Source organism: Guopingia tenuis, assembly GCF_014384805.1.
Taxonomy (GTDB): domain Bacteria; phylum Bacillota; class Clostridia; order Christensenellales; family Christensenellaceae; genus Guopingia; species Guopingia tenuis.
Map to the genome: position 1 here is coordinate 1 of NZ_JACRSS010000005.1, position 57671 is coordinate 57671.

The window sequence follows — 57671 nt, forward strand, 5'->3', positions numbered from 1 at the left end:
CGGTGGCGATAGCTAAGAGGTACACCTGTTCCCATCCCGAACACAGAAGTTAAGCTCTTATACGCCGAAAGTACTTGGCTGGTGACGGCCCGGGAGGATAGGTAGCTGCCGGTATCTAATTTATAGCTTTGAGCGAGGAATCCTTTGGTCTAAACCGGAGGGTTTTTTGCTTTTATGGAAAAATTTAATGGAGCACCCATCTCGCTTTTTCTGCTTGACGCTGCCAGTCCTCCATGATACACTTCATTTGATTTGAAGAATCATACGTCCGTGACAAAAAACGCGAAAGAATTTGTGTTGGATATGGGCGGTGGAGGAATGAATAGAGAAGAAGCCAGCAGGGAAGCAAAACCAATGTTGGAAAAATGGCGCGATCAGAAAGATCAAATAGAGAAAGAAGCAAGAAAAAACGGATTGTGGAAGGACATGGGACTAGATTCAAACAACAAGCTTTTCAAAGACGCTGATTTTGATGCAAAAGAAAAGTTAAAGAATATACAATTTTTGTTACTATAGGCAGAGGAAAGGAATATTGAAAAATAACGCAAAGGAAGTAAATAGAGATCAAGATTTAGAGCGACTCCGAAAAATTCCCGGGCCGCTGGTTCAATGGTATCGGGAAAACGCCCGGAAACTGCCCTGGCGGGACGATCCTTCTCCCTATCGGGTGTGGGTTTCAGAAATCATGCTGCAGCAGACGCGTATTGAGGCGGGAAAGCCTTATTTCCTCCGATTTGTGGAGCGGCTGCCGGATTTCTCATCCCTGGCAGAAGCGGAAGAAGAAACGCTGATGAAGCTTTGGGAGGGTTTGGGATACTACAGCCGGGTACGGAACATGAAAAAGGCTGCTCAGATCATTGTGGAGAAATATGGCGGGAACATGCCGGCGGATTATGCGGCCATCCTTTCCCTGCCCGGTGTGGGAGAATATACCGCGGGCGCCGTGGCCTCCATTGCCTTTGGCGTTCCTGTGCCTGCCGTGGATGGAAATGTCCTGCGGGTCTTATCACGGATTCTGGCCAGTGATGCGAATATTTTGCAGGATAAAGTGAAAAAGAGATTCCGTGAGCTTTTAGAGCAGGTGATTCCGGCAGATTGTCCCGGGGATTTTAATCAGGCGCTTATGGAGCTGGGGGCTCTGGTCTGTATCCCCGGAAAGGCGCGGTGTGAAGAATGTCCTGCCCGGAAATTTTGCCTGGCACGGGAGCGGGGGATCACCGAACTGCTGCCAGTCAAGGCCAAGGCGAAGCCCCGCCGCATAGAAGAGCGGACTGTCGTCCTGCTGATTCGCCAAGGCCGCGTGGCGCTACAAAAGCGCCCTGAAACGGGATTGCTTGCCGGGCTATGGGAATTTCCTTCGGCAGAGGGAAAGCTCCCGGGCGAGGAAGTGCAGCAATGGGCCGAGGCGCAGGGACTGTCGCTGAAAATGTGGGAAATGCTTCCCCCTGCCAAGCATGTCTTTTCCCATATAGAATGGCATATGGCAGGAATTTTGGCTGTCTTAAAGCCGGACAGCCCGGAGGGTTCCTTTACATGGGTGGGGCCGGAGGAACTGGCTGGGGAATATGCTTTGCCTTCCGCCTTTCGGGCCTTTACTGAGCTTGCCTTTAAGATCCTGCAGTCTCCCAACGAAGTTTGAAAAGACAAAAATGCTTGCTAAAGTTAGCAAGCATTTTTTATATAGCGATGTAGGAAAGCAGCCGGGTGATGCCGCTTAGATGCTGGGATATAGCGGAGAACAACGCGGGGAAAGGGATGTGTGCTCTTTTCAGAGACCATGTTTTTTACTGAGCAGGAATAAAAAATGGGGAACGAAAAGGCAACGTTTCCAATGGGAAACGTTGCCCAGATCCTTACCCTATTTTTGTTTGGAAACGATTTCGTCCAGAAGCCGGACTGCTGCGAGACACACGGGCAGACAGCGCGTCTCATCCACATTGTATTTGGGCTTTAGCTCACTGCATAGGGTACTTCCCATCTTTTCCCGGTATTTCTGCATATATTCCGCGCATACCTTGCCGACATCCGAACCGTGAGCCTGCTGGGCTATGCGCATTTTCCCAATAGCACCGATGGCGCCGGCCACCGCGCCGCAGAGATGGCCGCAGCCGCAGCCACCGCCAAAGCCGCCGATCACCTTCATGGCGTTGTCGTCAAGACCCAGCTGATAGGCGTCGTTGGCGGCATGTAGAACAGTTTCCGCGCAGTTGCAGTCCTTTTCCAAATAATATTGGGCCGTCAATTCCTCAATATTCATCGGTTTTCCCTTCTTTTTGTTATACATTGAATTTGAACAGGACGATATCGCCATCCTGCATCACATATTCCTTGCCCTCCTGGCGAATCAGGCCCTTTTCCCTCGCCGTCTGCATATCTCCGCCCAGCTCCTTCAAGGCGTCAAAAGCGATGACCTCGGCCTTGATGAAGCCGCGCTCAAAGTCCGAATGGATTTTGCCAGCAGCCTGGGGAGCCTTCGTGCCTTTGGTAATCGTCCAGGCGCGGACCTCGGGCTTTCCCGCCGTGAGATAACTGATGAGGCCCAAAAGGGAATAGGATTTTTTCACCAGCTTGGAAAGGCCGGATTCCGCGATTCCCAATTCCTCCATAAACATGGCCTTTTCTTCACTTTCCAGCCCGGAGAGTTCTTCCTCCACCTTGGCGGAAACCGCCATCACTTCGGCGCCCTGCGGCTCGACATATTCCCGGAGCTGCTTGACCAGAGGAAGATTATCCACATCCTCTCCGAGATCGCTCTCTGCGATGTTGGCCACATAGATTATGGGCTTATCCGTCAGCAGGAAGAGATCCCGCAAAAGCTCCTGTTCCTCTTTTTCCAGTGCCACGCTGCGGGCGGGCTGGCCGCTTTCCAGAGCAGCATACACGCGCTTTAGTGCATCGACCTCAACGGCATATTTTTTGTCGCCGGTTTTGATCATTTTTTCCGAGCGCTGGAGTCGTTTGGATACTGTTTCCATATCCGCAAAGATCAGCTCAAAATTGATGGTTTCCACATCCCGCACCGGGTTTACACTGCCGTCCACATGGGTGATGTTTTCATCCTCAAAGCAGCGCACCACCTGAACAATGGCGTCTACCTCCCGGATATGGGAAAGAAATTTGTTGCCCAATCCTTCGCCCTTGCTGGCTCCTTTGACAAGTCCAGCAATATCCACAAATTCGATGGTGGCGGGTGTAAATTTTTCGGGATGGTATATAGAAGCCAGATAGTCAAGCCGCGCATCCGGAACGCTCACGATGCCCACGTTGGGCTCGATGGTGCAAAACGGATAGTTGGCGCTGGCTGCTCCAGCCTGTGTAATTGCGTTAAATAATGTGCTCTTGCCTACGTTGGGCAGGCCGACTACTCCAAGTTTCATGGTGACAGATCCCCTCTGGTATAAATTATCTGCTTCCTATTATATATGGATATGGGAGGTTTCGCAAGAAAAGAAACCGGCCGTGTCTTGAGAAAAAGGTTGTCCCTTTGGGATTTTATTGCTATAATGTCTTTTAGTTGTTTGAAAAATGGAAGGGAAGACTCAAAAAAGAATTGCAAGGAGGAGTCTATGGGTATATTAGAGGCCATCGTTTTGGGAATTGTTCAGGGATTGACAGAGTTTTTGCCGGTATCCAGCAGCGGACACCTGGTGCTGTTTCAAAATATTTTCAATTCTCAGGGAGATATGATATTTTTTGACACCATGCTGCATGTGGGAACGCTGGTTGCTGTGTTGGTGGTGTTCTGGCAGGATGTTGTGAGCATTCTGAAAAAGCCGGTGCAGAAGCTCACGGGACTGATCCTTGTGGCAACCGTGCCCGCAGTAGTGGCAACTTTATTATTTAAAGACTTCTTTGAGGGTTCTTTTGAGGGCCAATATCTGGGATATGGCTTTATCGTAACGGCGATTCTTTTGGTGGCGGCGGAATGGGTAGAAAAGCGGTATCAAAAGCGGCGTAATAATGTAAAGTACCGGGATGCGGTTATCATGGGATGTGTGCAGGCTGTGGCTATTATGCCGGGCATCTCTCGATCCGGTTCCACGCTGGTGGGCGGTCTGTTTTCGGGTATAGACCGCAATCTGGCCGCGCGCTTTTCCTTCCTCATGAGCATTCCGGTGATATTGGGGTCGCTGGTGCTTCAGGGATATGACCTGATTAAAACCGGCGTGGGACAGATCGCAGTTCTGCCCACGATTGTGGGTATGTTGTTTGCGGCGGTGTCCGGTTTCCTGGCGATCCGTTTTATGCTCAACCTTATCCGTAAAAAGAAATTATATGGCTTCGCCATCTATGTTGGAATTCTGGGGATCCTGGTGATCCTGGATCAAACGGTGTTCCATCTGGTATTCTAAGCGGCGCAGCCCTTGGGATTTACATGCAAAAGAAGAAAAAAAGATATTACTCGACGACAAAACGATATGCAGCATGGAAGCATCCGCATCTTTTCTTCCGAGGCATTCTGGCCATCGGCCGGCTGGTCTTTCCCAAACATAAAACCTGCTGGCAGGAGGAGCCCCCGCCGGGAGAGGCGGCCATTTATTGCGCAAATCATGCAGGGGCCTATGGCCCTGTGGTTATGGTGACCAATTTTCCGCGGCCGTTCCGGCCCTGGGTGATCGATCAGGTCTGCTTTATGAAAACCTTTCCGGCCTTTTCCCGGATGGATTTCTGGCATCCGAAAAACCCTTTTTCCAAGGGGCTGTTTTGGGTGCTTTCCTATCTGCTGGCGCCGCTGGCAAAGGTGATTTTCTGCGGCGTGGAAGCGATTCCGGCCCATTTTAACGATAATGCCCATGTCACCATTCAAAAGAGTGTTCAAACCCTGAGAGAAGGGAAGAACGTGGTGATTTTCCCGGAAAACCGGACGCCCTATTCCGAATATAACGAGGATTTTTCCTCTGGGTTTGTCTACGTGGCCCGGAGGTATTATCGAAAAACCGGCCAGTGCCTGCGGTTTTATCCCGTGTTTGCCTGCCGGTTTAACCACACGATACAGGTGGGAAAGCCCACTGTGTTCCGCCCGGAGGCGGATTTTGCCGAGGAGCGGGAGCGCATAAAAAATTATCTGCGGGATGAAATGACCCGGCTGGGACGCGCCCAGGGCGGCCCGGCAGAATACGACGTGGCGGACAAGCCTGTTTTATAGAGAGCAGAAAACGGCGAAAGCCGTTTTTTGTTTTGCTTTTCGCATTGCATTCTTCGGGGGAGAGTGATACAATAGCATCATCTTTTATGAATGTTTTTCCCAATGAAAAGGTCATATTGTTTGGGGGATTTTCCCCAGCTTCAAACTATACATGCAACAATGGAGGAATTAAAAATGAAAGTGTTTTTGAGCGCGGATATTGAGGGCTGCTGCGGCGTTGCCTTTATCCATGACATGATGCCCGGGAAGTCCTGGTTCCCTTATTTTCAAAAGCAGCTGGGCCGGGAAGTGTCGGCGGCCTGTGAGGGCGCTCTGGCCGCCGGAGCGGAGAAAATTTTGGTCCGGGATTCGCATTATCTGGGCTGCAATATTATCCCGACAGACCTGCCGGAGGATGAAAGGATCTTTTTGAGCCGCGGCGTACCCCATGACCCCTATGTGATGATGGGCGGCATTCAGGATGATAAATACGATGCGGCGATCTTTGTCGCCTCCCATAGCGGCCGGCATTCCCGGGATACCAATGTGGCCCATACCTTTACGGACGCGCTGGAGGTGTTCACTATCAACGGCGTGAATATGAGCGAATTTACCCTTTCCGCCCTGATGGCTTCCTATAACAACGTTCCCGTCGTATTCCTGAGCGGGGATAAGGGCGCCTGCGATGAGGCCGAGGACGTGATGCCCGGCATCACCACGGTTTCCACCTTTGAATTGCAGGGCGGGCGCGCAGTGGTGGCGCAGCACCCCAATATCGTCGTGAGAAAGATCCGCGAGAAGGTGCAGGAGGCGCTGGAGGGCGATTTCAGCAAGCTGATCGTACCGCTGCCGGAGGAATTTGATATGCGCATGCGCTTCCATGCCCATGCCCAGGCGTTTAATATGTCCTATTATCCCGGTGCAGAGCGGCTGGATAACTTTACGGTCCGCCTCTGCTCCAAGGACTTCATGGATATCCTGCGGTTTATTCATTTTGCCGTGATCCCGCTGCGGGGCGGCGAATTTGACCAAGACTAAAAAAGGAGGAAACTTTTATGGCACTGTTTCGAGGCGATATCTATTCCCATGCCCTGAAGCTGGATACTCAGCTTTGTGTGATTTTTCCGGATGTTCCCTTCAACGTCGTTTCCCCTTATAAGGAGACGAAGGTGCTCTATCTTCTCCATGGGCTGACGGACAGCGCAACCGGCTGGGCCCGGCTGACCAACGCGGAATATCTGGCCATGGTGAACAACTATATCCTCATCATGCCTGAAGTGCAGCGCAGTTTTTATACGGATATGGCCTATGGCCCCAAATATTTCACCTATATTGCGGAGGAACTGCCCGAGCTGGTGAACAAAATGTTCCGCATTCCGCAGGGGAAGGAGAATACGTTTATTGCCGGTCTCTCCATGGGCGGCTACGGCGCCTGCAAGATCGGCTTCAGCAAGCCGGAGAATTTTGGCGGCATCGGCTGTTTTTCCGGCGGCGTGGATACCGAATGGGTCGTCGGCGATTTCCTGAAGGAGAAAACCGAAGGGGATTTTGCCGATCAGAACGGCGATTATAAGGACGTTGTGGCGATCTTTGGCCCGGATTATGCGGAAAAAGACTTAAATGATGTTTTCCGCCTGGGACGCGAACAGGCAAAGAACCCGGACCGCCCCCGGCTGCTTCAAACCTGCGGCACCGAGGATTTTCTCTATCAAGGCAATGCGAAATTCCGCAAAGCCCTGGAGGAGGCGGGATACGGCCACACCTATCTGGAATGGAAGGGCGCCCATGAATGGCCTTTCTGGAACAAATCTCTCGAGCTGGCCATGCATTTCTTCCGGGGTGAAGAAGTCCGGCCGTAAAAGAAGTTATAGGAAAAGATTCCATGGGTTGGAGTTTTTTTAAACGGAGGAAGTCCCGCATGTCAGGAGATAGGCTCTACTTTGCCCTCCTGGGAGGAGGTTATTGCGGATTGCTATGACCGCAGCCCGAAATTTTCAAAACATGTGGCAGCGGTCTTGTATACCCCGGAAAGGGATTTCCGGGCAGCACTGCCGTTTAAAGTATGAGGGCCAAACCAAAGCGCCCGGCATATTTGCCGGGCGCTTTTTGCTGCTACATTTGAAAACGTGTATCCTCGGGCACTAAAAAGAGCTATTCCAGATTGGCGTGTCCAAACCAGAGATCCTCCGTGACCTCTACGCCCCGTTTCGCCAGGATCATGACGGCGACAATATCCCCCCAACAGCAGGACGCACTGCTCAAAGAGCGTGGTCATGGGCTGCTTGGAGGGGACGACATCGTCCATTGCCTTTTTATTCTTGCAGGGGATGCGCACGAAAACGTCGGTGATGGGGGAAATGGGATTATCCGGGATGCACCCGATATGGGCGATTTTCGCGACAAAGCCCTTGGCCTTTTTGGCCAGACCCGAGGGAACCAGCGTGGAGCCGCTGCCCGAGCCCACGATGAGAAGATCCTTTTCACCGATGGGAGGCTCCGTGGTTTCGCCTACCACATACGTATCAAAGCCCAGATGCTTGAGGCGTTTCGCAATGGCCTGCAGGCTCAGCATCACGCGCCCCACGCCCACAAAGAAAACCTTCTCCGCACTTTCCAGCGCATCAATCAAGGCGCCTACCTGGCTCGCGTCCACACCCGCCAATGCGGCATTCAGCTCTGCCAGCACCATGCTGCGCTTTTCATCGTATAATGCTTTGTAATCCATAGAACTTCTCCTTTCTTGATCCCGCCTGCACTCTTTTAAAAGAAAACAGACAAAGAATATCCCATTGGTGCCGCGGCAGATCACCGCAAAGAAATGGCTATAGCACCCGGGAATTCCCCCATATTTTAAAGGGGGAACAAAAAGAGGGATACTGCGGTTTGAGAGCAGCGCATCGCAAAGGGAAACAACCGATGCTGCTTCTTTATAAATGGTGTTGTTGTATCTTGGCAATACCAGACGGAAAAGCTCTCATTCGTGATACACCGCTCCGGCGAGCCATCCATTGCATATATCCTCCGGCACAGCAGCCGTTTTTTTCTCCCATGCCTTCTTAACACCAGAATAACGATAGGAAGGAGAAGCCGGCAGGGCTGAAAGAATAGCAGAGCGTGCAAGAATACACGATATAGGGATATTGCCTTATCAGGCGTCTAACTGTTGCCCTTTTGCTCTTATAGCTGCTTTTCCAGATTTTCCTTAAAGGCGAGGATCCGCTTGGCGTTTTCCTCCATGGTTTGGTTTTTCTGGAAACAGCTGGAACCACACACAAAGTGAGTGACGCCCAATTTTGCATAGGCCTCCACATCCTCCAGGGAAACGCGCCCATCGATTTCAATTTCCGTGTTCAGGCCGCGGCGATCGATCATTTTCTTCAATTCGGCCACCTTCCGGGCGGCATAAGGAACTTTCGTTTCGCCGGGAATATGGGCATATCCGGGATTGATGAGCATGATCATGATGAAATCGCAGCGTTCCAGGATATAGTCCAGCTGGCAGAGCGGGGTAGAGGGTTTGAGAGCGACCCCTGCCCGGACGCCGTGGCGGCGGATATGCGAAAGCAGCATGTCCGGATGCGGCTCGGTTTCCAGATGGAAGCACATCTGGTGCGGATTTGCCTTGAGCATTTCATCCACGAAAAAGTGATTGTCGTTCACCATGAGATGTACGTCGAACTTCAGCCCGGTTTTGGGAGCCAGCCGCACGACGGATGTGACGCCCAGAGGCATATCCGGGGAAAAATAGCCGTCGATGATATCCACATGCAGGGTGTCAAAGCCGCATTTTTCCAGACTGGAGGTCAGCCCCACCATATTGCAGTCGTCCAGGCTGATAAGAGAAGGAGCGAGAACAAGTTTTTTTGCGTTCTGTTTCATAAAAGAATCTCCCTTATTATGGTTTGAAAAGGACGGATAGAAATGTACTTATATTATTACAGCCAGGATGGCTGCGGTCAAATCATCTTGCGGCGGCGCGTGGGATGTGATACCATAAAAACAGGGATAGAAAATGCGAGGAAAAGAGGAAAAACAATGAAAACAAATGTTTCGCAGGCAATCATGGAGATGATCCAGTATGAGAGCGGCAATCCCCAGCGGATCAACCACTTTTTGAAGGTGCATTCCTTTGCCAAGGCAATTGGGGAAATGGAGGGCCTGGATGAGCGGACGCTGAATATTTTGGAAATGGCCAGTGTGATGCACGATATTGGCATCAAGCCGTCGCTCATCAAATATCATTCCAGCTCCGGACGCCATCAGCAGGTGGAGGGGCCGGCTCCGGCAACCGAAATCATGAAACGGCTGGGGCAGGATGCGGAGATGATCGACCGCGTCTGCTGGCTTATCGCCCATCACCATACCATCACGGGTGTGGAGAAAATCGACCATCGCATTCTTCTGGAGGCGGATTTCCTTGTGAATATTTTTGAAGGGGAATTCAGCAGAAAACAGGTGGATTCTATCCGGGAAAAGGTTTTTCGGACGCAGACCGGACGGAATATCCTGCAGCATATGTTTTATGAAAGAAAAGAGTGATTTTTTCTTGCAAAACAGGGTTGCAAGATCGGAAAAACTGTGATATGGTAAAATTAGAAGTGGCATCGAGGTTCGTGCAAAAAGCTCCTGCCACTTATAGTTTTAGGGGAAATGTAACCCCTTACATTTTAAAAAACCTTTTGTTTTCGTGAAAAATACAAAGAGAGGAACGGCATATGAGCAAGTACATTTTGGCGCATGACATGGGAACCAGCGGGGACAAGGCAGTTTTGTTTACCCTGGATGGAAAAGTGGTGAAGAGCGTTCACGGCGATTACCCCACCTATTTTGGAGAAAACGGGGCGGTGGAACAAAACCCGCTGGACTGGTGGAAATGCGTCTGTGACCGCACCCAGGAGATTTTGCAGGGGATCGATAAAAAGGCGATTGCCGCCATCACTTTTGGCGGACAGATGATGGGCTGCACCTGCATCGATAAAAACGGGAATCCGCTGCGCAATTCCATCATCTGGGCAGACGGCCGCTCGAAAAAGCAGATGGAGCAGCTGGCGGCGGCTTATGGCGAAAAGGAGCTGTATTACACCAGCGGGCACCGGGAAAGCCCCTATTATTCTCTGACCAAGTTCATGTGGGTCAAGGAAAACCAGCCGGAAATCTATCAAAATACCTATAAAACTCTCAACTGCAAGGACTTCATCGTCATGAAGCTGACGGGCAAATATATGACGGACTATTCCGACGCCTCCAGCACCATGGCCTTCGATATCCGCAAAAAATGCTGGGCGACCGGCCTCATCGAAACGGCGGGCCTGGATCCGGAAAAATTTGCCGAGATTCGGCCGGGCAATTCGGTGGTGGGTGAGGTGACCCGGGCAGCGTCGGAAGAATGCGGCCTTTTGCCGGGCACGCCGGTGGTTCTGGGCGGCGGCGACGGCCCCTGCTGCCGGGTGGGCATGGGCGTTGTGGCCCAGGGAGACGAGGCTGTGAACATCGGAACCTCGGCCTTTGATACTCTTTGCATGAATGAGCCGCTGGATGACCCCACCCGCCGGGTCATCAACTTTGCCCATGTCATCCCCGGGCTGGTGAGCGCCACGGGCACCATGCAGGCGGCGGGCGCTTCCATCACCTGGATGCACGACAACCTTTGTTTTGACGAGATCGCCAAGAGCAAGGAAACCGGAAAAGGGGAGTTCAGCTTTATCAACGCCAATGCGGCCAAGTCACCGGTGGGTGCCAACGGCCTTCTGTTCCTGCCCTATTTGCAGGGAGAGCGGGCGCCTCACTGGAACGCGGATGCCAAGGGCGTGTTTGTGGGCCTGACCATGAAGCATACCGTCAACGATATGAAGCGCGCGGTCTATGAGGGCATTGCCCTGAACCTGGGCTTGATCCACAACATCATCAAGGATCGGGCGACCATCCCCATGCCGAAACAGCTGGTGCTGACCGGCGGCGCGGCCAAGAGCAAAATCGTCAGCCAGACTATGGCGGATATCTTCAACATGGATATGCTTCTCACCAACGTTTCGGACGAAGTGGGTTCCCTGGGTGCGGCGGTCGTTGCGGGGTATGCCATCGGCGAATATAAATCCATGGATATGGCCCGCAAATTCTTTACGGTCACCGAGACCGTGCATCCCATCGAGGAAAATGTCCGGCGGTTTAAGGAGATCATCGGCGTGTTCCAGGAGGCCTATGACGCCCTGGTGCCCGTGTTCCCCAAGCTGCACGCATAAGGGACGGCTTTGGTTTTTGCACCCGAAAACATAAATGCAGAAAAGACATGAAGAGGCGAACATCGAATTCGCCTCTTTTTTGTTGGAATGATAAGTCTAGAAAAATATTTTAAGAAAAAATGTAAATATCGATTGTGTTTTCACAAAAATGTGCTATAATGAGAGCAACAGATTCAAAGGCAAATTATCATAGTCCAGCCTGCCCGGAGGGGACCGGGCTTTTCATGGGCAGAGAACAGCAATTCAGGAAATAAAATGGAATAATAGAGGAGGATTTGACGATGCGGTATCTGTTGGCGCATGACATTGGCACCAGCGGCGATAAGGCGACGCTGTTTGCCGAAGATGGAACGCTTATTGGCAGCATCCTTGGGGAATATCCCACCCACTATGACCGGGGCGGCGTTGTGGAGCAGCACCCGGAGGACTGGTGGCGGGCGGTCTGCGAGACGACGCGGGAAATGGCAAAGCTGGTGGATAAAAAGAGCATTGCCGCCGTGTCCTTTGGCGGGCAGCAGATGGGCTGCGCTTGCATCGACCGGGAGGGCCGGCCGCTGAGAAGTTCGATCATCTGGGCGGATACCCGTTCGGTGCAAGAGGAAAAATACATTGAAGAGGTCTATGGCCGGGATGCGTTTTACCGCAAAACCGGACACCGTTTATCTGCCTCCCACACCATCACCAAGCTCATGTGGGTGCGGGACCATCAGCCGGAAATCTATAAAAAAACCTATAAGACCCTGAATTCCAAGGATTATATCGTTTTAAAGCTCACGGGAAAATTCATGACCGACTATTCCGACGCCTCGGGGACTCTGGCTTTTGACGCGGTCAACTGCTGCTGGGCGGAGGATCTGATCCAGGCGGCCGGTTTGGAGCTGGATAAATTTCCGGAGGTCCGCAGCGGCCTGGAGGTCGTTGGCGAGGTGACGCCGCAGGCAGCCGAGGAATGCGGGCTGGCGGCGGGAACCCCGGTGGTTCTGGGCGGCGGCGACGGGCATATGTGCGCGGTGGGCGCGGGCTGTGCGTCGGTGGGAGAGATCAGCTGCAATTTGGGAACTTCGGCTTTTATCGGCGTCATGATGGATTATCCCATTGCCGATGAGCAACAGCGGATCGTTTCCTGGAATTCGCTGATCCCGGGGACTGTCACCGTGAGCGGGACGATGCAGGCCTTTGGCGCCTCGGTTGCCTGGATGCGGGATAATTTATGCCACGAGGAGCTGGCCCGCTCCAAAGCAGAGGGCGTGAGCCGCTATACCTATATCAACGAAAATTCACTGAAATCGCCGCTGGGATCCAACGGGCTTCTGTTCCTGCCCTATTTGCAGGGGGAGCGGGCGCCGCACTGGGATGCCCATGCCAAGGGCGCCTTTGTGGGTCTGACCATGAAACACACGGCAAACGACATGAAGCGGGCGGTGTTTGAAGGCGTGGCCATGAATATGGGCCTGATCTATAATATTTTGAAGGAAAACATTTCGGATAAGATGCCCAAAAAGATCATCGTCACGGGCGGCGGCGCCAACAGTCCGGTGGTGCAGCAGACGCTGGCGGATCTCTTTGAAGCGCAGATTCTTCTGACGGACGTTTCGGATATCGTGGGTTCCCTGGGCGCGGCGGTTGCGGCGGGCTATGGCGTGGGCATCTATAAGGATATGCAGCAGGCACGCAAGATCATGAAAATCACCAAAACCATCGATCCGATTCCGGAAAATACGGCCCGGTTCCGGGAGATCCTGCCGGTGTTTTCCGAGGCATATATAGCTCTTAAGGGGATCTTTCCCAAGCTGACCTTTTGAGATTGATGTGCGTCCGGCGGCCCCTGGGTGGGGAGGGAAAACCGGCGCATGAATATAAGGAGTAAAAAGAAATGACGAAATACTTGTTGGCACATGACATCGGCACCAGCGGCGATAAGGCGGCGCTGTTCCGCGAGGATGGAACGCTCATCAAGAGCATCATCCGCGAATACCCAACCTATTACAGCGCCCATGGCTGCGTGGAGCAGAATCCGGAGGAATGGTGGCAGGCGGTCTGCGAATCCACCCGGGAGATCCTCGGCTATGTGGATAAAAATGAAATTGCGGCTGTGTCCTTTGGCGGGCAGATGATGGGATCGCTCTGCGTGGATAAAAACGGGACACCTCTTCGCAATTCCATCATCTGGGCGGATACCCGTTCGGGAAAGGAGGCCCAGTATATTGCCGACCATTATGGCCGGGACGAGTTTTATTATACGACCGGGCACCGGCTTTCCTCCTCCCATTCCATCACCAAGCTGATGTGGATTCGGGATCATGAGCCGGAGGTCTATAAAAACACCTATAAGAGCCTGAACTCCCGGGACTATATCGTTTTGAAGCTGACGGGCGTTTTCGCCACGGATTATTCGGATGCTTCGGGCACCCTGGCCTATAATATCCGCAAGAAGTGCTGGGCAGACGACGTGATCGAATCGGCCGGGCTGGATATCAACAAATTTCCGGAGATCCACAGCGGCCTGGAGGTCATCGGCTATGTGACGGAAAAGGCGGCGGCGGAATGCGGCCTGAAGGCGGGCATGCCCGTGGTTCTGGGCGGCGGCGACGGCTGCATGGCCCGGATCGGATCGGGATGCGAGCGGCCGGGAGAATATAACATCAATTTGGGCACTTCGGCGGTAAATGGCGCGGTCTGCGCAGAGCCGGCCAACGATCCCAAACAGCGGATTGTGACCTGGTGCCATGTGGACCCCCGCTATGTCAGCGTCTGCGGGACGATGCAGGCCTGCGGGGCCTCGATCTCCTGGATGAAGAACAACCTCTGCCAGGAGGAAAAGGCCCTGGCGCAAAAGACGGGGGAGAGCGTATACACTTATTTAAACGAGAACGCGGCCAAGTCGCCCGTGGGATCCAACGGGCTTTTGTTCCTGCCCTATCTCCATGGAGAGCGTTCCCCCCACTGGAATCCGGATGCCAAAGGCGCGTTTATCGGGCTGACCATGAAGCACACGGCCAACGACATGAAACATGCCGTCCTGGAGGGCGTCTGCATGAATATGGGCCTGATTCATAACATCATCAAGGAAAATGTTCCGGATCTGCCGGATCAGGTGATCGTCTCCGGCGGCGCGGCCAATAGCCCCATCGTCAGCCAGGCCATGGCGGATATCTATAATATCTCCATGGCGACGACCGATCTTTCCGAGGAGGCCGGTTCTCTCGGGGCGGCGATCGTGGCGGGGTATGGCATCGGCCTTTATCCGGATATCGGCATGGCCCGGCAGTTTATGAAAATCACCAAGGTAACCCATCCCATTCCCGAGAATGTGGAAAAATATAAGGAGATCCTCCCGGTATTCCAGGAGGCATATGAATCTCTGATCGGAATTTATCCCAAACTTAACTGGTAATAAACGGAGCGTGTTATGAGTAAGTATCTGATCGCCCACGATCTGGGCACTTCCGGCGATAAAGCGACGCTGTTCTGCGAAGACGGCACGCTGATTCACAGTGTCACAAAGGCATATCCCATCTATTATGGAGAAAAGGGAGCTGTGGAGCAGAATCCCGAAGAATGGTGGCAGGTTGTCTGTGAGACGACGCAGGAGCTTCTCACAAAGGTTGATCCCCATAGCGTGGCGGCGGTTTCCTTCAGCGGACAGATGATGGGCTGCACCTGCATGGACCGGGAGGGGCGTTTGCTCCGCAACAGCATTATTTGGGCAGACACCCGTTCCGTCGCTCAGGAAAAGATCATTGAGGAGCGGTATGGACGGGAAAAATTCTTCCATACCACCGGATTCCGGCTGAACCCCTCCTATAGCATCACAAAACTCATGTGGGTGAAGGAGCATGAGCCGGAAATTTATCGCAATACCTATAAGACGCTTTGCTGCAAGGACTATATCGTTTATCGCCTCACGGGGGTTTTTGTGACGGATCACACCGATGCATCCCTTACACTGGCCTATGATATCAACAAGCGGGGCTGGGCCTATGACGTGATGGAGGCGGCCGGCGTCGATCCGGAGAAGTTTCCGGCCATTGAAAAATCGGCGACGGTTGTGGGGGAAGTGACGCGGGAGGCGTCGGCCCAGTGCGGCCTTCCCATGGGAACGCCCGTCGTGCTGGGAAGCGGCGACGGCGGCGCGGGCCGGGTAGGAACCGGGGTTGTCAAGCCAGGCCGTTCCTACAGCTCGCTTGGAACCTCGGCCTGGGTATCCGTCTGCACGGAACAGCCAGTGTTCGATGCGAAGGAACGGGTGGTCAACGTGGTCAATGCCGATCCGGAATACGTCACCGTGAGCGGGACGATGCAGGCCTGCGGGGCCTCCATCAACTGGATGCGGGAAAACCTCTGCCAGGAAGAAATTGCCCTGGCCAGGGAGACGGGAATCAGCAAATATGAGTATATCAACGCCAATGCGGCCAAGTCGCCGGTGGGGGCCAATGGGCTTTTATTCCTGCCCTATCTGCATGGAGAGCGGGCGCCCCATTGGAATGCTCATGCCCGGGGATGCTTTATCGGGCTGACCATGAAGCATACTGTAAACGACATGAAACGGGCGGTGATGGAAGGGGTTGCTCTGAATATGGGGCTGATCTTTCAGGCCATCCGGGAGAATGACATTGCCATTGCGGGAACCCCCAAGGTCATTGGCGGATGTATCAAGAGCCCCATCGTCAAGCAGGCGCTGGCGGATATCTATAATATCGATCTGGCCCTTACCAATCTGCCGGATGAGGCGACGTCCATGGGTGCGGCGATTCTGGCGGGCTGCGGCGTGGGGCTGTATCCGCATCAGGATATGTGCGAACGGTTTTCCCGAGTCGTGGAGACTGTGCACCCCATTCCGGAAAATGTGCGGAAATACCGGGAAATTCTTCCGGTTTTCCAGGAAGCATATGAAGCGCTGCGCGATGTGTTTGAAAAACTGGCATAGGGAAAGAAAAAGCCGGCAGGTCTGCCGGCTTTTTTTGCTGGGAATCATGTTCATAAGCAAAAGAATTCATTTGCCCGCAAATGGTTGGGATGTTTTGGGCGATTTTCTATTTCCCGCGGAAAATGGGAAACGATATTTGGAGGAGGATCTTGCATTCCAGCTTCCCCAATATTGTTTTTCCGCAAATCTTCCGCAAACGCATGAAAATTCAGCCGCCATCTGCCCGCCGGCATGGAAATTTGGAAGCTATGCAAAAGGAACGGTCACAAAATTTTTTTGCCTACTTTCTTTTGGAAGATGGCTGAGGAAAGGGGCGCGGATCGTTGGTTCTTCCCAGAATATAATCGGTGGAAGTTTGATAAAAATCCGCCAGCTTCAAAAGATGCGGGATCGGGATGGTTTGATATCCACGTTCATATCGGGAATACACGGTTTGCGTGATTCCCAAAAGCTGGGCAATATCCTTTTGATATAAATCTTTATCTTCGCGCAGGTCACGCAATCTTGGAAAATACATACAACACTCCTTAGTACTTTTTTATACTATTGACCATACATGAAACCGAGGATATAATGGGCTATAAAGTACTAATTAGTACTATTTGGAGGTTTTATGAATTTATACGAAGAAGATTTGTTCCCCCTGGAGCCCGGGGAGAAACGGGAATCCCATTCGGGAGACACCAGCTGCAAGTATATGGAGGCGATTTGGAAGATCCGGACAGTGCTTGCCGATAATTCGCTGGAGGAATCCGAATACTATAGAAAACTGGAAGCTATCAAGGGGATATTAAAAGACCTGGACCGATGAACCGGCAAAAAAGCTGCATTTTTTTGCAGTTGGTTTTGGGAATGTGCATTTTTTCTCGCCCATAGGCGGTTGTATTTTGAAAAGATGTATGCTATAATTATCTTACATTGTGGCGGAGGAAGTGCTCCGGGCCACAAAAATTTTTTGCAAGAAATGTAACCCCTTACATTTCTTGCACTCACGGGAAAATTTGCAATCTTTTCCCGCCTTCTTGCCAAAGGAAATTGAGACGTGCTATAATACTCCCATAGCGGTTTCAAAAAGTAATAAACTGCAGTTTTTTTGCGGTGCAAAGCATGGGGAAAATGAGGGAGGAGACAGAAAATGAAATATTTGTTGGCCCATGATTTGGGAACAACGGGCGACAAGGCGACCCTGTATTCTGAGGATGGAACGCTCATCAAGAGCATTATTGCGGAATATCCCACTCATTATGGAAAGCACGGCGTTGTGGAACAGAATCCAGAGGATTGGTGGAAGGCAGTCTGCGAGACGACGAGTGCGATGGCTGATCTTGTGGATAAAAAGGAAATTGCGGCGATCTGTTTTGGCGGCCATATGATGGGCTGCCTGCCCATGGATAAAAACTGTCGTCCCCTTCGCAACTCCATCATCTGGGCGGATACCCGTTCCCAGAAACAGGCGGACGAACTGGGCGAACGCTATGGGGTTGCTGAGTTCTATCAGACGACCGGGCACCGGCTTTCCCCCTCCCACACCATCACAAAGTTTATGTGGGTGAAGGAGCATGAGCCGGATGTATATAAAGAAACATATAAAACCATCTGCTGCAAGGATTATATCGCCTATAAGATGACCGGGCAGCTGGTGACGGATTATTCGGATGCTTCGGGCACCCTGGCGTATAACATCCGCAAAAAATGCTGGGCAGAGGATCTGATTGAATCTGCCGGGCTGGATATCGAGAAATTCCCGGAAATCCGGGACGGTTCCCAGGTGCTGGATGTCGTCACGGAAGCGGCCTCCAAAGAGTGTGGTCTGCTGGCCGGAACCCCGGTGGTTCTGGGGGGCGGCGACGGAGAAATGGCGGCTATCGGCGCGGGCGTGACCAAGCTGGGTGCCGGCTACACATGCCTGGGTACTTCGGCCTGGGATATGGCGTGCGTTCCCGAACCAGTGCAGGATCCCACGCGGCGGATTGTTACCTGGAACCATGTCATCCCCGATCTTTTGACCCCTACGGGCACGATGCAGGCTTTCGGTGCCTCCATCGCCTGGATGCGGGAAAACCTCTGTCAGGAGGAAGTGGCTCTCGCCAAGGAAACGGGAATCAGCAAATACGATTATATCAACGCCAATGCGGCCAAGTCGCCGGTGGGTGCCAACGGGCTTCTGTTCCTGCCCTATCTCCATGGAGAGCGTTCGCCCCATTGGAATGCCGAGGCTAAGGGCGTGTTTGTGGGCCTCACCATGAAGCATACCGTAAACGATATGAAGCGTGCGGTCATGGAAGGCTGCGTATTCAACATGGGCCTAATCCATAATATTTTCCTGGAAAACGGCCTGAAGGTAGACGCTCCCCTGATGGTGGTGGGCGGCGCGGCCAACAGCCCGCTGGTGATGCAGGCGCTGGCTGATATGTATGACATGGAGCTCTGCCGCACCAACCAGGTGGACGAAGCCGGTTCCATGGGCGGCGCAATCCTGGCGGGGCGTGCCACGGGCGTGTTTGATTCCCTGGACGTTTTGGACCGCTTTGCCAAGATAACCCAAGTGGTCAAGCCCATTCCGGAAAATGTGGCGAAATACAAGGAGATTCTTCCGGTGTTCCAGGAAGCCTATGACACCCTGGTTCCCGTGTTCCCCAAGCTGAATCAATTTTGACATAAAAATTATAGATTGAGAGGTTATTAAAGAAATGGAAGCGAATGAAAAGAAGTTCTTGAATGATGTCTGCAAACAAATAAGAAGAGACATTATCGAAGCTATCGGAAGCGCCGGCAACGGCCATGTGGGCGGCAGCCTGTCCATCGTGGAAGTGCTTTCGGTTCTCTACTACAAGCAGATGAACGTGGATCCCAAGAACCCGCAGATGGCGGATCGGGACCGTCTGGTTCTCTCCAAGGGCCATGCGGGTCCGGCGCTGTATTCCACGCTGGCGGAAAAGGGATTCTTCCCCCGCGAAATGCTCAAAACCCTGAACAAACCCGGCACCAACCTCCCCAGCCACGCGGATATGCTGCGCACCCCTGGCATTGACATGACGGCCGGTTCTCTCGGGCAGGGCCTTTCCGCTGCCGTTGGCATGGCGGTTGCGGCTAAGATCGTCAAGAGCCCCGCGACCATCTATGCGATCATCGGCGACGGCGAAAGCCAGGAAGGCATGATCTGGGAGGCGGCGATGTATGCCAACCAGAAAAAGCTGGATAACCTGATCGTATTCACCGACTATAACAACGCGCAGATCTCCGGCACCATCGACGAGGTCAACTCCCTGGAGCCGCTGGCGGATAAATGGAAAGCTTTTGGATTTGAAGTGTTTGATGTAAAGAACGGCCACGATGTGGAAGAGATCAACGACGCCATCGAGGCGGCGAAAAAGGCTTCCAAGCCCTCGATGATTATCCTGCATACCATCAAGGGTAAGGGCGTTTCCTTTGCGGAAGCTCTGGGAATTGGCTGCCATGCCATGCCCGTACCGCCGGAAAAGGTTGCAGAAGCTCTGGAAGAATTGAAGTAAGAGGTGAATATCATGGGAAATACTGTTGAAATGAGAGCCATTTTTGGCAAAGCTTTGGAAGAAATGATGGCAAAGGACGATAAGGTCTGCGTAATCGACGCCGACCTGGCCAGAGCCGATGGAACCTGGTATCTGCGCAACATTTATCCGGACCGCGCTCTGGATGTGGGTATTGCGGAAGCCAACATGGCGGGTGTTGCCGCCGGCATGACCTCCTTTGGATTCAAGCCCTGGATCACCACTTTCACCGCGTTTGCGACCCGCCGGATCGCCGACCAGGTTGCAATTTCCATCTCTTATGCCAAGAGAAACGTGAAGATTGTCGGAACCGACCCGACCATCACCGCGGAATATAACGGCGGCACCCACATGAGCGTGGAGGATATCGCCATCATGCGCGCCATCCCCGGCATCCTGGTGTTTGAAGCTGTGGATAACGAGCAGCTGCGTCAGGCGATGCCCCAGCTGGCGGCCTATGAAGGCCCGGCCTATGTGCGCCTGAGCCGCAAGATGGTGGAAGATGTGTTCGACAGCAGCTATAAATTCGACCTCTTCAAGGCGGATGTGATGAAGGAAGGAAGCGACGTTACCGTTATCGCCTCCGGCATCATGGTGAAGGAAGCCCTGGAAGCGCAGGAAATCCTGGCCAAGGAAGGCATCAGCGCGGAGATCATCAACCTGCATACCATCAAGCCGGTGGATGAGGAAACCATCATGGCTTCCGTCAAGAAGACGGGCTGCGTCGTGACTGCGGAAAACCACAGCGTCATCGGCGGCGTATATTCCGCCATCAGCGAGATCATGAGCCGGAAGAACCCTCTGCCCATCGTTCCGGTGGCGGTTATGGACCGGTTCGGCGAGGTTGGTCTGCTGCCCTATCTGAAGGATGCGATGCACCTGAACGTTTCGGATATCGTGGAAGCCGCCAAGAAGGCTGTTGCGATGAAGAAATAAGGGGCGTATCCCCGCTCTGGCCCGGCATGGAATTGACGGGCGGAAAAATGTGTGCTACGATTACCGGGAGATTTTTCGTCTCCCGGTATTTTTTTGCGGGGACGAAGGAAACAACAAATGCAGAAAACGGGAAGAAGGAAAGAAATATGATTGTCGATTTTCATACCCATGCGTTCACGGATGCTTTGGCGGAAAAGGCCATCGGGAAGCTGGCAAAGGTATCGGGGATGCCTCCGCAGAGCGACGGGACGGTTTCGGATTTGCAGAAAAAGATGCGTGAACAGGGCGTGGATACGGCGGTTGTGCTGAATATCGCCACAACCGCCCATTCCATGCACAAGGTGAATGACTTTGCCGCCCAAATCAACGCCCTTCCGGGCATTGTGGCCTTTGGCAGCCTGCATCCGGATGCGGAGGACTGGCGGGAGGAGATCGCCCGGGCGAAGGAAATGGGGCTCAAGGGCGTCAAGCTGCACCCCCATTACCAGGGCTTTTTTGTGGATGAGGAACGGATGTTCCCCCTATATGAGGCGCTGGCTGAGGCGGGCCTGCTGGTGACCTTCCATGCGGGCTATGACCCGGTTTCGCCGGATGTAAACTATTGCACGCCCAAAGCCGCCCGGATGGCCCATGAGGCGGTCCCGGGGATGAAGATGATCCTGGCCCATATGGGCGAAATCAAGGAGCCGGGCGAAACCGAGGAATATCTCATCGGGACGGATATTCTGCTGGATACGGCCCTTTGCGCCCGGGGAAATATCCCGGAGGAACAGCTCACGCGGATGATCCGGCGTCATGGCGCGGAGAAAGTTCTGCTGGGAAGCGACTTCCCCTGGCACCGGAGCGAAGAGGAAATTGCGCTGATCCGTTCCCTTCCGCTGACGGAGGAAGAAAAGGCCATGATCCTGGGCGGCAACGCCCAGCGGTTATTGGGGCTGTAGAGAGAGTACAGAAAAGCCGCAGGAATAAGAATCCTGCGGTTTTTTTAATGGGGATACAAGCAAACATTGTGAATTGACGGAATTATAGAAAGAAAAACAAATAAAAATAGTATTACCGGATACAGAAATGCCAGATGATGGAAATTCTAGGAAATTATATAATTTTCTTCTTTATCGGCGAATGTCCCGTGTGGGCACGATGGATAACAATTATTTTTAGTGAAACTCGAAGAAAAAGATAATTATAAAAGCAAACCAAAATATTATATTGTTATATATGTAAAAATATGGGAATTAAATATTTTCAATACCACAATAATTAGTTGTCGGATTTCCTGCAATGACAATAATATATTGTTTATAGAGAGATAAAGAAACAAATATATCATGTAATTAACAAATTATATGGAAAAATGGAACAATAAAAACAGGTATAGCTTGAAAACTCCAAATATACCTGCTTTTTAACAATTATTTATTGTTACCAGGGGCCTGGGCTCGGGTGGCGCCGGCGATCCGCCGTTCCTCCACAAGCTCCCGAAAAAGCGCAAAGCGTTCAGGAACCACGAATTCATAGATGCCTTCCTGGCAGAACCAATCGATACACAAATCCAAAAACTGCCGACGGGAAAGGGATTTGCGCCGGCGGGGGAACCGTTTCCTCTTCAGCTTGGGATAGCTATTCCAGAAATCCCACATGGCAAAATTTACCACGGCTTTCGGCAGGTCTGGTTCCCCCATGAGCAGCAACACAATTTGCATGAAGGGGCGGAGCAAAGTGGTGGGGTCCACATGGACGGTCTGGCCGTTTTCTTCATCCTCTAAATAGACAGGTTTTTCCATAATATAAAATAAATTCCTTTTTTAGACAGACACAATGACGGAGAGGGGGGCGGTTTCGGGATCGTCCGCGTCGGGGGGACAATATTTCATGATGCTATCCAGCGGGCAATCCAGGGCATAACAAATTCTGGAAAATACATCCAAATCAATCCGCTGCAACGCATCACCATTTTTATAATAGCGGTTAATCATGGAATACCGGATGCCTGTCATGCGGGCGAGCCGGCTTCGGGAAATTCCTTTGCTGTCCATCAAATCCTTGATATTGACGATGATGGAACCGTAATTCACTTTTGTTGTGATAATAATATCCCGTATTTCCGGCATCTTGCGTCCCTCTCTATTGCTATCTTAGCAAATCCGGAATTTTTTGGCATCTTCCTTCTTCATGTCCGACTTCTGCATGAACTATCATGTAGATGCTATAGCATGCTCATAGTATATTGCTTACTAAGTGATTATTAAATCAAGTATACTTATGATTTAGGTATTACTATAGTAGTAATTTGAAGTAGAGGATTCGTTTTGCAATTAAATGGATTTATGGGAAAAAGTGAATATCTGGAAAAGTTAATTTACATTTTTTATATGCGAAAGTAAAGAATTTTATAAATCGAGGATTTCTGTCTACATCTCAAAGGAACCCAATTAAAAAATAAGCCCTCTGCATAGCAGAAAGCTTATTCTTAATTCAAGAATATTAGATTTATATTCTCGTGGCTAAAAATCAGATATTGCGCAGATGCGTTTCCATGAAGGCATAGGCGTCCTTCTGCATATCCGGGTTGAAGCAGTGGGGCGCGTCATAGAAATTGCAAGCGTATTTCTCCGGGCAGCCCGCTTCCTCATAGACCTTGCGCATCCGGTCGTCGGCGTCGTGAACGCCCACAAACTGTTCGTCGTGGATGCCGTTCAGCACGAGAAGGGCGTTCGGGGCATTGAGGGCCGCCAGATCCGGGAAGTCGATAAGGCTCCAAAGGGAGGGCTGGAACATCATAAACGTGTGATAGCGGCAATGCTCTTTGATCATCGCGGCCTGAGAGCACATCCATCCGGCCACCACGGCGCACTTGATGCGCTCGTCCATGCCCGTGAGCATCATGGAGCGGAATCCGCCAAGAGACAGCCCCAGGCAGCCGATGCGGTTCGGATCGACGTCGTCCCGGGTCATGAGATAATCGACGGCCTTTTTGTCCTCGTCCAGCAGGAGGCCGCACCAGGACTGGCCGGCGAAGGCGAGATACTTATACATATAGGCCTCGAAGCGGCGGCAGAACAGATTGTATTCCACCTTGTATTCCTCCGAGTCCTTCTCGAATTTGGCGGGGTCCACATGGAACTCGTCCTTGAAGAGCTGGGGAACATGCTCCACATCCAGGTTATAGTTGCCAAAATAGAAGGTTTCAAAATACATGACGAAATAGCCCATTTTCGCCAGGTCGATGGCCACGGAGCGGCCGCCATAGCGCAGCTCCCGGTTCTCCTTGATCATGGGGTCGTTTTCCTGGCCGTTGTTGAGCATCTTCACGATGTCATAGTAATACTGCCAGCCATGGCCGGAAAGGAGGATGACCGCCGGGTGCTTTTCCTCGCCGTTATCCGGAACGAGGGCATATCCCCGAAGGCGCAGATATCCGTTGATGCTGATTTCCAACGTCTCCTGCCGATAGCCGTCCATCTGGTCGGTCCGCAGGATCTTGGGATAGAGGGGCGTGCCGTCGTCGCAGAGGGTGAAATGGGGCGCCAAAACCTCCCGGACGTGCCTGGCCCAGGTCTGGTAATCCCCCATGGATTTGTCATAGCGGAAGCGGTTTTTGTCCCGCATTTTATAGAGGTATTGGATATACTCCGTGAAATTCGCTGTATCTCCCATCTTTTTTCTCCTTTTTTCTTTATTTCAGATTTTTCAGGTGCGTTTCCATGAAGGCATAGGCGTCGTCCTGCATCTGGGCGTTGAACATATGGGGCGTATCATAGAAATTGCTCACATAGTTTTCCGGATGCCCGGCCATGGCATAGATTTTCTTCATGCGGTCGTCTGCCTTGTCTGCGCCCTTGAACTGCTCATCCTGCAGGCCGTTGATGACGATCAGCGAGTTGGGGGCGTTCAGGGCCACCAGATCCGGGAAATCGATCAAGGCCCAGAGGGAGGGCTGGAACATCATGAAGGTATGGAACTTGCAGCGGCTGTCCTCCAGCATATCCGGAAGGCAGGCCATCCATCCGGCCACCACGGCGCACTTGATGCGCGCATCCATGCCCGCCAGCATGAGGGAACGAAATCCGCCCAGAGACAGGCCCACGCAGCCGATGCGGTCCGGGTCGACGTCGTCCCGGGTCAGCAGATAGTCGATGGCTTTCTTGTCGTTTTTCAGGTTGAGCCCGGTCCAGGACTGGCCGGCAAAGGCGAGATACTTATACATATAGGCCTCGAACCGGCGGCTGAATAAGTCCGAAGCGTCGATATATTCGAGAGAACCCTTTTCAAATTGGGCCGGATCCACATGGAATTCGTCCTTGAAAAGCTGGGGCACGTTTTCCACGTCCAGGCGGTTCTCGCCGAAATAGAAGGTTTCCAGATAGACCACCAGATAGCCCCGCTTGGCCATCTCGTTGGCCACCGAGCGGCTGCCGAAGAAATCGTCCTTCATCTTGGTGATATAGGGAATTTCCTCCTCGGGTTCCAGCATTTTATAGAGGTCATAGTAATACTGCCAGCCATGGCAGTTGAGGGCGACCACTGCGGGATGTTTTTTCTCGCCGTTTTCCGGAACGAGCACCGCGCCCTTCAAGCGCAGATAGCCGTCTACATTCAGCTCGATGGTCTCCTGCCGATAGCCATCCTTCTGCTTCACATCCAGGGTCTTGACGTTTAAGGGAGCGCCGTCATCCTGCAGGGTGAGATGCGGCTCCAGAATTTTGCGCACGCCGGCCGCCCAGGTTTGATAATCTCCCTGGGAGGGATCATAGCGGAAGCGCTTCCCATCGCGCATTTTATAGAGATACGCGATATATTCGCTGAAATTCGCCGTGTCTTTCATGATCCATTTAACTCCTTTGATGCATTGAAAATGTGAAATTGCCTTGCGAAATTACTTGCAGTATAGCACAAGGGCCGGCAATGTGCAAGGCGGGGAAGGATAACTTTTTTCACGGAATCTCTCCTTTTTCATCACAATACCGACACAAATATGCAGTAAGCTGAAAACAGTTAAATGTTGCTTAGAAAACCGGAAAAAAGGAAGGTGAAGCCTATCGCCCAAAACATCGTCTGACCCAAAAATATAGTATTGCTGTAAAAATGGATAAGAGATTCCCCTTTTTGATAGACTCCCAGAAAGGGGAATTTCTTTCTTTAGCGGCTCGGGTTTCCGGGCCGGGGGAATCTTTCGCTTGCAGGAAAGGCGGAATTTTTTCCTGCAAAAGAGAAGCCTACGACAAAAAAGGCCGGCAAAACTGCCAGCCTTTTTCGCTGCGGTTACATGCACATCTTGAGAATTTGGACGACATCCTCTTTATTGAGGGAGACAAATCCAATGCTTGTGCGGGCGACGGCTTTTTCCGCCATAGCTTCGAAATTGCTCTCATCCGCAATGCCCAAATCCTTGAGGCTCATGGGCAGACCCAGGGAAACCAGGAATTCCTTGGTTTTCGCAATAGCCTCTTTGGCGATATCATAGCGATCCTTGGCGGCGTCGATGCCAAAAACATTGATGCCGTATTCCGCAAATTTGTCCACAGTCTTGTCGGACAGAACGTATTCCATCCAGTTGGGCGTCAGAATCGCCAGGCCGGCGCCGTGGGTCACGTCATAGAAGGCGGAGAGAGGATGCTCGATGGCATGGCAGGTCCAGCTGAAATTTGAGAAGTCCACGCTGGCCTTGGTGATGCCGTTGATAGCCAGGCTGGAACACCACATGAGATTGGCCCGGGCTTCATAGTTGGTGGGATCCTCCACGGCGGTCTTGCCGTATTTCAGGCAGGCCTTCAAAAGCCCTTCGGAAATGCGGTCGGAGATAAAGGTTTCCTCCGTGGTATTGAAATACGTCTCGAGAATATGGGACATGATGTCTGCAATGCCGGAGGCCGTCTGGAATTTGGGCACGGTATAGGTATAGGTGGGATCCAGAATGGACGCCTTGGGGATCATGCAGTTGGCGCAGACCCCGATTTTATCCTTGGTTTCCAGATTGGTGACCACCGAGAAGCCATCCATTTCCGAGCCGGTGGCGGAGATGGTAAGTACCGAAAGAACGGGCAGCGCATCCTGAATGAGGGAAGGATTCTTGAACAGATCCCAGGCGTCGCCATCATATTTCACGCCGGCGGCAATGGCCTTGGCGCAGTCGATGGAGCTGCCGCCGCCCACCCCCAGAACGACGTCGATGCCGTGTTCCCGGCAGAGCTTCACGCCGGCATAGACCGACTGAATCCGCGGATTGGGCTCCACTCCCGAAAGCTCCTGGAAGGGAATGCCGTTTTCCTTCATCTGATTTACGATGGTATCGTAGATGCCCGTTTTTTTAATGCTGCCGCCGCCATAGACCAGGAGGACGGAAGAACCATATTTCTTGATCTGGGCGGGCAATTGGGAAATCTGGCCTTTGCCGAAAAAGATATCGGTGGGGACATAGTAGTTAAAATTGTGCATGTTGTGTTTCTCCTTTTCTTTTCTGTTTCAAATCCGGGGAGCACAAGAAAGCAAAGAGGTGTCCGGATATTTTTGTGATTTTCCTGTGATCCTTAACAAAATTATACACCCGAGGAGGGGGGAGAAGTCAAGCCCTTTTCCTGCGGCGGCGTGCAAATGGAAAATCCAGGGAACCCATTTCTAAAAATCGCATATTTTGTAGCTTTTTTCGTAAAAAAGCCCTATATTTAGCATTTTCCCCTTGAAAATCAGGGGAGATACGGTATAATAAAAACATAAAGTTTTGCCGGGCAGGCAACGGGCTTATCGACGACGAAACGCGGGAGACGGGCATATGGCAAAAGAGAAAACCACAATCACTGTAGCGGGCCGGGAATACACCATCCTTTCGGAAGAAGGCGGGGAATATGTAAACCGCGTGGCCTACGATCTGAACCAGAAAATTGCGGCGCTCAATGCCGAAAATGTTGGGCTTTCCACTGTGACGCTTCTGGCGCTCACCGCCCTCAACCTCACGGATGAGCTTTTCAAGGCCCGGGAGGCGCTTGAGGCTTCGCGGCAGGAGCTGGAGGAGATCCGGGAGGCGCTGCATAAAGCGGAGATTCAAAATCGCATTGCCGCCAAAGAACAGGCGGGCGGCGTGGCTATCGGAAACGAGCTCAAGCGGCTGCGGGAGCAGGTGCGGCGGCTGGAAACCGAGAATCAGGAGCTCAAGCGGAGCAAGGTCACCAGCATTCATCAGAATGCGCGCACCCGGTAACAGGAAGGTGGAACGAACCCATTATGCGGCTGTATAATGGGTTTTTTTGTGAAATGGAGAAGGAGATATGATGGAAGTTCTGGCCCCGGCCGGGGATATGGAAATTGCAAAGCTGGCCTTCCGGGCCGGGGCGGACGCCTGCTATATCGGCGGGGAGCTTTCCGCCCGGGCCTATGCCCGGAATTTTTCCCGGGGAGAGATCCGGGAGATCCTGCGCTATGCCCATGGATTCGGCAAAAAAATTTATGTGGCGGTCAATACCATGGTGCTGGAACGGGAGATGGAATCCGCTCTCTCCTATCTTGGATTTTTATATGAAGCGGGCGCGGATGCGGTGATCGTGGCCGATATGGGGCTGGCGGCTGCGGCCCATGCCCTCTATCCCGCCCTGCCCCTGCATGCCAGTACCCAGATGGGGGTGGAGGACGCGCGGGGCGCGGCCTTTGCCCGGAAGCTGGGCTGCTGCCGGGTGGTGCCGGCCCGGGAGACTCCCCTGGATGTTCTCCGGGAAATTGCGGATACGGGCATGGAGGTGGAGGCGTTCTGTCATGGAGCGCTGTGTTCGGGCATATCGGGAATGTGCCTGCTTTCCAGCTTTATCGGAGGCCGCAGCGGCAACCGGGGCCGGTGCGCCCAGCCCTGCCGCATGGCCTATACTCTCTTGGGGGAGAAGGCATACCACCTGAGTACGGCGGACCTGTGTGCGATCGGCCTGCTGGGCGAACTGCACCGGGCGGGGGTAAGCTCCCTGAAAATCGAAGGACGCATGAAGCGGCGGGAATACGTCGCCATCACGGTAGACGCCTATCGCCGGGCCGTAGACGCCCTGGAAGAAGGCGGAGAATTCGACACGGAGGCGGCCGTCCTTGCCATGCAGAAGGTCTATAACCGGGGCGGCTTCACCCAGGGATATCTGAAGGGCGGCCGGGATGTGACATATCCCGCGCGGCAGAACCATATGGGCGTATATGTGGGCCGGCTGGAAAAGGCGGCGGGACGGCGCGGCTTTGTGCGCACGGCGGAAACCCTGCAAAAGGGCGATGGACTTGAGTTTATGGGCCAGAGCTCCCATGGCGGCCTGACCATCGGGTTTGCGGATCCGACCCCCGGCGGATGGCAGATCCCTCTGCCCGCCGGCGCAAAGGCGGGGGACAGGGTGTTCCGCACAACCGACGCCCGGCAGATGGAAGAGGCTGGGCAGATAGGGGAAAGAGAACTGAAAATTCCAGTGAATATGCAGCTTTGGCTGGCGGAAGGAGAGCCGGCGCGGCTGGTTCTTTCTGCCCGGGAGCAGGAGGCCGAAGCGGCGGGAGCTGTCTGCCAGCAGGCGCAGAAGCCCATGGAAGAGGGGCGGATTCGGGAGATCCTGCAAAAGACGGGAGGGACATCCTTTGTCTTGAAAACCTGTCAAATCCATTGGGCGGGGAACCCATTTCTGCGGGTGGCAGAGCTGAACGCCCTGCGCCGGGAGGGACTGGCTGCCCTGGAAGAGAAAATAGCGGAGGCTGGCCGGCCGTATCTGCCCGAGCCGGGAACGCGGCAGGAACCGGAGGCGCGTCCAGCCCCGTGGAATGGCATCGCAGCCCAGGTCAAAACGCCGGGACAGGCCCGGGCGGCCTGGGAGAACGGCGCGGGGCGGGTATACTTTGCGCCGGAGGAATATACGGAAAGCGCGCTGCAAACCATAGGGAGAGAGAAGCGGGGCGAGGTATATCTGGTGCTGCCGCCCTTTTGGAGCCGTGCGGACCGGAAACGGCTGAACGAATTGCTCCCCTGGCTCCGGGAGCATATGGACGGATGGGTTTGCGCCAACCCGGGGCAGGTGGAATTTGCCCGGGAAACCGGGATGCCCTTTGTCTGCGATTACTGGATGAACACGGCCAACCGGGAAAGTGCGTCAGCCCTTTTCCGGGCGGGCGCTGCCGGCATCACCGCCAGCACCGAGCTGGATCAGGCCATGCTGCGGGAGATGGACGGCGCGGCGGCGGAAGCCGTGGTTTATGGCAGGCTGCCCCTTATGAACCTGCGCCACTGCCCCCTGAAAAAGCAGGGAAACTGCGGGAAATGCGGGCATGCGGTTTTGGAGGACCGGGCGGGTTATGCCTTTCCCCTGGAGAGGGCGGGGATTGCTGATTGCCTTTTGCAGGTCTGCAACTCGGTTCCCCTCTGGATCGGCGATCTTCCGGCGCTCCGGGCCGCGGGCATACGCTCTCTGCGGCTGGTGTTTACCCGGGAGGATGCGGAAACGGCGGGCCGCGTGACCAGGGCCTTTTCCTCGGCCTGGCGGGCTGGGCAAAAGGTGCATGGTGATGGTATAATAAAGGAAACGACAACGACAGGACATTTTCGGAGAGGAATCGAATGATAGACCGACGCGTAAAACGAATTTTGGGATATGACCGCATCCTGGAGATGCTGGCGGAAAAAGCCCAGTCCAGCCTGGGGAAAAAGCTGGCGGAGGAGCTGGAGCCTGCGGATACACTGGAGCTGGCGGAGCGGCTCACGGAGGAAACCAAGGAGGCGGAAACCATCACTCTTTCCCAGCCTTCCTTTCCCCTGCAGTCCTTTTCGGATATCGGGCCGGAGCTGGGGCGCCTGCGCTCGGGCGCCGGGCTCAACGCCAAGGAGCTTATGCGGATCAGCCAGGTTCTAAAGGCCTCCCGCCGGGCCAAGAAGGGCATTCAAAAAGATGAGCTGGGGCGGCTTCGGCTGCTGCCGGCGATGGCCGGGAATCTGTTCTTGGAGGACGAGATCGTGCGCCGGATTGACGAGGCTATTCTGGGAGAGGACGAAATCTCGGATTTTGCCTCCCCGGAGCTGCGCAGCATCCGGCGGAAAATCCAGAGCGAAAACGCCTTTATCCGCGAGAAGCTCAATAGCATGATCCGGGGCCGGGAGCATTCCAAATATTTGCAGGATGCCATCATCACCATGCGTAACGGCCGCTATGTCATCCCCGTCAAGCAGGAATACCGCGGGGCGGTTCAGGGGCTGGTCCACGACGAATCCCAGAGCGGCGCGACGCTGTTCATCGAGCCGGTGAGCGTGGTGGAGGCCAACAACCGGCTGCATTCCCTGGAAGGGGAGGAGCGCCGGGAAATCGAGAGGATTTTGCTGGAGCTTTCGGATCTGGCCCGGCCGTATACAGCGGAATTGCAGAACAATCTGGATATTCTGGCCTATCTGGATCTGGTTTTTGCCAAGGCGGCGCTGGCCGTTCAGATGGGGGCTTTTCCGGGCGCCATTCATGCGGAGGGCGTTTTGGATATCCAGGAGGGGCGGCATCCACTCATCGATAAAAATACCGTGATTCCCGTGTCCCTCCGACTGGAGCCGGACAAAAATACCCTCATCATCACAGGGCCCAACACAGGAGGAAAGACCGTGACCCTCAAGCTGGTGGGGCTGTTTGCCGCCATGAACCAGAGCGGCCTGTTTCTGCCCGCCGGCGCAAAGACAGCACTGCCATTGTTTCACGCAATCTATGCGGATATCGGCGATGAGCAGAGCATTGAGCAGTCGCTTTCCACCTTTAGTTCACATATGAAGAACATCACCTATATCCTGCGCCATGCCCAGAAGGGTGACCTGGTGCTGCTGGACGAGCTGGGGGCAGGCACAGATCCTGAGGAAGGCACAGCCCTGGCATTGGCGATTTTGGAGGAGCTGAACCGGCGGGGCGTCAAGCTGCTCACTACCACCCATTACAGCGAGATTAAGGCCTTTGCCCTGACGGCGCCTGGATTCGTCAACGCCAGCATGGAGTTTGATTCCCAGTCCCTGAAGCCCACCTATCGCCTTTTGATGGGTGTCGCGGGCTCCAGCAACGCGTTTCTCATCTCCAAGCGGCTGGGGCTCAAGCGGGAAATCATCGAGAACGCCAAGTCTTTCATGCGCGATGAACGGCTGCAGTTCGATTCCCTGCTCACCGAGGCCGAGAGGACGCGCTCCAAAGCCCAGCGGGAGCTGGAACGCGCCCGGGAGATGGAGAAAAACGCCAAGGAAATCGATGCGAAAGCCAAAAAGCTGGAGCGGGATCTGGAGGAGCGGCGCAAAGCCGCTCTGGAAAAGGCCCGGGAGGAGGCATATGAGATCGTCCGCAAAGCCCGGGAAGAGACCGAGGATATCATCAAGGAGGCCAAAAAGCTGCAGAAGATGAGCCAGCCCGAGGCCACAAAGACGGTGGAAAAGGTGCGACGGGAGCTTTCCGCCAAGAGCGACACCATGCAAAGACAGATGCGGGAGAGCAAAAAGCCCCACACGCCGCCTAAAAAAGACGATATCCGTCCGGGAGACAGCGTGCGCATTTGCAGCCTGGGGGCGGACGCCACAGTGCTGGAAGCGCCGGACGGTAAGGGAATGGTGGCTGTGCAGGCGGGCATTATGAAGATGACCGTGCATTATACGGATTTGGAGAAAAAGCAGGGAAAAAGCGGGAAAAAGGCGGCGCGGACCAGCTCGGTGCGGCTGGTGCATAAGCCCGTTCCCCTCTCCCTCAATCTCCATGGCTATACTGTGGAGGAGGCGCTTCTGGAGATCGATAAATACCTTGACGATGCCTTTGTCGCGGGTTTAAGCGAAGTTTCCATCATTCATGGCAAGGGCACGGGCGCGCTGCGCAGCGGGGTGCAGAATTATCTGCGCCATCATCCCCATGTGGCGAAATTCCGCCTGGGGAAATATGGCGAGGGAGAAGCCGGAGTGACGGTGGTTACGCTAAAATAATTGGCGAAATGGTTACAGATTATTCATATTTAGGAGCTATAATAAAATGGTCATGATTAGTGCTTGTCTGGCGGGGAAAAAATGCCGCTATGACGGCGGCGCAAAGCCCAATCAGGAAATTTTGGCCCGCATTGCCGGAGGAGAAAAATTCTGCCTGGTGTGCCCGGAATGTATGGGCGGGCTGCCCATCCCCCGGGAACCGGCGGAGATCCAGGGCGGAACCGGGGCGGACGTTCTCGCCGGCCGGGCCTGTGTGATAAGCCGGGATGGGAAGGACGTGACGGCGGCCTATCTGGCGGGAGCGCAGAAGGGGCTGCAAATGGCAAAGGCCAAAGGGGCGGATACTGTGCTTTTGAAGAGCAAAAGTCCTTCCTGCGGCGCGGGGCGCATTCATGACGGGAGCTTTTCCGGCAGACTGGTCCCGGGAAACGGCGTGTTTGCCGAGTTGCTCATGCAAAACGGCATCCATGTGCTGGAAATGGAATAATACATTTTATCATCAAATAATGATTCGGGGGGAAATACGATGGCGAAAAACACCATCCTTTTGGTGGACGACGATGAAAATATCTGCAAGGTAATCAAGCTGTATCTGGAAAAAGAGGGGCTGGAGATCCGGATTGCCAACGATGGAAAACAGGGATTGGATATGTTTTCCAGCTATTCCCCGGACCTAGTGCTGCTAGATATCATGATGCCGGGCATGGATGGCATTGAAGTCATCAAGCGCATCCGCAAGGAGAGCAACGTGCCGGTGATTATGCTGACGGCCAAGGGCGATACTTTCGATAAGGTTCTGGCTCTGGAGCTGGGGGCGGACGATTATATCGTGAAACCTTTTGAGCCCAAGGAGCTGATAGCCCGGATCAAGGCGGTCATCCGCCGCAGCGAGAATGCTTCCGCCGAGGAAGAAAGCATCAAATATGAGGATCTGGAGATCTCTCTGGCCACCTATACTGTGATTTATTGCGGCGAAAAGCTGGAGCTGCCCCCAAAGGAGTTGGAACTGCTCTATTTCCTTGCGTCGCATCCCAACAAAGTGTTTACCCGGGAGCAGCTGCTGCAAAAGGTCTGGGAATTTGATTTTTACGGCGATTCCCGGACGGTGGACGTGCATATTAAGCGGCTTCGGGAAAAGCTCGGAGGCGAGCATCCCTGGCAGATCAAAACGGTTTGGGGCGTTGGATATAAATTCGAGGTTAAGTGATGTTTCGGTTTAAGACGCTGTTTGGCCGGATGATGACGACAGTTCTGATCATTGGGGCGGCGGCTGTGCTGCTGGTTTCTTTGCTGACCACGCGGATGCTCCGGGCCTATACGATTTCCGAACAGACCCAGACGCTCATCGACAGCGCCCAGACCATCAACGAGCTGTTTTCTTCGGATTATGCCGGCGGCGGCACGGGAGAGCAGCTCTTTTCGGATATCGCCCAGCTGGCCTCCTATGAAAAATATAATGTCAGCGTTGTAGATAAATATAACGTAGATTATTCCGTCACTGTGACGGGCAATTCGGATCTGAACGCCAACGAGGCGCTTCTGGAAAAGAACAAGACGGCGATGCAGCCGCAGGTTCTGGCCGGAAACACGGTTTCCGCTGTGAGCAGCGACAGCGATGTCTATTCCACTCCGGTCATTACCGTAGGGGTTCCGCTGACCTATGACGGACAGATCATGGGCGGGATTTTTCTGCATACACGCCTCACCTCCCTGCAAAACACCCTTCAGGTGTTTTATTCCCAGGTGCTGATTTCCAGCATTATTACGCTGTTCATTGCCCTGCTTCTGGTGTATTTCAGCGCCCGGCAGATTGAGCGCCCGCTCTATAAGATCGATGCGGCCGCCAAGGCGCTGGGGAAAGGAAATTTCTCCAAGCGGCTGAATGTGGAGGAATGCAACGAGATGGCCGGCCTTGCGGAAACCTTCAACGGCATGGCGGAGGAGCTGGAGAAATACGAGAATACGCGGTCCAGCTTTGTGGCCAACGTATCCCATGAGCTGCGAAGCCCGCTGACATCCATCCAGGGATTTGTGCAGGGGATTCTGGATCACACCATTGAAGAAAAGGACCAGGAGCAGTATCTAAATATCGTGCTCTCAGAGACAAAACGGCTGAACGTGCTGATCCGGGATCTTTTGGATCTGGCGAAAATTGAATCCGGCCAATTCCCTCTCAACAAGACGCAGTGGGATATCAACGAGCTGATCCGGCGCTGCTTTATCAGCTTTTTAACAAAAATCGAGGATAAGGGGCTGGAAGTTTCCGTTAACCTGCCCGAAGAGCGGACGATGGTATATGCCGACGAGGACCGCATGGCCCAGGTGGTCACCAACCTGCTGGACAACGCCGTGAAATTCTGCGAAGAGGGCGGGACGCTGAAAATCTGGACATATCTGGCGGAAGGCAAGGTCTATGTCAATATCTCCAACAGCGGAGAAACGATCCCCGAGGAGGATATTCCCTTTGTATTTGACCGCTTCTTTAAAGTGGATAAGTCTCATAACCGCAAAGCCGCAGGCACGGGCATCGGGCTTTCCATTGTAAAAAATATCGTGATGCAACATAACGAGAAAATTTGGGTAAACTCTAAAGAAGGGACGGGAACTGTGTTCACCTTCACGCTGGGCTGCGTGAGCGAGGGAAAGGAAAAGCGCAGGGAACGGGAACCTGCGAAAAAGGAAATAAGCGCATTTAACGTAAATCATTCCGAAAAGAAGGAGGACAAATGATGGAAGAAGACCGCTTTGATGAAAAGAATCAGGGCCTAAACGAAGGATATACAGGCGCAGGGCAAGAGCAGGATACGCCTGCTGTGGATTCGTATGGACAGGGGGGAACCGGGTACGGGAAGGACTCCCATGCGGCGGAGGATCACCGCCATTTTGGCGAACAGCCCCAGTGGCAGCCGCCGGAGCCGCAGGCACCACCGGCCAGCCAGGAATGGCAGGCGCCGGAAGCCCAGGGCCCGGCCTATGAAGCCGGACCGGAACAGCCGGGATATACCTATGGATATTCTCCGGCAGGCGACGGCTATGGAGAGCCGCCCAAACCGCCCAAAAAGCATAAGGCGGGAAAGGTGCTGGGGCTGATTGCTGTGATTGTCGCCAGTGTGATGGTGGGGGCGCTGGTGGGGGTCTATGTGGTATATCCGCTGCTGAATACCGGAAACCGGGATTCTCTGATCGTTCCCGCCCCTTCGCCCTCGGCCTCTCAGAGTGCGGCGCCGGAGGCCTCCGGCGATAAAAATGTGACCATCGGTGGCAATAACGTCAATATTCAGGATGCCAACAACCCCATTCCCGAGATCGTGGAAACCCTGTCGCCCTCGGTGGTGGGCGTCGCGGCCCAGACCGTCCAGGAGACGGTGGAGGGCAAGATCCGCAATATCTCCCGGGGAACCGGCTTTGTCATTTCAGATGACGGCTATATCCTGACAAACTATCACGTCCTGTCCGGATCGACGGATATCACGGTCACGACCCAGGACGGCAAGGAATATCCCGCAACCTATCTGGGCGGGGATTCCACCCGGGATGTCGCTGTAGTAAAAGTGGAGAATGCGGGACTCAAGGCAATGCCCATCGGAAGCTCTTCCCAGCTCAAGGCCGGGCAGCAGGTCATCGCCATCGGGAATCCGGCGGGCGCCGGGGAAAACCTGGTAGGAACGGTAACCGTGGGATATGTGAGCGCGGTGAACCGGGAGCTGATGTTCAACGGCACGCGGCAGAAATTTATCCAGACGGACGCCGCCATCAATCCCGGCAACAGCGGCGGGCCGCTGGTAGACAGCAGCGGCAACGTCGTGGGCATGATTACCCTGAAAAGCCTGGTATCCACTTCTACGGTGGATGCGGAGGGCATTGGATTCGCCATCCCCATTGATTCGGCGGTGGAAATGGCAAAGGAGATCATTGAAAACGGCTCCATTAAGAAGCCGGGTCTGGGCATCTGGTATGGAACACTGACGGAAGAGGCGCGCCAGCAGGCCGGCCTCCCGGCGGGCCCGGTGGTGCAGGGCTTTATGGAAAACAGCCCGGCAGAGGCAGCCGGAATGCAGGAAGGCGACGTCATCATCAAGTATGAGGGCGAAGAGATGGGCGACCGGAACATGGCGGATCTGATTGACGAAAAGAAAGTGGGCGACAAGGTGAACATCACGGTCTGGCGGGATGGAAAGGAAATCGATCTGGAAATCACTCTGGGAGATATCAACACAATGAACTAAACCAATGTATAAAAAACGGCGGATCTCCGGACAGGAATCCGCTGTTTTTTATCGGCATAAAACCGAAGGGAAGGGCAATAATTACACTTATATTAAGAAATATTACAAAAACGTGTACAAGCGAAGAAAAAAGGTGTATAATAAAAATGTTTAGATTTTCATTCGCCGAAACCCCATGGAACACGGATAAAGATTATCTGCAAAAAGGGGAAAACGGTATATAGCATCTTAGGTTAGCGCATCTTATGTCATTTTATATGCTTCATACAGCATGATTTTTGAAAGAAACGATTCAAAAGAAAAGGAACGAGCGCATGAAATTTGATTGGAAAAAGGTCTTGTATTCGGTAAAAAGAACCGGAGAGGGCGTCTTTTCCCGGATGAAACACTGGTTTACACGAAAGCTGGCCCGATCCAAATATCGGCGGCGCCGGGGCGGGCGGCAGAGAACGGGCGTTTTTGCCCAGCCGACAGCCAGAGTGACGCCGGAAGTTGTCGCGAAGTCGGCTACCCCCACGCCTAGGAAAAAATGGAGCCCAACGCTCTGGCAGGCGGGCATTGGAATTGCGGCGGTGGTTTGCTGCGCGGCGACGACAATTCTGCTGCTGGCGCCCCATGGCGAGGAAGCGGGGGAGCCCCAGGATCCGACCTACCGGGCGGTTGTATCCTCTATTGCAACGCTGCGGGATCAGGTAACGCTGCCTTTTGATCCGGAGGAGACGAGCGGGATCGTGGCTTCCGACGAGCTGGTTCCAGGCGTGACCTCCCCGAAGGTGGCGGAATTGCAGGGCCGGCTGATGGATCTGGAATATATGGAAGAGGACGAAACCACGGAATATTACGGCCCCATGACCAAACAGGCGGTTCGCGTATTCCAGCGCAAGCATGGCCTGCAGGCAGACGGCATTGCGGGTCCGCAGACGATTGCCATGCTGAATTCGGCGGATGCAAAAGTATATTCCGCCGCCCTTGGGGATTCGGGAACGGATATTGAGGAACTACAGTCCCGTTTAAAGGAACTGGGCTATATGGAATTGGTCACCGGCAATTTTGGGGAGCTGACCCAGGCGGCGGTGAAAGATTTTCAGGAGAAAAACGGTCTCACGGCAGATGGCGCTGTAAACTCGCAGACGCGGGAGAAGCTGTATTCCGAAGATGTTAAGGCCAATGCGCTTTCCATCGGCACGGAAGGAGAGACGGTGGAGAGAATCCAGAAGCGCTTGGTGCAGCTGGGGTATCTGACCCAGGCCGACGGGAAATATGGCCGGGATACAGTGGCAGCGGTGAAAAAATTCCAGCAGAACAGCGGCCTGATTGCCGACGGCTATGTCGGCCCGGAAACGCGTTCTGCCATTTTCGCCAGTGACGCTCAACCCAACGCCCTGATTCTGGGTTCCACGGGCAGCGATGTACAGAAGGCGCAGGAGCGGCTGAAGAGCCTGGGATATATGAAAAAGGTCACGGGCTATTATGGCTCGGATACCGAAGCGGCGGTGAAGAGCTTCCAGTCCCGCAACGGCCTGACGGCAGACGGAAAGATCGGCGCAAAAACCAGCAGTGTTCTCTATGGAAAGAATGCCAAAAAGGCGGGCAGCAGCGGTGGGGGGACATCTTTTCCCAGCAATAAGAGCGGCGTGGAAAAGCTCATCGCAGTGGCAGAATCCAAGCTGGGCTGCCGGTATGTCTGGGGCGCCAAAGGCTCCAACAAGTTCGATTGCTCGGGCTTTGCCTATTACTGCCTGAACCAGGCAGGCGTCCGTCAGGGATATATGACCTCGATTACATGGCGCAGCTGCAAGAAATATAAAAAGATCACGAAGATGAGCGATATCCGCCGGGGCGATATCATCATCTATACGGGACGGACCAGCGCCCATGGGCATGTGGGCATCGCGGTTTCCAACTCGACCATGATCGATGCTTCTTCCAGCAAGGGAAAGGTCGTGAAGCGGAGCTTCAAGACATCGTATTGGAAGAATCACTTCTATTGCGCTTTCCGGGTGTTCTAGGGATGTAAATAAAGCAAATCAGGCCGGCGTTGCCTAAAAGGCGACGCCGGTTTTTATCGTGAAAGGGGAAAATGAAAATATGAAAAATACGCCTGTATTGAAAACCCGGCGTCTGGAACTGCGCCAGTTTACGCAGCGGGATATAGCGGCGCTGTTTGCTATTTATGGGAATAGGACGGCCAATGAATTTCTTCCGTGGTTCCCTCTGCAGGACGAAAGGGAGGCGAAGCGCCTGTTTCAGGAAAAACACGAAGATTTTTATAAAAATTCCCAGAAATATCGGTATGCGGTATGTAAAACAGACGGGGAACCCATCGGTTATGTTCATTTGGAAGCAAAAGAGGAAAGCCACGATTTGGGATATGCATTGCTCCCGCAGTTTTGGGGGCAGGGAATTGGAATTATCACGGAAGCCTGCCGGGCAGTGATTCAGCAGGAAAAAAAGACGGAATTGCCTATATCATGGCCACGCATGATCGGAATAACCCGGCCAGCGGGAGGGAATGCAGAAATTGGGGATGCGATATTGCTATACCTATCGGGAACAATGGCAGCCTAAAAATTTTAGCGTGGATTTCCGCCTTTACCAGATGAACTTCACCTGCCCTGAAAAATGGGTATTTTCACGATATTGGGAGCAGTCGGTGGTGCATTTTGTGGAGCCGGGGCTATAAAAGGAGAAAAGGACGGACTGCACGGACTTTTGGCTGAGCAAACAGAAGATCGGACTGGAGATAAAGAAGAGTTATGATATTCTGACGCTAATCCCCGCTTGCTTTAAAGATAGTTTTTTTAGGAAAGAAGGAAATCTTGAGAGGATTCGGGCGCGGAATAACTGGCGATATAAAAAACCGGCCGTAAGATTTCTTTGTCGGCTTTCTTTATGGAAGAGAGGAGAGCCTTAGAAAAAACGAGAGCTTGGGGGAGAAGAGCGGGAGAGATAAAAGAGGGCAGTAAATAAAGGCAGTCATAAAATTTTTTTGCGTACTTTCTTTTTAAAGAAGAAGGGAATTCTGGGAAACCGAAAAACTGGATAAGAAACCGGGAAAAAAAGGGGCTGCGAATAAAGCCGGTCATAAAATTTCTTTGCCTACTTTCTTTTTAAAGAAAGTAGGGGGGGTGGTTTGCAAAAGCCCTATTGGCATGATAAAATAAGATCATATGCAACATTTTAGGAAAAAGGCAGGATTTCCTGCCTTTCTGTTACGAGGAAATCATGGAAATATATTTGGATAACGCGGCGACAACAAAACCCTCTAAGGCATTGCTTCCCCTGTTTTCGGCCCATGTGGAGTCGGAATGGAAGAATCCCTCGGCCATGTATCCGCCGGCGGTAGCGGCGGAAAGGCAGCTGCGGGCGGCGCGGGAGACGCTGGCCGGGGCTGTCCATGCGGATCCGGCGGGCGTGGTGTTCACTTCCGGCGGAACCGAGGGGGCCAACACGGCGATTTTGCGGGGATACCGCGCAGCCGGAGAGAAAAAGCTGCATTTTATCACTTCCGCCTATGAGCATCCCTGCGTATATGAATGCTTCCGTGCGCTGGAGACAGCGGGGCACTCTGTCGACTACATTCGCCCCCGGGCGGATGGGAAAATCCATCCGGAGGATGTGGCGGAGAAGGTGCGGGAGGATACCGCTTTGGTGAGCGTTATGCACGTCAACAACGAAACCGGCGCAGTCAACGACATTGCCGGGATCGCGGCGGCGGTGAAGGCAAAAAATCCCGGGACGGCCGTGCATGCCGACGGCGTGCAGGGCTATGGCAAATGCCCCCTGGATTTCGGCGGTTCCGCGCTGGATTACTATACGGCAAGCGCCCATAAGCTCCATGGACTTAAGGGGACGGGCGTGCTCTTTTATAAGAAAAACGCGCCTCTCAAGCCATATCTGCTGGGCGGCGGCCAGGAAAAGGGTTTGCGCTCGGGGACGGAAAACACATTTGGCATCCTCGCCTTTGCCCGGGCGGTGGAGGAGTATATGGCCCACCGGGAGGAGTGGGTGGCCCATATGGCGGCCCTGAAGGCGTATCTGCTGGACAAGCTCTCGGATATCCCGGATATGCGGATATTCTCCCCGGCGGACGGGGCACCGCATATTCTGAATCTGGCTTTCCCGGGCATGCGGGGCGAAGTGCTTCTGCATCTTTTGGAGCAGAAGAAGATCTATATCAGCACGGGTTCGGCCTGCTCCTCTCATAAAAAGCGGGCGGGTTCCCGGGTGCATCAGGCGCTGGGGGTTCCGGCGGATATCACGCAGGGCGTTGTGCGGCTGAGCTTCTGCCCGGAAAATACCGAAGAAGAGATGGAAACGGCGGCGGCGGCCATCAAGGAGGCTTTGGCCGGGTTCCGCGGATTTATAAGGAGATAAAAAATGGCGGCAACTGTACTTTTGGTTCGATATGGAGAAATACACTTAAAAGGCGCCAACCGGCCCTTTTTTGAAAGCCTGCTGGTCAAGGCCATGCGGCGGGCGGTGGAGCCCTTTTCGGGGAAGGTATCCCGGGGCGACGGACGCTACTATGTCCACGGCGTGGCGGAGGAGCAGACGGGAGAGGCCATCCAGGCGCTCACCCGGGTGTTTGGCATCTATTCCGTGAGCCCGGCACTGGAGGTCGAAAAGGATAAGCAGGTCATGTATGAAACCGCGGCGGAAGAAATGAAGCGGTATATGCAAAAGCATAACCTTGCCGGGGCGACCTTCAAGGTGGAGGTCAAGCGGGCGGACAAGCGGTATCCCATGAAGTCCATGGAAGTGGCGGCGGACGCGGGAGGCTATATTCTGGAGCATGTGGAAGGGCTCCGTGTGGATGTGCATAACCCGCAAGTGCGTGTATTTCTGGAGATCCGGGAACAGGCCTATGTCTATGTGGACATCATCAAGGGCCAGGGCGGCATGCCCCTCGGTTCCAACGGCAAAGCGGCCCTGCTGCTCTCCGGCGGCATCGACAGCCCGGTGGCCGGGTATATGGTGGCAAAACGCGGCGTCCTGATCGAGGCGGTACACTATCATAGCTTTCCCTATACCAGCGAGCGGGCCAAGGAAAAGGTGATCGAGCTGGCGCGCATTCTTTCGGCGTATACCGGCCCCATTCGGCTGCATATCGTTTCCTTCACGGAAATTCAGATGCAGATTTATGAAAAGTGCCCGGAGGAACAGCTCACCGTGCTTATGCGGCGGTTTATGATGCGCATTGCCGAGCGCATCGCCAAAGAAAACGGCTGCCAGGCGCTTATTACGGGAGAATCCATCGGTCAGGTAGCCAGCCAGACCATTGAGAGCCTGCATGTGACCAACAGCGCCGTGGAGCTGCCGGTGTTCCGGCCGCTCATCGGCATGGATAAGATAGAGATTATGGAGCGGGCGGAGAAAATCGGGACATATGAAACCTCCATCGAGCCATATGAGGATTGCTGCACGGTGTTTGTGCCCAAGCACCCGGTGACCCGGCCCAGCCTGGAAAAGATCGAAAAGTCCGAGGGGCTGCTGGATGGCGAAGGGCTGATCGCCCGGGCGATGGAAACAGTGGAAACCATCACCGTCGGATAATCCGCGGTGTTTGAAATTTAGGAGGAAATATGAAAAAGACGGTAAGTTTGTTGATGGCGGTTCTGCTCCTGTTCGTCCTGCTGGCGGGCTGCGCGGGCGGCGGGGAACGCACGCTGGTGGTGGCCAACTGGAAGGGCTACGGCTCGGACTCGGAATATGCAGTCGAGCAGTTTGAAAAGGCGAACAACTGCAAGGTGGTGCATCAGTATTATGATTCCCTGGAGCAGATGCTCACGATGATCCGCCAGGGCGGAAACGGAAAGATCGATGTGGTTCTCTCCAATATGGCCTATACCGACACGGCCAAGAAGGAGGGCCTGATCTCCGCCATCGACACGAGCAAGCTGGAAAATTACGCAAGCCTTCAGGAAAGCCTGAAAGAGGTGGAGGACGTTGTAGACGAGGAAGGCAAGGTCTATGGCGTGCCGTGGATGTGGGGAACGACGGCTCTTGGATATAACAAAGAGGCGGTTGGGAAGGAAATCGATTCCTGGTCCGCTCTTTGGGACGAAGCAAACCAGGGCAAGGTAACCATGTTTGACGACCATATCACGGCAGTTCTGGTGGCGGCCATGTATATCGGGGAAGAGGATCCCTATAACGCCGACCTCTCCAAAATCGAGGAGGCGCTTATGGCCCTGAAGAAAAACTGCAAGCTCTATTGGACGAGCTATGACTCCTTTGCAAAGCCTTACAGCGCCGGAGAGATCACCATGGGGCCGCTCTGGTCAGGCGCAGCGACCCAGCTGAATGCCACGGGAGTGGATGTGGAATATGTCTATCCCAAGGAAGGCGTTGTGGCTTGGACGGACTACTGGTGCATGGTGGAAGGAACGAAAAATGAGGATCTGGCGATGAAGTGGATCGACTGGATGAGCTCTGAAGATTTCCAGAAGGAATATTCTTCGGATCTGGAGGGGCAGCCGCCGGTTCCGGCCAATGTGAAGGTGCAGGAAACGCTTTCCGACGATGTCCGCAAGGCGCTCTATATCGATGGCGACATGCCCGAAAAGCTCTATTTCCAAAAGGCGATCCCTGAAGAAACCAACCAGGCGTGGTTGGATCTCTGGAACAAGGTCAAGGCAGCCCAATAGCGCCTCGCCGCACCTTGCCGGTGGGGCGTGACCGGAACCTGGGGCGGCGGAGGTTTGCGCGCATTGGATAAAAACGGTGCGAACAAAATCCGCTTTCGCATCTCGCCGGTGGGGTGCGGCCGGAACCAGGTTCGGCAAAAGTTTGCGTTGCAGAAGAAAAACAAAGCGCAGAAAGCCCGCTTTGGCACTTCCCGTGTGGCGGCATGGTTGAATTTCGGGATGGCGGAGTCGGGGATTTTTGCCGGGCAGCGATTGGATTTATATCGCAGGCGGAATATATCTCGCAAAGACGACGGGGGATGTATCCATGGGCAGAAGGCCGTGCAGACATAGCCGCTGTGTTTTGCCGACGCAGTATAACGGATTTCCAGGTGGAAAAACACATGAAAAATTTGGAAAATCAAACGAAACAAGCGCATAGCCGGGGGCGCAGTGGATTGGCCTCTTTCGGCCTTCTGCTGCCCGGCGGGGGCATGCTGGCACTGCTGGTGGCTGCGCCGCTCATCCTGCTCATAGTGGCCAGCTTTTGCGCCAATGATAGTTTTTCCGGCGGTTTTACCCTGGCCAATTACCAGCAGGTATTTGCGGACGGCGTGTTTACTTCCCTGATGGGAAAATCCGTGCTCATGGGCCTGGCGGTGACGCTGGGATGCGTCCTTCTGGCCTATCCGGTGGCTTATGGCCTGGCAAAGCTGGTTTCCGAGCGGGCCCGGGGGAGCCTGATCGTTCTCATCATCATTCCCTTTTTTACCTCGCAGTTATTGCTCATTTATTCCATGATCGTGCTGCTGCAGGGCCAGGGACCGCTCATGAGCCTTCTGGCGCTGTTTGGCGCAGACCCATCCGCCAGCATTCTCTATACGGATGCGGCGGTGTTTCTCATTCTGCTCTATGAATTTCTGCCCTATATGGTGCTCTGCCTCTATTCCGCCATCGCCAAGATCGACGATAACCAGCTCCGTGCGGCGCAGACGCTGGGGGCCGGGCGGGTGAAGCGGTTCACCAGCGTGATTTTCCCAAAGAGCCTGCCCGGGCTGCTTTCCGGCATCCTTCTGGTGTTTGTTCCCGTGACAGGGAGCTTCGTGGAGCCGGATCTGGCCGGGGGAAGCAGCGGCATGATGGTGGGGTCGCTCATCAATTCCAATTTTGCCGCCGCCTATAACCTGGGGCGCGGCGCGGCGCTTTCCGTGCTGTTTCTCGTCATTTTAACGGCGATTACGCTTGTCATCAACGGCCTGCTGCGCTGGGCCGGAAGAGGGAGGCAGAGGCTATGAAAAAGAAATATCCCTGGGTCCGGGCAATCATGATTTTGGTTTATGCGTTTATGTTTCTGCCCATCGGGATCGTAATACTCATGTCCTTTAACGCTTCGCCGTATGGCACATTTCCCTTTGAATTTACGACAAAATGGTATGAGTTGCTGTTTTCCGGCGGGGATCTGGGGCAGGCCACGGCGCTCTCCCTGATCTTTTCCCTGCTGGTGGCGCTGGCCGCCGTGCTGATCGGGCTGCTCACGGCCCAGGGAATGCGGCGCATCGGCAAAAGAAAGGCGGCGGTGTTCAGCCAGCTTTTGAACTCCGCCATCATCGTGCCCTGGCTGGTGCTGGGGATTGCCATGCTCATCCTGTTCAACATGACCGGGCTGGGGCGGTCGTATCTGGGGATGTTTCTGGGGAATACGGTGGTCGTTCTGCCCTATGTCGTGCTGCTGGTCTATCCGGCGCTTTTGGAGCAGAAGCCCAATGCCGAGAGCGCGGCGCGCACTCTGGGGGCGAGCCCCCTGCGGGTATTCTGGACGGTGACGCTCCCGGGTATTCTCCCGGCAGTGGCGGCCGGCGGACTGATGGCCCTCATGGTCTGCTTCAACAATTTCGTGATTCAATATTATCTGGCGCCCTTTGGCGTGCGGACGCTGCCCCTGGAGATTTATAATCTGGTGCGGGTGGGCTATAAGCCGGATATCAACGCCCTGGCGTCCATCATGGTGGTGGTGTCGGTGGGGCTGGTGCTGCTGGTTTCCCGGCTGGGCTTTGGAAAGAAGAAAGGACTGTTTTGGTAGGGATGGAAAATCTGTTGGTAGTGATTGACATGCAGAAGGTGTTTATGGGAAGCGAATGGCAGGTTCCGGAGATCCGCAAGGCCGAGAAGCATATTCTCGAGCTGCTGCCGCATTTTGAGGATGCTGTTTTTACCCAGCATGTCACGGCAAAGCAGCCCCGGGGCACCTGGAAGCGGTATAACGAGGTATGGGGCTATCTGGACGAAGACCCGGCGAATATCGAGATCTTAGACCGACTGAAGCCCTATGCCCGGGAGGTTTATTGGAAAACCACCTATTCTGCCTTTGGCAACCCGGATTTTGCCGCCCGGGCCGAGGCAGCGGGGCGCATCTTTATCACCGGCGTGCAGACCGAATTCTGTGTGCTGGCTACGCTGCTGGATGCGGTGGATCGAGGCATCGAAACCGTCTATGTGGCGGACGCCTGCGCGGGGGAAAAGCCCATGCTGGAGCAGGCGGTGGAGGAGATTGTCCGGCGGATGCCTTCCCAGGTGGATTTTCGGACAGCCGGGCAGGTAATCGAGGAGGTATTCCATGGCAAAGCTGTGCATTGAGGGCGTGAGCAAGGCATTTGGCGAAAAGCAGGTGCTTTCAGACATAAATTTGACGGCGGAAAGCGGCGAATTTGTGGCACTGCTGGGGCCGTCGGGCTGCGGAAAGACGACGCTGCTCAACACCATCAGCGGCATTCTCCGCTCGGACGCCGGGCGTGTTCTGGTGGATGGGCGGGATATCGGCGGCCTGCCCGTGGAGAAGCGGAATATCGGCATGGTATTCCAGAATTACGCGCTGTTTGACCATATGAGCGTGGGCCAAAACCTGGCCTATGGCCTGAAAATCCGCCGGGAATCCCGGGAGGAAATTCGGAAGAAGGTGTCCGAGGCTCTCGAGATGGTGCGCCTGCCGGGGACGGAGAAGCGCAGAATTTCCAGCCTGTCCGGCGGCGAGCAGCAGCGGGTGGCGCTGGCCCGGGCCATCATCCTGCGCCCGGATATCCTGCTTTTGGATGAACCGCTCTCGGCCTTGGATAAAAACATCCGGGAACAGATGCAGTTTGAAATCAAGCGCATTCAGAAGGAAACCGGGATCACCACGGTTTTTGTGACCCATGACCAGGGCGAGGCGCTGGCCATGGCGGATAAAATTGCCATCATGCGCGGGGGCGAGATCGTCGAGGAGGGAAAGCCCCAGGATATTTATGTGCGGCCGGAATCCTATTTTGCCGCCAGTTTCCTTGGAACCAACAACCTGATCCGGGGAACGTATGATGCGGCGGGCCGCCGGATGGCAGCGGGAGAGCTGTTTCTGCCGCTGGAGCGGCGGGATTTTCAAGACGGGCAGGAGGTCGCGGCGGCCATCAAGGAGGAATATGTGCACATCACAAAGCCCGGGAACGGGCTATCCGGCGTACTCACGGAAAAGCTGTTTTTGGGGCAGCTGGTGCGCATGAAGGTGTCGGTAGCAGGGCATGAACTCAAAGCCGTGGCTATGGAGAAAGAGGCCCGGGAGCTGCTGGTAGGCGAGACGGTGGGGGTAGAATTGGAGCATATCCAGGCGTTTGCCGTCCAGTGAGGAGAGGATTATGGGAGTATCGGTTGAAAAATATTGGAATACATGGAGCACGCTGAGCCCGGCGGTAATGGAGTTTTTGCCGGCGGGCTTTGCCATCTGCCCAGGGGTATACAGCGATTCGGCGGCGGACGTTTCCAGCCTGCCCTTTGGCGAAAATATCCGGTTACGGGAGCATGAGAAGGATGGACGCTATACCCGCCTGACGGCGGAATTTCACGGCACAGTTTTGGAGATCGAATATGCCAAGGCGGATGCCTATACCGTTCTTTGCCGCATACGCACCCTGCAAAACGGCGAATGGGGCCTGCGGTTTATGGTCAATGTTGCTCTCGGGTTTCTCCACAAGCCCGGGAACATGCAGGGAACCATGGGGGCATATCGCAGCTACCGCATTGCGGCGGCCTTTGCCGGCGAGCCCATCCGCGTGGCATTTACGGACACGCCGGATGAGGAAAACGAGAAGATGCGGGAGCTGGGCTATTATGCTCCCGAGATCCGCAAAGAGAATCCCCGCTTCGCCGTGGCGAAATTCAACCTGGAGCTGACCCCGGAGATCCGCTTTGCCGTCTGCGCCGCCAACAGTGAGGAACTGGCCCAAGCCGGCGCAGAACAGGCGCTGCTTTTGGATATGGAGGCGCTGAAGGAGGCGGCTCTGGCAGACGCCCTGCAAATCGAAGGAACCCATGGCTGCGCCGCCGAGGCCATCCGGGATGTGATGGCGTGGAACGCGGTGTATGACCACCATAACCACCGGCCCTTTACCTCCATCACCCGCTATTGGATCGACCGCAAATTCGGCGGCTGGTTTGTCTGGCTGGACGATCTTTTCTATCATGGCCTCATCAGCCTGGTGAGCGGGGATACGGAAATGGCCCGGGAGAACATTCTGGCCGCCCTCTCCAATGCCTGCCCGGCGGGCAACTTTGCCTGCCTGATGAGTGAATATACCGAATGGGTGGACCGTTCCCAGCCGCCCATCGGCGCCTTTATCGTCTATAAATACTATCTCTATACGGGAGATACTGCGCTTTTGCAGCGGGCGCTGCCCCTGTTCCGCGCGTCCATCGCGTGGTGGAAAAAATGCCGGCGCACGCCGAATGGTTTGTTCGCCTATGGCAGCGGGAATCTGGGGAACGGCCATTTTAAGGATACCAAGCTGGCCGCCAAGGATGAATCTTCCATGGATAACAGCCCCATGCATGACACGGCGGAATACGATAAAAAGACGCATCTGCTGGATATGAACGACATTGCCTTAAACTGCCTGCTGGTGATGGAGGCCGAGAACACGGCGCAGATCTGCCGCGCTCTGGGGCAGGATGGGGCGGAATATGACGCCTTTGCCAGGGAGCTGGGCGAAGCGGTCAATGCCCAGCTATATGACGAAGAACGGGAAATCTATGCCAACCGGAAGCTGGACGGGAGCTTTGCCAGCGTTTCCCCCACCAGCTTTTACCCCATGACAGCAGGGATTGCGCCGGAAAATCGCCAAAATAAGCTCCTGGCCCATATGTTTGATGAAAAAGAGTTTTTCACCTTTGCCCCCTTCCCGGCCATCAGCGCCGACGATCCGGCGGCAGGGGATGATATCTACTGGCGGGGCCGGATGTGGCCGCCTCTCAATTTCATGACCCACGCAGGCCTCCGCCGTACGGGACACGACCGCGAGGCATATCGGCTGGCCAAGCGGTGCATGGAGGTGTTTGAGCCGGGATGGCGGGAGGAAAACGCCTGCTATGAGAATGTCAACGCCTTTACCGGCGTGGGGAAAAGCCCGGATGCGGACCCGTATTATGGCTGGGGCGCCTTGATCCCCCTCATGTGGGTGCTGGAGCATATCGACGTGGACGCCCAGTTTGGCCTGCATGCGGCGGCCTGGGCCGAGAAGCCCTTTATCCTGAAAAACGGGCGATACCATGGCAAACGGCTGGAATACCAGGTGGATGAGAAGGAAGCGCGGCTTTCCATCGGCGGTGAGCCGATATTTGCCGCAAAAAACCTGCGCGGACGGATTCGCCATATCCGTTGGGAAGGGGAGCTTCTGGCTTTCACCATCGATCCGCAGCCCCAGGCCGGCGGAGAAATCCTTCTGCCGGAAGGAGAGTATCTGGCAATTTGGGTCAACGGCGAGCCGGCAGCTCCGGAAAGCCGGCGGATTTCTCTCCCTGAGGGAAGGCAGACGGAGATTCGCGCCATTAAAAAATAAAAGAAACCACCCGGAAAACCGTTTGCCGGGTGGTTTCTATTGCCAATGCGGGAAAAAGGGAAGGCGGCTGATTTAAAGCCGCTCCTTTTTGCGCTTCTTTTTAGGATAGGGCGTGATTGGTTCCAGTAGAGAGACGATCCGGCGGCTGAAACTACGGTTGTCGATATCCAGGATATAGTGCTCCCGGGCCCCCGCATAGGGCGGGGCGGATTCGGCTCCCGCCATTTCCTCTCGGATTTCTTCCAGCATTTTCACATATACCGTATTGTCGCAGACCAGCAAAACCGGCTTTTCGTTGACATAGACCAGATATTCACCGAACATTTTGCGATAGCGGATTTCCCCGCAGCCCGCGATCTGCTCCACGACATATTCCATAAATTCCGGACTGGTAGCCATGACGACGCCTCCTTTATTTCGGTTAACAACAGTATAACAGGGGTTTTGGGCCTTTTGCAACAAAAACCGGGAACCATCCCGGCGCTGTCGGCATCTGTGAGGAAAAACCGCGGTTGTGCTGCAGGGGAAGGGCATGCTATAATAAATAAAAGCCCTCGCCGGGCAGGCATGACCGCGATGAGAAGTACGGAAAGCGGGGCTTTTCCGGCCCAAGAAAGGGCAGGACAAAACGCGATGAAATAACGCTCTCGCCGGGCGGGCATGACCGCGATGAGAAGTACGGAAAGCAGGGTGTTTCCGGCCCAAGAAAGGGCAGGACAAAACGCGATGAAATAACGTCATCGCTGTGCAGGCATGACCGCGATAAGAAGCGCAGAAAGCAAAGTATTTTCGATGCAGAGAAGGGCACAGGTGAAAGGCTGCAAATAATGCCCTTGCCACCGACGATACACGATCACAATAAAAAAGCTGAAATACAAAAATCTCTGGCGAAAGGGATCGTGCAGAGGCATGGATATGAAACTTTGCTGAAAAGACGCAGGGCAGTTTGCAGAGCTTGGGGAAATTTTAACCGGGAGCAAAACTTTTCCTGCCGGATAGAATCCGGGAAACTATCTCTCCGGGGCGTGCAGGAAAGGTAAATGGCAGGGCCGGAGAAAAATTCTCTGTCTGCTTTCCGGTATTCAATGGAATGAAATTCACGCCTTTGCGGCGCGTATAAAATAAAAAAGCTATAGGAGGGGAAATATGAAATATGGCGTATATTATGCCTATTGGGAGACCCAGTGGGCGGCAGATTATGTGAAATACTGCAAAAAGGTCAAAAACCTGGGCTTTGATATCCTGGAGATCGCCGGCGGCGGCCTGGGGGATATGACGGACGGCGAGCGCCGGGAGCTGCGGGACGTTTCCAAAGATCTGGGAATTACGCTTACCACCGGCATCGGCCTTCCGGCAGACGTCAATGTCTCCTCTCTGGACGAGAGCGTCCGGAGAAAGGGAATCGACTATATGAAGCATCTCATCCGCTGCATGGATGCCATCGACTCCCGTTCCATCGGCGGCACGGTTCATGCCTATTGGCCGGCGGACTATTCCAAACCCTTTGACAAAGAGGCCGAGCGGGCCCAGAGCATCAAAAGTGTGCTGGAGCTATCCGATTACGCCGCGGATTATGGCGTGACCCTTCTCATCGAAACCCTCAACCGCTTTGAGCAGTACCTCATCAACGATTCTCACGAGGCCCTTGCCTATATGCAGGATGTGAACCGGGAGAATGTGAAAATGCTTCTGGATGTGTTCCATATGAATATCGAAGAGGACAGCATTGCCGAAGGGATTCGCCGCTTGAAGGGATATATCGGGGAGATCCATGCGGGAGAGAAAAACCGCAAGGTTCCCGGCAAGGGGACGATGCCCTGGGATGAAATTGCCCAGGCGCTCCATGAGGTGGGCTTTGACGGCAATGTGGTCATGGAGCCTTTTGTCCGCCCCGGCGGGATTGTGGGCAGCGATGTCAAGCTCTGGCGCGACCTTTCCGGCGGCGCAGACGAGGCCAAGCTGGATCAGGATATCGCAGAATCTCTGGTGTTCCTGAAAGGAAAACTGGAAAAGTAAAAAAACGATGGTGCCCGGCGGGGAGCGCAGGGGTTGGATGGTTATAAAAAATAACCGGATTTAAAATTACTTGCGCCGCTGGCGCAAAAAAGGAAGCAAGGATAATTTTTTGAAACCTGCGCTTCGCTGCGGTTATAAAAAATAACCGGATCTAAGATTACCTGTGCCGTTGGTGCAAAAGGGAACTAAGGATAATTTTTTGTGTTCCGCGGCGGCAAAGGGATGGCACGGCGGTTTTTTTGAAGCCGCGTTTCATGACAGCTATAAAAAACAGACGCTTTTTATTTGCTATGCGTCTGTTTTTTATATTACTTATGTATATTTGCCAAGAATACAGCGCAGGGCGCGGAGATTATTCGGCCTCTTTCCAGTGATTCAGCTTTGGAAGCTGCTCCAGGAAAAAGGCCCGTGCCTGCTCGGGCGGCCAATTTTCGCTGGACATATGTTCTGTCAGAAAGTCGATCAGCTCGTCCAGGCTTGTATAGGCATATTTTCCATCTGCATAGCACCACTTGCAGTATTCTTCGTTGAAAGAACCGTCGGGTTCCCTGCTGACAGAGGAATCGTCCAAAGGCATGCCGCAGCATTGACAGATCCATGGGCGGGGAGCTCCCAAAAGCGTGTTGATGGATACGTCAAAAAACTTGGATAATAGCTTTAAGGTTTCGGTATTTGGAATTGTCTCTCCGGTCTCCCAACGGGACACCGCCTGCCGGGTCACATAGATTTGGCCCGCAAGCTCGTCTTGGGACAAGCCGTGTTTTGTCCGGAGCGCCAGTATTACATCCTTTGTTTCCATATGCATCACCTCACTGAAATTGTACTATGCACATGCCGGGAATACAAGCAACCCGCTGTTGCTAAAAGAACAGGTTGGCGCTTCCGACAAAAATTCTTATAGCCGGTTTTATCTGGTTCGTCTCGCTTTTATGATGAACTGAAAATGGCAAATAAAAAAATTCCCGGTTTGCATTATCCTCTATTTTGCTTTTCAGCGGTTGCATCCCATATTATATGATTTCCTCTGAAAACGGTAGAATCCAGCGAAAAATCCGGTTTTGTTCCCTTTGGAGAACAGACGGGAAAAAGGATGCTGTGCTTTTTCCTAAAAACCTGTTTTACAAAAATGAATTTTCAATGATGCCATATGTTTTGCTTGATACAAGTCTAATACATTGTTATTTCCTCTGAATATTTTGGGGCCGGGGACTTTTTTACAAGCCGCCGGGCGCCTTAGCTTTCTTTGAAAAAGCCAAGAAGGGATCAGTCCTTTTTAGGGGAATAAATGTATTGGGCGGAGGGGATAGCGTCGGTGGCGCTCGCACTTTCGCTGGGCAAAGGTGTGACGCGGTATATATACTGCTCCTCCGGTGCGGCGGTATAGTCGTTATACTGAACTTTCCCGCCGGTTCCGGTGATGCGGGCAATCTCAACCGGCGTTCCCTGGCCGCCGTCCTGCCGGGAGAGAAGATAGGGGACGCCCTCCTCGCTGGTGAACTCCAAAATCGGCCCCTGGCTGCCCAGTGTGACGGAGAAATCCCTGGGCGGTGTGAGAAGCGTATATTCCGGCTCCTCCTGGGGCATGTTTTCCCGGGTAAAATATTCAGTCACGATGTTGTCGCTGGGCGTATATTCCCCGGCCAGCTTGACTTCACATTGCTCGGTCAGCGCCTCTTTATCCAGCTTTGCCGCAAGAACCCCCGCGGGCGCGGAAAAGGAAGGGGCGCTCTTCTCTGCATAGATTTTTGAGAAGAAGCTCTTTGTGAGGGCGGCGGGATAGGTTCCGCCGGTTACGCCTTTGGGGAGATAATGGAGAGAATCGGTTTTGTCAAAGCCCATCCAGCAGCAAACGACATATTCCGGGTTATAGGCCACGATCCAGGCGTCTTTATTGTTGTTGGCGTCGTCATAGATGCTGGTTCCGGTTTTAGCCGAAAGGGGGACGTTTTCCAGCTTGAGATTCTTGGATGTTCCATATTCTACCGAGGAGGAGAGCATCGAGGACATGAGAAAGGAGGTCTCCGGGGAGAGGACGCTGTATTTTTCGGTTGTATTTTTGTATACTTCTTCTCCCTGCGCGTTCACGATGCGGCTGAGGGAGGAGGGCTCCTCATAATATCCGCCGTTGGCAAAGGGAAGATAGGAGGCGCACAGTTCCAGGGGCGTCACGCCGGTGGTGAATCCCCCGAGGGCCAGCGACAGGTTTTTATCTTTGGAATCAAAGGGAATGCCCACGCTGGAGGCATAGCTTTTGGCCCTGGCAACCGAGATCTCGTTTAAGAGCTTCACGGCCGGGACGTTGATGGAATAGGCAACGCAGTCCCGCAGCGTCACCCAGCCCCGGTAATTGTTCCCGGAATTCCGGGGAGAATAGCCATCAAAATTCTCCGGCTGGTCCAGAAGGAAAGATGTGGTGGAATACCCAGCATATTCCATGGCTGGGGCATAGACCATCACGGGCTTGATGGCGGAGCCGGGCTGACGGCGCATGGAGGTGGCCCGGTTCAGCGAGAGGCGGGCCGTATGCTCCCGCCCTCCCAGAATAGCGCAGATCTGGCCGGTTTTGGCATCCAGCGTGACGACGGCGCATTCGGCCTGCAGGCCGTCGGAGGCATTTTCCGGAAAGAGGGAATCATCCTCTGCCGTCTCCTCCAGCTGCGTCTGCATGGTGGGATCGAGATTCGTATAGATCCGATACCCTCCGGTCATAAGCTCTGTATAGCTGATGCCCAGCTGGGTCGTCGCCTCCTTGAGCACCATATCCGTGTAATAGCCATAGGGATAATCCTCGTCGGTATTCATATGGAGAGTAATGGTTTCGCTAACGGCGCTGTCATATTCCTCCTGGGTGATGATTTCATTTTTCAGCATCTGTTCCAGCACAAGATCCCGCCGCTCCAGAGCGTTGTCCATATGCAGATGCGGCGCATATTTGGACGGGGATTTGACAATTCCACACAGGAGAGCCCCTTCCGACAGGGTAAGCTCACTGGCAGATTTAGAGAAATAGGTCTGGGCGGCGGTCTCCACGCCATAGGCGCCGGCGCCGAAATAAATCTGGTTGAGATACAGCTCGAGAATTTCATCCTTGGAATACATGTCCTCCAGCTTAAAGGCCATCATGATTTCAGTCAGTTTTCGGCTGATATCCTGGTCAAAAACCAGGGTGGAATGCTTGATGAGCTGCTGGGATATGGTGCTGGCCCCCTGCTTGATGCTGCCGCTTTTGATATCCTCCACCAGCGCGCCCAAAATTCGGACGATATCGATGCCGTTATGCTCATAGAAGCGGCTGTCCTCCACGGCCAGAAACGCGCCGCGGACATATTCGGGGATATCCTCCAAGGAAACATAATAGCGCCGTTCGCTGCCCGAGAGGGCGGCAAACTGCTCGCCGTTTTTATCATAGAGGAAAGTGGAACGCTGCATATCCCGGGCGATAACCGCCGGATCGAAGGTCTGCCATTCTTTTATGCCCGCTAAATAGCAAAGGACGAATACAATGGAGGAAATTGTCAATACTAATAGGGAAAGTGCGCTGATTTTGGCGATTTTTCGGAATGTACCTCTTTTTTCCTTGATCTCATGTTCTGCCATTGGCCTTCTTTCCCTCCCTCAAAAATACTTCAAAACATAGTGTTGCCAGAGAGGGAAAAAATACATTGGTGAATTTTTGGAAGAAATGACAAACAAAGACAGCAGGGAACAAAACAAGCCGGTTTTCGTGGGAGGGAATTTCCGAGCTGGGAAGAATTTCTAGAGAATGACCAAGATGGGGGAGTGAAACCATGCAGATTCAAACAGCAAAAAAACAGAAAACACTGCGCCTGAAAGGGGAGATTGACCATCATACCGCTGAGGCGCTGCGCAGAAAAATGGACAAGCTCATTGGGGATGAGCAGCCCGACCGGCTGATTCTGGATTTCAGCGAGGTCAATTTGATGGACAGTTCAGGGATCGGGCTGATCCTGGGACGCTATAAAAAACTGAAGAAAAACGGCGCGGAGCTCTGCGTGACCAATCTAAACCGGCAGATTGACAAGGTTTTCCGGCTGGCAGGGCTATACCAGATTATCAAAAAGGTGAAATAACGGGGGCAGGAAAGATGAAAACGGAAAACAAAATGGAACTGAGCTTTTTGGGGATTTCGGAGAACGAAGGATTTGCACGGGTCTGCGCCGGGGCGTTTGCCGCGCAGGTAAACCCGACGATGGAGGAGATTGCGGATATCAAAACAGCGGTGTCTGAGGCTGTGACCAATGTCATCGTCCATGCCTATCCCGGCGAAGTGGGGAAGGTGGTTCTGCGGGGCGCCCTGCAGGAGGATCAGCTGGTGATCGAGGTGGAGGACTATGGCTGCGGTATTCCCGACCTGGAAAGCGCGCTTCAGCCATTCTATACGACGGTTGCCGGGGAAGAGCGCTCCGGCATGGGATTTACCGTCATGCAGACGTTTATGGACCAGATGTTCGTTTCCTCTGTGGTGGGACAGGGCACCAAGGTGACGATGGTCAAAAAATTTCAAAAGGCGAAAAAATGAGCGGACTGCTAACCCATGAGGAGACTCTCGCCCTGATCCGGGCGGCCCAGCATGGCGACGCGGCGGCAAAAGAAACCCTGGTTCTGAAAAATATCGCCCTTGTGAAGAGCATCGTCCGAGGCTATCTGCACCGGGGCGTGGATTTTGAGGATCTGATGCAGATTGGGAGCATGGGCCTTTTAAAAGCCATTGCGGGCTATGACACCCAGTATAACGTCCGATTCTCCACCTATGCCGTCCCCATGATTTCCGGGGAGATCAAGCGGTTTCTGCGGGATGACGGCATGATCAAGGTGAGCCGCTATCTGAAGGAAAACGCCATGAAGATCTACCGCGCCATGGACGCCTTTAAAAAGAAACAGGGACGCGACCCGACCATCGAAGAGATCGCCCAGACTACCGGCATTGAAAAGGAAGATATTGTGCAGTCGCTGGATGCCGTGAAGGATCCGGTTTCTCTCGATGAACCGGTCTTTGAAGAAAGCGAATCCACCCTGCTGGATACGCTCAAGGACGACGGCGGCAGCCAGGTGATCGACCAGCTTCTTATAAAAGAGCTGCTGGAAAAGCTCAGTGAGCGGGAACGGCAGATCATTCTTCTCCGGTTTTTCCGGGATAAAACCCAAAGCGAGATTGCACAGATCATCGGCGTTTCCCAGGTCCAGGTTTCGCGCCTGCTGGGCAAGACGCTGGAAAAACTCAAAAAGGCGGCGGAATGACCTTTGGCAGGATAAAACGCCGGATATGGGGGATACTGGCTGTAGAGTATAGAAAAGGAGGCAAAACAGCCAATGATCGAGCCGGATACGATAAAGCTGCTGCGGGAATGCGACACCGGAATCAAAATGGGAGTCGCATCCATTGATGAGGTTTTGGAGGCAGTGCATGACCAAGAATTCCGCGAGGCGCTCAGAGAATGCAGAACAGGGCATGAAAAGCTGGGGGAAGAAATACAGAGTCTTTTGGAGCAGGCCCATGACGATGGGAAAGAACCCAACCCCATGGCCAAAGGAATGTCCTGGATGAAAACCAATGTCAAACTGGCCATGGACGCATCCGATGAGACAGCGGCCGATCTCATCACGGATGGCTGCAATATGGGAGTAAAATCCCTAAGCAGATATTTAAACCAATATAAGGCCGCCAGCGAAACGGCCAAGAGCTTCACAAAACGCCTGATTCAAATGGAAGAGAATCTGGTCGTTGCGATCCGCCGCTTCTTATAGGAAGAAATACATGCAATATCGGAACAGACCTGTCAAAGGCAGAACGTGTTTGCGGGAAAAAGGAAAGGGAATATGCCCTTTCCTTTTTTCTATGCCAAGGGGAGGACGCAAAAAGAATAAAAGCCGCCGGATTTTGCCATACTAGGAAAAAACAAAAAAAGGGACCTATCGGCAAAGGAGGCAGAAGATGCAAGACTATCAGAGGATTCCCATTGAAGATCTGCATGGAAAAAACAGCCCCGGAGAAAACGAGATCCGGCGGCCGGATGCAGCCGGGCAGCAGGCGAGCCGGGAGCAGAAGGAGTAAGGGAATGGATATCAACAAGAGCATAAAAATCAAGAATTATAACGAATATGTGAAGCAGAAAATGCCCAAAAGCAAAGTGTTTCTGGACTGTATCAAGGCATTTTTTGTCGGCGGCGCGATCTGCACGGTTGGACAGGGCCTCCGGCTGCTGGCCCAGGAGGTGCTGCTCCTGGACGATAAGGGGACGGCGGC

At 53.8% G+C, this 57671-nt stretch carries 52 protein-coding genes and 1 rRNA gene (1 of these 53 running past the window's edge); 40 read left to right on the forward strand and 13 right to left on the reverse strand.

The window, feature by feature from the left end; translation table 11 throughout:
* From rrf to mutY, 3 genes are all read left to right on the forward strand, one after another.
* Nucleotides 1–114, forward strand: a 5S ribosomal RNA gene (gene rrf, locus H8693_RS09090); the annotation flags it as partial.
* A gap of 204 nt (nucleotides 115–318) precedes the next feature.
* Nucleotides 319–516, forward strand: a complete 198-nt coding sequence (locus H8693_RS09095) for a hypothetical protein (protein ID WP_249280701.1) — start codon at nucleotides 319–321, stop codon at nucleotides 514–516.
* Nucleotides 517–532: 16 nt separating this feature from the next.
* Nucleotides 533–1639, forward strand: coding sequence for an A/G-specific adenine glycosylase (gene mutY / locus H8693_RS09100; protein ID WP_249280702.1), 1107 nt, complete (start codon nucleotides 533–535; stop codon nucleotides 1637–1639).
* A gap of 219 nt (nucleotides 1640–1858) precedes the next feature.
* Here mutY and H8693_RS09105 read toward each other — a convergent pair whose 3' ends face one another.
* Entirely contained in the window at nucleotides 1859–2257 is a 399-nt protein-coding gene (locus H8693_RS09105; RefSeq protein WP_249280703.1) for a C-GCAxxG-C-C family (seleno)protein, read from the reverse strand.
* Between the two features lie 19 nt (nucleotides 2258–2276).
* Nucleotides 2277–3377 (reverse strand): redox-regulated ATPase YchF, encoded by a 1101-nt coding sequence (ychF, locus tag H8693_RS09110; protein WP_249280704.1) that lies wholly within the window; start codon nucleotides 3375–3377, stop codon nucleotides 2277–2279.
* Between the two features lie 189 nt (nucleotides 3378–3566).
* Between ychF and H8693_RS09115 the strand changes: the two genes are divergently transcribed.
* The 4 genes from H8693_RS09115 to H8693_RS09130 all read left to right on the forward strand — a co-directional run bounded on the left by H8693_RS09115 (nucleotide 3567) and on the right by H8693_RS09130 (nucleotide 6984).
* Nucleotides 3567–4352: an undecaprenyl-diphosphate phosphatase gene (locus H8693_RS09115; protein WP_249280705.1), complete on the forward strand. Its 786-nt coding sequence runs from the start codon at nucleotides 3567–3569 to the stop codon at nucleotides 4350–4352.
* 23 nt (nucleotides 4353–4375) lie between these two features.
* Nucleotides 4376–5146 (forward strand): lysophospholipid acyltransferase family protein, encoded by a 771-nt coding sequence (locus H8693_RS09120; RefSeq protein WP_249280706.1) that lies wholly within the window; start codon nucleotides 4376–4378, stop codon nucleotides 5144–5146.
* 174 nt (nucleotides 5147–5320) lie between these two features.
* Nucleotides 5321–6163 carry a M55 family metallopeptidase gene (locus H8693_RS09125; protein ID WP_249280707.1) on the forward strand — a complete coding sequence of 281 codons (843 nt, stop codon included), beginning with the start codon at nucleotides 5321–5323 and terminating at the stop codon, nucleotides 6161–6163.
* Nucleotides 6164–6180: 17 nt separating this feature from the next.
* Nucleotides 6181–6984, forward strand: a complete 804-nt coding sequence (locus H8693_RS09130) for an alpha/beta hydrolase (protein ID WP_249280708.1) — start codon at nucleotides 6181–6183, stop codon at nucleotides 6982–6984.
* Nucleotides 6985–7097: 113 nt separating this feature from the next.
* On the opposite strand, the gene H8693_RS09135 is transcribed toward H8693_RS09130, so the two are convergent.
* Together H8693_RS09135 and H8693_RS09140 are read right to left on the reverse strand one after the other, a co-directional pair.
* Nucleotides 7098–7850 carry an SIS domain-containing protein gene (locus H8693_RS09135; protein WP_249280709.1) on the reverse strand — a complete coding sequence of 251 codons (753 nt, stop codon included), beginning with the start codon at nucleotides 7848–7850 and terminating at the stop codon, nucleotides 7098–7100.
* A 452-nt stretch (nucleotides 7851–8302) separates the two neighbouring features.
* On the reverse strand, nucleotides 8303–9004 hold the full coding sequence (locus tag H8693_RS09140) for a ribulose-phosphate 3-epimerase (protein ID WP_249280710.1): 702 nt from the start codon (nucleotides 9002–9004) through the stop codon (nucleotides 8303–8305).
* 156 nt (nucleotides 9005–9160) lie between these two features.
* On the opposite strand from H8693_RS09140, the gene H8693_RS09145 reads away from it, so the two are divergent.
* From H8693_RS09145 to xylB (H8693_RS09165), 5 genes are all read left to right on the forward strand, one after another.
* Complete coding sequence (locus tag H8693_RS09145; RefSeq protein WP_249280711.1) at nucleotides 9161–9664, forward strand: HD domain-containing protein; 504 nt, start codon at nucleotides 9161–9163, stop codon at nucleotides 9662–9664.
* Nucleotides 9665–9840: 176 nt separating this feature from the next.
* Entirely contained in the window at nucleotides 9841–11364 is a 1524-nt protein-coding gene (xylB, locus tag H8693_RS09150) for a xylulokinase (RefSeq protein ID WP_249280712.1), read from the forward strand.
* A gap of 281 nt (nucleotides 11365–11645) precedes the next feature.
* Nucleotides 11646–13166, forward strand: a complete 1521-nt coding sequence (gene xylB, locus H8693_RS09155) for a xylulokinase (protein ID WP_249280713.1) — start codon at nucleotides 11646–11648, stop codon at nucleotides 13164–13166.
* Between the two features lie 71 nt (nucleotides 13167–13237).
* On the forward strand, nucleotides 13238–14758 hold the full coding sequence (gene xylB, locus H8693_RS09160; RefSeq protein WP_249280714.1) for a xylulokinase: 1521 nt from the start codon (nucleotides 13238–13240) through the stop codon (nucleotides 14756–14758).
* A gap of 15 nt (nucleotides 14759–14773) precedes the next feature.
* Complete coding sequence (gene xylB, locus H8693_RS09165) at nucleotides 14774–16291, forward strand: xylulokinase (RefSeq protein WP_249280715.1); 1518 nt, start codon at nucleotides 14774–14776, stop codon at nucleotides 16289–16291.
* Between the two features lie 280 nt (nucleotides 16292–16571).
* On the opposite strand, the gene H8693_RS09170 is transcribed toward xylB (H8693_RS09165), so the two are convergent.
* Entirely contained in the window at nucleotides 16572–16808 is a 237-nt protein-coding gene (locus H8693_RS09170; RefSeq protein WP_249280716.1) for a helix-turn-helix domain-containing protein, read from the reverse strand.
* A 96-nt stretch (nucleotides 16809–16904) separates the two neighbouring features.
* Between H8693_RS09170 and H8693_RS09175 the strand changes: the two genes are divergently transcribed.
* The 5 genes from H8693_RS09175 (at nucleotide 16905) to H8693_RS09195 (ending at nucleotide 21698) form a co-directional block, all read left to right on the forward strand.
* Nucleotides 16905–17102: a hypothetical protein gene (locus tag H8693_RS09175; protein ID WP_249280717.1), complete on the forward strand. Its 198-nt coding sequence runs from the start codon at nucleotides 16905–16907 to the stop codon at nucleotides 17100–17102.
* Between the two features lie 324 nt (nucleotides 17103–17426).
* Nucleotides 17427–18947, forward strand: a complete 1521-nt coding sequence (xylB, locus tag H8693_RS09180) for a xylulokinase (protein ID WP_249280718.1) — start codon at nucleotides 17427–17429, stop codon at nucleotides 18945–18947.
* Between the two features lie 34 nt (nucleotides 18948–18981).
* Nucleotides 18982–19803, forward strand: a complete 822-nt coding sequence (locus H8693_RS09185; protein WP_249280719.1) for a transketolase — start codon at nucleotides 18982–18984, stop codon at nucleotides 19801–19803.
* Between the two features lie 12 nt (nucleotides 19804–19815).
* Nucleotides 19816–20757: a transketolase family protein gene (locus H8693_RS09190; protein ID WP_249280720.1), complete on the forward strand. Its 942-nt coding sequence runs from the start codon at nucleotides 19816–19818 to the stop codon at nucleotides 20755–20757.
* Nucleotides 20758–20903: 146 nt separating this feature from the next.
* Nucleotides 20904–21698, forward strand: a complete 795-nt coding sequence (locus H8693_RS09195) for an amidohydrolase family protein (RefSeq protein WP_249280721.1) — start codon at nucleotides 20904–20906, stop codon at nucleotides 21696–21698.
* A 471-nt stretch (nucleotides 21699–22169) separates the two neighbouring features.
* Here the strand turns inward: H8693_RS09195 and H8693_RS09200 are convergent, their stop codons facing one another.
* From H8693_RS09200 to H8693_RS09220, 5 genes are all read right to left on the reverse strand, one after another.
* Nucleotides 22170–22541 (reverse strand): hypothetical protein, encoded by a 372-nt coding sequence (locus H8693_RS09200; RefSeq protein ID WP_249280722.1) that lies wholly within the window; start codon nucleotides 22539–22541, stop codon nucleotides 22170–22172.
* 21 nt (nucleotides 22542–22562) lie between these two features.
* On the reverse strand, nucleotides 22563–22868 hold the full coding sequence (locus H8693_RS09205; protein ID WP_249280723.1) for a helix-turn-helix domain-containing protein: 306 nt from the start codon (nucleotides 22866–22868) through the stop codon (nucleotides 22563–22565).
* A 400-nt stretch (nucleotides 22869–23268) separates the two neighbouring features.
* Nucleotides 23269–24414: an alpha/beta hydrolase family protein gene (locus H8693_RS09210; protein ID WP_249280724.1), complete on the reverse strand. Its 1146-nt coding sequence runs from the start codon at nucleotides 24412–24414 to the stop codon at nucleotides 23269–23271.
* 19 nt (nucleotides 24415–24433) lie between these two features.
* Nucleotides 24434–25582 (reverse strand): alpha/beta hydrolase family protein, encoded by a 1149-nt coding sequence (locus H8693_RS09215; protein ID WP_249280725.1) that lies wholly within the window; start codon nucleotides 25580–25582, stop codon nucleotides 24434–24436.
* A gap of 437 nt (nucleotides 25583–26019) precedes the next feature.
* Complete coding sequence (locus H8693_RS09220; RefSeq protein WP_249280726.1) at nucleotides 26020–27192, reverse strand: iron-containing alcohol dehydrogenase; 1173 nt, start codon at nucleotides 27190–27192, stop codon at nucleotides 26020–26022.
* 334 nt (nucleotides 27193–27526) lie between these two features.
* On the opposite strand from H8693_RS09220, the gene zapA reads away from it, so the two are divergent.
* The 17 genes from zapA (at nucleotide 27527) to H8693_RS09305 (ending at nucleotide 49390) form a co-directional block, all read left to right on the forward strand.
* Nucleotides 27527–27952: a cell division protein ZapA gene (gene zapA / locus H8693_RS09225; RefSeq protein ID WP_249280727.1), complete on the forward strand. Its 426-nt coding sequence runs from the start codon at nucleotides 27527–27529 to the stop codon at nucleotides 27950–27952.
* Nucleotides 27953–28019: 67 nt separating this feature from the next.
* A complete protein-coding gene (locus H8693_RS09230; RefSeq protein ID WP_249280728.1) occupies nucleotides 28020–30317 on the forward strand; it encodes a U32 family peptidase in 2298 nt (765 codons plus the stop codon).
* Nucleotides 30314–32677, forward strand: a complete 2364-nt coding sequence (locus tag H8693_RS09235; RefSeq protein ID WP_249280729.1) for an endonuclease MutS2 — start codon at nucleotides 30314–30316, stop codon at nucleotides 32675–32677. Before H8693_RS09230 ends, H8693_RS09235 begins: the two co-directional genes overlap by 4 nt.
* A 46-nt stretch (nucleotides 32678–32723) precedes the next feature.
* Nucleotides 32724–33164 carry a DUF523 domain-containing protein gene (locus tag H8693_RS09240; protein ID WP_249280730.1) on the forward strand — a complete coding sequence of 147 codons (441 nt, stop codon included), beginning with the start codon at nucleotides 32724–32726 and terminating at the stop codon, nucleotides 33162–33164.
* Nucleotides 33165–33203: 39 nt separating this feature from the next.
* Nucleotides 33204–33884, forward strand: coding sequence for a response regulator transcription factor (locus H8693_RS09245; RefSeq protein ID WP_178619759.1), 681 nt, complete (start codon nucleotides 33204–33206; stop codon nucleotides 33882–33884).
* Entirely contained in the window at nucleotides 33884–35407 is a 1524-nt protein-coding gene (locus H8693_RS09250; RefSeq protein ID WP_249280731.1) for a sensor histidine kinase, read from the forward strand. The genes H8693_RS09245 and H8693_RS09250 overlap by 1 nt, the downstream gene beginning before the upstream one ends.
* Nucleotides 35404–36903 carry a S1C family serine protease gene (locus H8693_RS09255; protein ID WP_249280732.1) on the forward strand — a complete coding sequence of 500 codons (1500 nt, stop codon included), beginning with the start codon at nucleotides 35404–35406 and terminating at the stop codon, nucleotides 36901–36903. Before H8693_RS09250 ends, H8693_RS09255 begins: the two co-directional genes overlap by 4 nt.
* A 314-nt stretch (nucleotides 36904–37217) precedes the next feature.
* Nucleotides 37218–38912 (forward strand): C40 family peptidase, encoded by a 1695-nt coding sequence (locus H8693_RS09260; RefSeq protein WP_249280733.1) that lies wholly within the window; start codon nucleotides 37218–37220, stop codon nucleotides 38910–38912.
* A 79-nt stretch (nucleotides 38913–38991) separates the two neighbouring features.
* Nucleotides 38992–39471 (forward strand): GNAT family N-acetyltransferase, encoded by a 480-nt coding sequence (locus H8693_RS09265; protein WP_249280734.1) that lies wholly within the window; start codon nucleotides 38992–38994, stop codon nucleotides 39469–39471.
* A gap of 657 nt (nucleotides 39472–40128) precedes the next feature.
* Nucleotides 40129–41280 (forward strand): cysteine desulfurase family protein, encoded by a 1152-nt coding sequence (locus H8693_RS09270; protein WP_249280735.1) that lies wholly within the window; start codon nucleotides 40129–40131, stop codon nucleotides 41278–41280.
* A gap of 3 nt (nucleotides 41281–41283) precedes the next feature.
* Complete coding sequence (gene thiI / locus H8693_RS09275; protein WP_249280736.1) at nucleotides 41284–42459, forward strand: tRNA uracil 4-sulfurtransferase ThiI; 1176 nt, start codon at nucleotides 41284–41286, stop codon at nucleotides 42457–42459.
* Between the two features lie 29 nt (nucleotides 42460–42488).
* Nucleotides 42489–43553: an ABC transporter substrate-binding protein gene (locus H8693_RS09280; RefSeq protein ID WP_178618128.1), complete on the forward strand. Its 1065-nt coding sequence runs from the start codon at nucleotides 42489–42491 to the stop codon at nucleotides 43551–43553.
* Between the two features lie 383 nt (nucleotides 43554–43936).
* Nucleotides 43937–44827 carry an ABC transporter permease gene (locus H8693_RS09285; protein ID WP_249280737.1) on the forward strand — a complete coding sequence of 297 codons (891 nt, stop codon included), beginning with the start codon at nucleotides 43937–43939 and terminating at the stop codon, nucleotides 44825–44827.
* Nucleotides 44824–45612 carry an ABC transporter permease gene (locus H8693_RS09290; protein ID WP_178618132.1) on the forward strand — a complete coding sequence of 263 codons (789 nt, stop codon included), beginning with the start codon at nucleotides 44824–44826 and terminating at the stop codon, nucleotides 45610–45612. The genes H8693_RS09285 and H8693_RS09290 overlap by 4 nt, the downstream gene beginning before the upstream one ends.
* Before the next feature lie 2 nt (nucleotides 45613–45614).
* Nucleotides 45615–46166 (forward strand): cysteine hydrolase family protein, encoded by a 552-nt coding sequence (locus H8693_RS09295; RefSeq protein ID WP_249280824.1) that lies wholly within the window; start codon nucleotides 45615–45617, stop codon nucleotides 46164–46166.
* Nucleotides 46147–47184, forward strand: a complete 1038-nt coding sequence (locus H8693_RS09300) for an ABC transporter ATP-binding protein (protein ID WP_178618137.1) — start codon at nucleotides 46147–46149, stop codon at nucleotides 47182–47184. Before H8693_RS09295 ends, H8693_RS09300 begins: the two co-directional genes overlap by 20 nt.
* Nucleotides 47185–47194: 10 nt before the next feature.
* The gene (locus H8693_RS09305) at nucleotides 47195–49390 is read left to right on the forward strand and encodes an MGH1-like glycoside hydrolase domain-containing protein (RefSeq protein WP_249280738.1); all 2196 of its coding nucleotides are present in this window, start codon (nucleotides 47195–47197) and stop codon (nucleotides 49388–49390) included.
* 72 nt (nucleotides 49391–49462) lie between these two features.
* Here the strand turns inward: H8693_RS09305 and H8693_RS09310 are convergent, their stop codons facing one another.
* Nucleotides 49463–49789, reverse strand: coding sequence for a TfoX/Sxy family protein (locus H8693_RS09310; protein ID WP_249280739.1), 327 nt, complete (start codon nucleotides 49787–49789; stop codon nucleotides 49463–49465).
* A 747-nt stretch (nucleotides 49790–50536) separates the two neighbouring features.
* Between H8693_RS09310 and H8693_RS09315 the strand changes: the two genes are divergently transcribed.
* A complete protein-coding gene (locus tag H8693_RS09315) occupies nucleotides 50537–51406 on the forward strand; it encodes a D-psicose 3-epimerase (RefSeq protein ID WP_249280740.1) in 870 nt (289 codons plus the stop codon).
* A gap of 352 nt (nucleotides 51407–51758) precedes the next feature.
* Here the strand turns inward: H8693_RS09315 and H8693_RS09320 are convergent, their stop codons facing one another.
* Nucleotides 51759–52205 carry a zinc ribbon domain-containing protein gene (locus H8693_RS09320; RefSeq protein WP_249280741.1) on the reverse strand — a complete coding sequence of 149 codons (447 nt, stop codon included), beginning with the start codon at nucleotides 52203–52205 and terminating at the stop codon, nucleotides 51759–51761.
* Between the two features lie 464 nt (nucleotides 52206–52669).
* Nucleotides 52670–55003 (reverse strand): transglycosylase domain-containing protein, encoded by a 2334-nt coding sequence (locus H8693_RS09325; RefSeq protein ID WP_249280742.1) that lies wholly within the window; start codon nucleotides 55001–55003, stop codon nucleotides 52670–52672.
* Nucleotides 55004–55194: 191 nt separating this feature from the next.
* Between H8693_RS09325 and H8693_RS09330 the strand changes: the two genes are divergently transcribed.
* From H8693_RS09330 to spoVAC, 5 genes are all read left to right on the forward strand, one after another.
* Complete coding sequence (locus H8693_RS09330; protein WP_178618329.1) at nucleotides 55195–55497, forward strand: STAS domain-containing protein; 303 nt, start codon at nucleotides 55195–55197, stop codon at nucleotides 55495–55497.
* A 14-nt stretch (nucleotides 55498–55511) separates the two neighbouring features.
* Nucleotides 55512–55946, forward strand: a complete 435-nt coding sequence (gene spoIIAB / locus H8693_RS09335; RefSeq protein WP_249280743.1) for an anti-sigma F factor — start codon at nucleotides 55512–55514, stop codon at nucleotides 55944–55946.
* Nucleotides 55943–56665, forward strand: coding sequence for a SigB/SigF/SigG family RNA polymerase sigma factor (locus H8693_RS09340; RefSeq protein WP_178618323.1), 723 nt, complete (start codon nucleotides 55943–55945; stop codon nucleotides 56663–56665). Before spoIIAB ends, H8693_RS09340 begins: the two co-directional genes overlap by 4 nt.
* Nucleotides 56666–56737: 72 nt before the next feature.
* The gene (locus H8693_RS09345) at nucleotides 56738–57172 is read left to right on the forward strand and encodes a hypothetical protein (protein WP_249280744.1); all 435 of its coding nucleotides are present in this window, start codon (nucleotides 56738–56740) and stop codon (nucleotides 57170–57172) included.
* Nucleotides 57173–57483: 311 nt separating this feature from the next.
* Nucleotides 57484–57671, forward strand: partial view of a stage V sporulation protein AC gene (spoVAC, locus tag H8693_RS09350; RefSeq protein ID WP_249280745.1) — the 5' end (the start) only. 289 nt of this gene lie beyond the right edge of the window; 188 of the gene's 477 nt are visible here — the first part of the coding sequence; its start codon is at nucleotides 57484–57486; the stop codon falls past the right edge of the window.

Bases quoted from the DNA above. Each gene is read 5' to 3' on its own strand.
- H8693_RS09345 (WP_249280744.1), top strand. From the start codon at position 56,738: ATGATCGAGCCGGATACGATAAAGCTGCTGCGGGAATGCGACACCGGA.
- H8693_RS09205 (WP_249280723.1), bottom strand. From the start codon at position 22,868: ATGCCGGAAATACGGGATATTATTATCACAACAAAAGTGAATTACGGT.
- H8693_RS09115 (WP_249280705.1), top strand. From the start codon at position 3,567: ATGGGTATATTAGAGGCCATCGTTTTGGGAATTGTTCAGGGATTGACA.
- H8693_RS09140 (WP_249280710.1), bottom strand. From the start codon at position 9,004: ATGAAACAGAACGCAAAAAAACTTGTTCTCGCTCCTTCTCTTATCAGC.
- H8693_RS09235 (WP_249280729.1), top strand. From the start codon at position 30,314: ATGATAGACCGACGCGTAAAACGAATTTTGGGATATGACCGCATCCTG.
- H8693_RS09340 (WP_178618323.1), top strand. From the start codon at position 55,943: ATGAGCGGACTGCTAACCCATGAGGAGACTCTCGCCCTGATCCGGGCG.
- H8693_RS09270 (WP_249280735.1), top strand. From the start codon at position 40,129: ATGGAAATATATTTGGATAACGCGGCGACAACAAAACCCTCTAAGGCA.
- H8693_RS09190 (WP_249280720.1), top strand. From the start codon at position 19,816: ATGGGAAATACTGTTGAAATGAGAGCCATTTTTGGCAAAGCTTTGGAA.
- H8693_RS09230 (WP_249280728.1), top strand. From the start codon at position 28,020: ATGATGGAAGTTCTGGCCCCGGCCGGGGATATGGAAATTGCAAAGCTG.
- H8693_RS09245 (WP_178619759.1), top strand. From the start codon at position 33,204: ATGGCGAAAAACACCATCCTTTTGGTGGACGACGATGAAAATATCTGC.
- H8693_RS09185 (WP_249280719.1), top strand. From the start codon at position 18,982: ATGGAAGCGAATGAAAAGAAGTTCTTGAATGATGTCTGCAAACAAATA.
- H8693_RS09240 (WP_249280730.1), top strand. From the start codon at position 32,724: ATGGTCATGATTAGTGCTTGTCTGGCGGGGAAAAAATGCCGCTATGAC.
- H8693_RS09105 (WP_249280703.1), bottom strand. From the start codon at position 2,257: ATGAATATTGAGGAATTGACGGCCCAATATTATTTGGAAAAGGACTGC.
- H8693_RS09265 (WP_249280734.1), top strand. From the start codon at position 38,992: ATGAAAAATACGCCTGTATTGAAAACCCGGCGTCTGGAACTGCGCCAG.
- H8693_RS09295 (WP_249280824.1), top strand. From the start codon at position 45,615: ATGGAAAATCTGTTGGTAGTGATTGACATGCAGAAGGTGTTTATGGGA.
- H8693_RS09195 (WP_249280721.1), top strand. From the start codon at position 20,904: ATGATTGTCGATTTTCATACCCATGCGTTCACGGATGCTTTGGCGGAA.
- H8693_RS09135 (WP_249280709.1), bottom strand. From the start codon at position 7,850: ATGGATTACAAAGCATTATACGATGAAAAGCGCAGCATGGTGCTGGCA.
- H8693_RS09175 (WP_249280717.1), top strand. From the start codon at position 16,905: ATGAATTTATACGAAGAAGATTTGTTCCCCCTGGAGCCCGGGGAGAAA.
- xylB (WP_249280713.1), top strand. From the start codon at position 11,646: ATGCGGTATCTGTTGGCGCATGACATTGGCACCAGCGGCGATAAGGCG.
- H8693_RS09130 (WP_249280708.1), top strand. From the start codon at position 6,181: ATGGCACTGTTTCGAGGCGATATCTATTCCCATGCCCTGAAGCTGGAT.
- H8693_RS09120 (WP_249280706.1), top strand. From the start codon at position 4,376: ATGCAAAAGAAGAAAAAAAGATATTACTCGACGACAAAACGATATGCA.
- H8693_RS09325 (WP_249280742.1), bottom strand. From the start codon at position 55,003: ATGGCAGAACATGAGATCAAGGAAAAAAGAGGTACATTCCGAAAAATC.
- thiI (WP_249280736.1), top strand. From the start codon at position 41,284: ATGGCGGCAACTGTACTTTTGGTTCGATATGGAGAAATACACTTAAAA.
- H8693_RS09250 (WP_249280731.1), top strand. From the start codon at position 33,884: ATGTTTCGGTTTAAGACGCTGTTTGGCCGGATGATGACGACAGTTCTG.
- H8693_RS09315 (WP_249280740.1), top strand. From the start codon at position 50,537: ATGAAATATGGCGTATATTATGCCTATTGGGAGACCCAGTGGGCGGCA.
- H8693_RS09280 (WP_178618128.1), top strand. From the start codon at position 42,489: ATGAAAAAGACGGTAAGTTTGTTGATGGCGGTTCTGCTCCTGTTCGTC.
- H8693_RS09330 (WP_178618329.1), top strand. From the start codon at position 55,195: ATGCAGATTCAAACAGCAAAAAAACAGAAAACACTGCGCCTGAAAGGG.
- H8693_RS09215 (WP_249280725.1), bottom strand. From the start codon at position 25,582: ATGAAAGACACGGCGAATTTCAGCGAATATATCGCGTATCTCTATAAA.
- H8693_RS09255 (WP_249280732.1), top strand. From the start codon at position 35,404: ATGATGGAAGAAGACCGCTTTGATGAAAAGAATCAGGGCCTAAACGAA.
- xylB (WP_249280715.1), top strand. From the start codon at position 14,774: ATGAGTAAGTATCTGATCGCCCACGATCTGGGCACTTCCGGCGATAAA.
- H8693_RS09210 (WP_249280724.1), bottom strand. From the start codon at position 24,414: ATGGGAGATACAGCGAATTTCACGGAGTATATCCAATACCTCTATAAA.
- H8693_RS09220 (WP_249280726.1), bottom strand. From the start codon at position 27,192: ATGCACAATTTTAACTACTATGTCCCCACCGATATCTTTTTCGGCAAA.
- H8693_RS09285 (WP_249280737.1), top strand. From the start codon at position 43,937: ATGAAAAATTTGGAAAATCAAACGAAACAAGCGCATAGCCGGGGGCGC.
- H8693_RS09320 (WP_249280741.1), bottom strand. From the start codon at position 52,205: ATGGAAACAAAGGATGTAATACTGGCGCTCCGGACAAAACACGGCTTG.
- xylB (WP_249280714.1), top strand. From the start codon at position 13,238: ATGACGAAATACTTGTTGGCACATGACATCGGCACCAGCGGCGATAAG.
- H8693_RS09095 (WP_249280701.1), top strand. From the start codon at position 319: ATGAATAGAGAAGAAGCCAGCAGGGAAGCAAAACCAATGTTGGAAAAA.
- H8693_RS09145 (WP_249280711.1), top strand. From the start codon at position 9,161: ATGAAAACAAATGTTTCGCAGGCAATCATGGAGATGATCCAGTATGAG.
- H8693_RS09260 (WP_249280733.1), top strand. From the start codon at position 37,218: ATGAAATTTGATTGGAAAAAGGTCTTGTATTCGGTAAAAAGAACCGGA.
- H8693_RS09200 (WP_249280722.1), bottom strand. From the start codon at position 22,541: ATGGAAAAACCTGTCTATTTAGAGGATGAAGAAAACGGCCAGACCGTC.
- H8693_RS09290 (WP_178618132.1), top strand. From the start codon at position 44,824: ATGAAAAAGAAATATCCCTGGGTCCGGGCAATCATGATTTTGGTTTAT.
- spoIIAB (WP_249280743.1), top strand. From the start codon at position 55,512: ATGAAAACGGAAAACAAAATGGAACTGAGCTTTTTGGGGATTTCGGAG.
- H8693_RS09170 (WP_249280716.1), bottom strand. From the start codon at position 16,808: ATGTATTTTCCAAGATTGCGTGACCTGCGCGAAGATAAAGATTTATAT.
- H8693_RS09310 (WP_249280739.1), bottom strand. From the start codon at position 49,789: ATGGCTACCAGTCCGGAATTTATGGAATATGTCGTGGAGCAGATCGCG.
- H8693_RS09300 (WP_178618137.1), top strand. From the start codon at position 46,147: ATGGCAAAGCTGTGCATTGAGGGCGTGAGCAAGGCATTTGGCGAAAAG.
- ychF (WP_249280704.1), bottom strand. From the start codon at position 3,377: ATGAAACTTGGAGTAGTCGGCCTGCCCAACGTAGGCAAGAGCACATTA.
- xylB (WP_249280718.1), top strand. From the start codon at position 17,427: ATGAAATATTTGTTGGCCCATGATTTGGGAACAACGGGCGACAAGGCG.
- H8693_RS09305 (WP_249280738.1), top strand. From the start codon at position 47,195: ATGGGAGTATCGGTTGAAAAATATTGGAATACATGGAGCACGCTGAGC.
- zapA (WP_249280727.1), top strand. From the start codon at position 27,527: ATGGCAAAAGAGAAAACCACAATCACTGTAGCGGGCCGGGAATACACC.
- H8693_RS09125 (WP_249280707.1), top strand. From the start codon at position 5,321: ATGAAAGTGTTTTTGAGCGCGGATATTGAGGGCTGCTGCGGCGTTGCC.
- xylB (WP_249280712.1), top strand. From the start codon at position 9,841: ATGAGCAAGTACATTTTGGCGCATGACATGGGAACCAGCGGGGACAAG.